The sequence below is a fragment of the Paenibacillus antri genome, assembly GCF_005765165.1.
Classification (GTDB): Bacteria; Bacillota; Bacilli; order Paenibacillales; family YIM-B00363; genus Paenibacillus_AE; species Paenibacillus_AE antri.
In genome coordinates this window covers 173015-230685 of sequence record NZ_VCIW01000006.1, presented here as the reverse complement: position 1 = coordinate 230685, position 57671 = coordinate 173015, and the positions used below count along the sequence as shown (strand labels likewise).

Below are 57671 nucleotides of genomic sequence, written 5' to 3'. Positions count from 1 at the left end.
CGCGGAGCAGTTATGCGTGGCTTGCTTATGCCGCGACTTGATTTCCTCGATGAAGGCGACCGCCTCTTCCTCGGTGTCGACCGGCTTGGCGTGGCCGATGAACTGCGACCGCTTGATGACGATTTCGGCTTCCCCGTATGCACGAACCGTCCGATAATAAGGCAAATTCATTCCGATCTCCCCTTTTTACGGAAAACGGCCCACCCGGCGTCCCCGCCGAGTGAGCCTGTACGCCCGCTCTTCTCTTACAACCCGCGCAGTCTCGCTTCGAGCTCCGCCTTCTTCGCTTCGAAGCCCGGCTTGCCGAGCAGCGCGAACATGTTGACCTTGTACGCTTCGACGCCCGGCTGGTCGAACGGATTGACGCCGAGCAGGTAGCCGCTGACGCCGCAAGCCTTTTCGAAGAAATACACCAAATGTCCGAACGTATACGGCTTCGTGTCCGCGAGCGTCACGACCGTGTTCGGCACGTTGCCGTCCGTGTGCGCGAGCAGCGTGCCTTGGAACGCCTTCTTGTTGACGAAGTCGATCGATTGGCCGGACAAGAAGTTCAGTCCGTCGACGTTTTCCGGATCGTGGGGAACGTTCAGCTCGATCGCCGCCTTTTCCACCTGGATGACGGTTTCGAACAAGTTGCGCGTACCCTCTTGAATGAACTGCCCCATGGAGTGCAGATCGGTGCTGAAGTCGACCGACGCCGGGTAGATGCCCTTGTTGTCTTTGCCTTCGCTCTCGCCGTACAGCTGCTTCCACCACTCGGAGACGAAGTGCAGGCTCGGCTCGTAATTGACGAGAATTTCGATCGCCTTGCCCTTCTTGTAGAGCGCGTTGCGGACCGCTGCGTATTGGTACGCCTCGTTGGCCTCAAGGCTCGGGTTCGCGTACAGCGCCTGCGCGTCGGCCGCGCCCGCCATGATCGCGTCGATATCGACGCCCGCCACCGCGATCGGCAGCAAGCCCACCGCCGTCAGCACCGAGTAACGGCCGCCGACGTCGTCCGGAATGACGAACGATTCGTAACCCTCGGCGTCGGCGAGCTTCTTCAGCGCGCCCTTCGCCATGTCGGTCGTCGCGTAGATGCGCTTCCGCGCGGCTTCCTTGCCGTACTTCGTCTCGAGCGCTTCCTTGAAGATGCGGAACGCGACGGCCGGCTCGGTCGTCGTGCCGGACTTCGAGATGACGTTCACGGAGAAATCCTTGCCTTCGAGCGCTTCGAGCAGCTGCGCCATGTAGGTGGAGGAGATGTTGTTGCCCGCATAGAAAATGTGCGGCGCGTTGCGCTTCTCCTTGGACAGATGCGCGCCGAACGGGTTCGTCAGCATCTCGATCGCGGCGCGCGCGCCGAGGTACGAACCGCCGATGCCGATGACGACGAGCGCCTCGGAGTCGCTGCGGATGCGCTCCGCCGCCTGCTTAATCCGCGCGAATTCGTCGCGGTCATAGTTCGTCGGCAGGTCGATCCAGCCGAGGTAGTCGCTGCCCGCGCCGGATTTGGCGTGGAGCTGCTCGTGCGCGAGGCGTACCGCCGCCGCGCTGTAGTCGATTTCGTGCTGCTGCACGAACGGCAGCGCCGGCTTGTAGTCGTATTTCACGGGAGATGTCAAGGGAAATCCTCCTTATAGACTGATCAGTTATATATCTCCACATAGGATACTTGAACGATTCGGACGAATGCAAGCGAATCGATCATTGCGCGGACGAGCCGCATCTGTTCAACGCTCGGAAAGAAGTGGTAAGATGGAGCGAGAGAATCATTTTTTCGCGAATAACGTCGGAGGTGCTCGCATGCGGGTCATCGGATTTATCGGTCTGGGCACGATGGGTTCGCCCATGGCTTTGAACTTATTGAACAAGGGCTACGAGGTCGTCTTGTACAATCGCACGCGCAGCGTCGCCGAGACGCTCGCCGCGGGCCGCCCTTCCGCGTCGGTCGCCGCTTCGCCGAAGGAGGTCGCCCGGGAAGCCGACGTCGTCGTCACGATGCTCGGAGACGATGCGGCCGTCGAGTCGATCTATTACGGCGCCAACGGCCTGTTCGGTGGACTTCGCGCCGGCATGACGCTCGTCGACTGCAGCACGGTGTCCCCGGAGCTGAGCCGCCGCCTCGCCGCCGACATGGAAGAGCATCTCACGGACTTCCTCGACGCGCCCGTCACCGGCAGCAAGCCGGCCGCGGAGAGCGGTACGCTGCTCTTCATGGTCGGCGGCCGCGAGGAAGCGCTCGACGGCGTGCGCGACGTGCTGTCCGCCATGGGACGCGCCGTCGTTCACATGGGGCCGTCCGGCGCCGGCTCCCAGACGAAGCTCGCGCATAACGCGATCGTCGGCATCAACGGCGCCGCGGTGGCGGAAGGGCTCGCGCTGGCGGCCAAGGCCGGCGTCGATCCGGCCAAGTTCCTCGACGTCGTCGGCAGCGGCGGCGCCGCGAGCCGATTCCTCGAGCTGAAGAAGGACAAGCTGCTCGCGGGGGACTTCAGCAATCAATTTTCGCTGAAATTTATGCTGAAGGACTTGAAGCTCGCCTCCGCGTTCGCGGACGAGCTGCAGGTGCCTACGCCCGTCTTGTCCGCGGCGAAGGAGCTGTTCCAGATCGGCGAGAGCCGCGGGCTCGGCGAGCTCGACTTCTCTTCGATCGCGCGCGTCTTCGAGGAATGGATTCGCGTCTCCGTCCGCGGCGCGTCGGTCCCGGCGGACGCCGCGCCGGTCGAGCGGACCGCGAGGCAAGAGCCGGCGGCCGCCGCCGGGAAGAGCGACGACCGCCGCCGCGCGCCGCGCGTCGCCTTGAACATCCCGCTCCACATCTCCGTCTACCAGTGGGAGCAGGAAGGCTCCTTCTCGGGGCAGCAGATCGAAGCGACGCTGTACGACCTGTCCGAGAGCGGGCTGCAGGTACGGTCCTCGTTCCCGCTGGCGGTCGACATGTTCGTCGTCATCCACTTCCCGCAGGAAGCCGATCTGCCGCCGATCACGGGCAAGATCATCCGCGTCGTGCCGGACCGCGGCGCGTTCCGTTACGGCTGCATGCTGTCCGGCCTGCCGCCGTTCGTGCGGCTGCAGCTCGAGGAGTATTTGCAAGGCAAAGCGACATCGTAAGACGGTGCGCAAGAAGGGGCCGCCTCCGGTCGACATCGACCGGGCGCAGCCCCTTCTTGCGTTATCGGTGGACGGGACGCGAGACGGTCACCATCTGCAGCAGCCTCCCGTCGTCGTCCATGACGGGCATGCCGCGCACCTCCACCAAAACCCAGATTCCGTCCTTATGCCTAAATCGCGACCGGCATTGAAACTCCGATTTCATCTTGATCCCTTCCTCGAAGGACGTAGCCATGCCCGAGACGTCCTCCGGATGGACGAGCTCCTGCACATCCATGCCGAGCAGCGATTCGGGCGTATAGCCCAGAAGGCGAAGATGGGACGGCGAGGCGTATGTCAAATCCCCGTCCGCGTCGAAAACGGAAATGAGATCCGTCACGTTTTCCACAATGAGCTCGTACTGCTTATGCACCCGATTCAGCGCCTCTTCGGCCCGCTTGCGTTCGGATATATCGATGGCGGAGCCGACCACCTCGACGACGACCCCGCCTCGGCGGATCGGCGTTAACGAGGCGAGGCACCACACGCCCAGAACCTTCGCCTCGAAAGTGACCTCTTCCTCCCCGTCCCAGGCTCTCTGATACTGCGCATAGAGCGGGGCGACCTCATCGGGCGCGGCGATTTCTTCGACCGTCTTGCCGACGACTGCTTCGGCATCGACGCCGAACCGACGCAGCAATTGCCCGCCGCATAACGTGATGACGAACCGATCCTCGACCTTCTTAAACTTGAACGTCAATCCCTGCTGCATCCGGAGCGTCTCCTCCAAATCCCTTCGAGCGTTCCGCAGCTGCTCCCGCATGAGCATCTTCTCGGTGAACGCCGCTCCGACGCCCAGCTTCGTTACGATCGCCGGCAGCTCTTCCAGCTGTTCCACCAATTCTTCCGGAGGCACCGGTCGTTGAAAAAGAAAGCCTTGCGCCTCGTCGCAAAGGTGTCGCTGAAGGAACACGAGCTGTTCCTTCGTCTCGACCCCTTCCGCCACCACCCGAAGGTTCAGGTTATGGGCCATCGCGATGATCGTCCGCACGATCGTGGCGTCGTTCTCGTCCTTCGTGCATTCCCGGATGAACGTCTTGTCGATCTTCAGCGTGTGCAGCGGGAATCGCTTCAGGTACGAGAGCGAGCTGTACCCCGTGCCGAAGTCGTCCACGCTGATCCGCACGCCGAGCCGCTTCAACCGGTTCAGCGTCGCGATCGCGGACTCGACGTCCATCGTGATGCTCTCCGTAATTTCCAGTTCGAGCTGCTGCGGAGGCAGCTCGGTCTCCCGCAGGATCGACCATACCGTATCCACCACGTCGCCTTGCGCGAATTGCCGGGGCGACAGGTTCACCGATACGACGAGCCGGTCGAAGCCGGCCGTTCTCCAAGCCGCGGCTTGGGCGCACGCCTGGCGCAGCGTCCACTCCCCGATCGGCAGGATCAAGCCGGTCTCTTCGGCGATCGGGATGAACGCCGCCGGCGAGATCGAACCGAGCGTCGGGTGGCTCCACCGCAGGAGCGCTTCCGCGCCGACGACGTCGCCCGTTCGGATGTCGACCCTCGGTTGGTAGTAAACCTTAAGTTGGCCGTCGCCCACGGCGGTTCGAAGCGCGTCCAATAAGCGGATCGAGGAGAGGTTCCCGTTGTCCATGGCGCGTCTCCCTCCGTCCCGATAACCTTTTAACACTATGTAATCATTTCCTTTATTTGATGTCCGTAGTCGGCACCGCGCGTTTCCTTGCCAGGTCGATTCGGTAAAATTCCATCACGACGTCGTCCAACTGTCGGCTGATCGCCACGACGTCCGGGTGGGTCAGCGCTCCGAGGGCGCCGTGCGCCCGGATCATCGCGGCCCGAAGGCGCTCCATCTTGTCCGCGACTGTCATCATTCTCTCTCCCGTCATATGGTTCTGGTATGCTTTGCTTGTCCCTAATTGTGCACGAGTTCGCGCGAGGCGGCTATCGACCGCCGCTCTTATTTCGCGACTCCCACGCGAGTAAGAGCTCGCTCCTATCCGCCGCACCGGTCGGCTCGACAGCGGCGGGCTGGCGGGCGATCGTGTCAAATTTTGAGCAGTTTGCGGAAATGAGCTCAATTTTTGAGCAGTTTATCTTGGCGGTCGGCTCGACAGCGGCGGATTTTCGGGCGATCGTGTCAAATTTTGAGCAGTTTGCGGAAATGAGCTCAATTTTTGAGCAGTTTGTCTTGGCGGTCGGCCCAACAGCGGCGGGCTGGCGGGCGATCGTGTCAAATTTTGAGCAGTTTGCGGAAATGAACTCAATTTTTGAGCAGTTTGTCTTGGCGGTCGGCTCGGCGTCAGCGGGTTGGCGGGCGATCGTGTCAAATTTTGAACAGTTTGCGGAAATGGGCTCAAATTTTGAGCAGTTTGTCTTGGCGGTCGGCTCGGCGTCAGCGGGTTGGCGTGTGATCGTGTCAAATTTTGAGCAGTTTGCGGAAATGAGCTCAATTTTTGAGCAGTTTGTCTTGGCGGTCGGCTCGACAGCAGCGGGTTGGCGGCCATCGTGTCAAATTTTGAGCAGTTTGCGGAAATGAGCTCAATTTTTGAGCAGTTTGTCTTGGCGCTCGGCTCGGCGTCGGTGGGTAGGCGAGGTTTCGGCGATGGCTGGCGGACGCCGAACGAAACAGGCCGGCCCCCTGGGGGAGCCGGCCTGCTCGAATCCTTTTCCTTACTTCACTTTCCTGTACAGCTTCTCTCCGCGGTGCACGTCCTCGAAGCGATCCGCGTACCTCGTGTACGCGATCGTCTCCTTGTCCCCGAGGCCGAGGATGCCGAATAAGCCCAAGCTTTCATAAAACAGCGTATGCACCTTCTCCTGCAGCGCCTTATTGAAGTAAATCAGCACGTTCCTGCAGAAGATGACGTTGAATTCGTTGAACGAGCCGTCGGTCACTAAGTTATGCTGCGCGAACACCACGTTCTTCGTCAGGCGCGAATCGAATTTGACCCCGTTGTCCGAGACATGGTAGTAATCGGAAAAGGCTCCCTTCCCCCCGGACTTCATATAATTGCCGGTGAACTTCTTCATATCGGACAGCGGGAAGACGCCGGCTTTCGCAATCTTGAGCGCATTCGCGTTCACGTCCGTCGCGTAGATCGTCGATTTTTCGTACAGCCCTTCTTCATGGAGAATAATCGCCATCGAGTATACTTCTTCGCCCGTCGCGCAGCCCGCGTGCCAAATCCGGATCGACGGATACGTCCGCAGCGCCGGCACGACCTTCTCCCGGAACGCGGCGAAAAACGACGGATCGCGGAACATCTCGGTCACGTTGATGGAGAAGTCCGCGATGAGCCGCCGCAAGCATTCGGGGTCGTGCAGCAGCTTGTCCAGCAGCGCGGTCACGGTCGGCGTCTTCTCCGCTTGCATGCGGTACCGGACCCGCCGGCGGATGGAGGGATACGCGTAATCCCGATAATCGTAGCCGCACCAGGCGTACAATCCCTGGAGCAGCAGCTCGATCTCGATCCGTTCCAGATCCTTCTCCGCGTTCTCCATCACGCATCCCCTTCCGGGTATACCCACACCTTCATCAAGGAAAGCAGCTGCGCCGGATCGACGGGCTTCGCGATATAATCCGACGCCCCGACCTCGAGGCATCGCTCCCGATCCTCCCGCATCGCCTTCGCGGTGAGCGCGATGACCGGCAGCCGCTCGAACGCCGGCTTCGCCCGCAGCCGCCGAATCGTCTCGTAGCCGTCCATCTCCGGCATCATGATGTCCGTCAGTACGATGTCGAACGGCGGGCTCCGTTCCAACAGCTCAAGCCCTTCCGCCCCGTTTTCCGCGAACGCGACGTCCATGCCCTGGGCCTCGAGCGCGCTCGACAGCGCGAACACGTTCCTTACGTCGTCGTCGATGAGCAGCACCCGCTTCCCTTCCAGCCCCGATCGACGTTCGATCGCTTCCGCGTCTAGCCCGGACGACGCTTCCGCACGGCTCGCGCCGGAGGAGAGGAACAGCTCCAGTTCGTCCATCAGCCGCTCGGGGGAATGGGAGTCCTTAATAATGATCGTATGCGCGTATTTCTTCAGTTGAATTTCCTCTTTCGACGACAAGTCGCGGCCCGTATAAATAAATACGGTCACCTGCTCCTGCGATTCGTCCGTCTTGATCGTCTCGAGCAGCTCGAAGCCCGTCGTGTCCGTCAGCCCCAGATCGAGCACCATACAGTCGAACGTATCGACCTTCAGCTGCTCGAGCGCTTCCTTGCCCGTCGACACGGCCTTAATGATGACGTCTTTGCCGCCGAGCAGCTCCATTAAGCTGCTGCGCTGCCTAACGTCGTCGTCGACGATCAGCAGCTTCTTGATGTGAGGGACCCGCGGAAGCGGAACGGGATTCGGCGTCGGTTCGACGGCGGACGGCGTCTGAGGAAGCTTGGCGCCCTCGACCGCCGCGGCCGCCTCGACCGCGGCTTGCGCGAGATTCCGCGCGTCGTCCGTCCCTTCGTAATCGCCTACGTAGAACGTAAAGACGCTCCCCTCGCCTTCTCGGCTCTCTACGACGATCTCTCCGCCTAAGAGCTCGGCGATTTCCCGGCAGATGGACAGCCCCAGCCCCGTCCCGCCGTACTTGCGGCTCGTCGTCCCGTCGGCTTGCTGGAACGCTTGGAAGATCAGCTCCTGCTTGTCCTCGGCGATGCCGATGCCGGTATCGGCGACGGAGAAGGCGATCGCCCGCTTCCCCCTGTCGGCGACGCCGATCTCGAGCGCGACGTCGCCTTCGTGCGTGAACTTGAACGCGTTCGACAATAAGTTCCGAAGCACCTGCTGCAGCCGACGCTCGTCGCTGTAGACCGTCTCCGGCAGACCGTCCCGCAGGACGACCCGGAACCCGAGCCCCTTCTCGCTCGCGACCGCGCGGAAGCTCGCCTCGGCGAATTCCGCCAGTTCCGCGAGACGGACGTCGCTCGGCGCCGCGTCCATCTTCCCGGATTCGATCTTGGCCAAATCCAGAATGTCGTTAATGAGCGCCAACAGGTCGCTGCCGGAGGAATATATGATTTTCGCGTATTCGATCTGCTTCTCCGTCAGGTTCCCCCCGTTGTTGTCGGACAGCAGCTTGGACAAGATCAACAAGCTGTTCAACGGGGTGCGCAGCTCGTGCGACATATTCGCCAGAAATTCGGATTTGTACTTGGAGCTGAGGGCGAGCTGTCTCGCCTGCTCGACCAGACCGACTCGGGCGATCTCGATCTCCTTGTTCGTCTCTTCGAACCGCTTGTTCTGCAGTTCCAGCCGTTCCGCCTTTTCCTTCAGTTCGGCGTTCGTCTGCTCCAGCTCCTCTTGCTGCGCCTGAAGCTTCTCCTCGGATCGTCTGAGCGCCAGCGTCTGCTCCTCGAGCTCTTCGTTCGTCGCGCGCAGCTCTTCCTGCTGGGACTGGAGCTCCTCGGACTGAACTTGCAGCTCCTCCGTCAGCACTTGCGACTGCTCCAGCATGGCCGCCAATCGAATGCGGCTCGCGACGCTGTCGAGAATGATCCCCAGATGAGACCTCATCTCCTCCAAGAACTCTTGCTGGATCGGCGTGAACGACTTGAAGGAAGCGATCTCGACGACCGCGAGCACTTCTTCCTTGAAGCTGATCGGCAATACGTATACGTTCATCGGAGGCGCTTCGCCCAACCCGGAGCGTACGGTGACGTAATCCGGCGGCACGGAGGTGAGGAGGATGGGGGCATTTTCCAAGGCGGCTTGTCCGATCAACCCTTCGCCCATCGAGAACGTGTTGGCGAGATGCTTCCGTTCCTTGAACGCGTACGACGCCATCAATTTCAATGCGGGTTCGTCCCGAAGCGCCTCCGTTTCCTTCGCGTAAAACACCGCATGACAGCCCTCCACCGCCGGCACCGCCTTGGAGAGGAACGACTTGGCGACGGCTTCCATATCGCGCGCGCCCGTGAGGAGCCCTGTGATTTCCGCGACGTTGGACTTGAGCCAATGCTCGTCCCGCTCCCGCTCCCGCTGCTCCGCGAGCGACGAGGCCATACGATTGAACGAACGGGCGACGTCGTCGATCTCGTCTTCCGACGTCGCTTCGATTATCGTCCGAAGATCCGACGTTCCGTCGGCGACGCTCGCGATGATGCCGGATACGCGGTTCAGCCGCACGGCGACCGTCCATACCCGCTTGTACAAGGAAGCCGCGGTCAACACGACGCCTAGGAGCGCCGCCATGCCGAGGATGAACAAGTTGCGTTGGAAGTCGCGCGGAACTTCGGTGAGGGCGCTCTCCATCTGCGACTCCAGATCGTCCGTCAGCTTCGAGATCGCTTCGAAAAACCGATCGTGGATCTCATGTCCCCGATCGTTGATCAACGCGACGCCTTCGGCGCGCCGGCCTTCGGCGAAATGCCGCACCACTTCGTCCTTGTATTCAATGAACTCGTGGTTTACGTCATGCACCCGCTCCACGAGCGCCCGCTGCTCGGGCGTCTCCACCATCGATTGGAGCATCGCGAGCCCGGTCACGACGGACTCGCTCTCCGCTTGCAGCAGCTCGATTTCCTTGTCGATGGACGCATCGTCTTGGAATAACGCCATATTCCGCAAGTAGATCGCTTCGTTTTTCACTTGTCGATGTATTTGCTCGGCGAGAAACGCGGTGTCGTAATCCGCCTTCAAGGAGGCGCTCATGGTCTTCAAAGTCGCGTTTTGAATCCAGCCGACGACGACCAGCAGCACGAAGAGAACGGGCAGCGCGCTGAGCCCCAGCATTAACTTCGTTTTAATTTTCATCAGGAACCCCTTCTTTCTCGGCTGACGCTACCCGGACTTTCGGTTCGCTCGAACCGCTTTCCCTTCGTCGATGCACGTCTGATAAATTTTCGCCATCGCCTGGACGCGATCGTTGACGTTGAGCTTCTGGAAAATGTGCGTAATATGGTTCTTCACCGTATGCTCGCTGATAAACAACTTATCCGAAATTTCCTTATTGTTGAACCCGTTTACCATCAAATGGAACACATCGAATTCCCGGGGGGAAATCGAGTACGTCTCTTTCGTATGAAGGAGCGCCCGGTTCAGAATTTCCTGGTTTTGGCTTTCCGACGGCTCGTCCCGAACGACGTGCAGCCGCTCCTGCGCGACGGCGGGATCGTTCGTTCCGTCCGTCTTGTCCGTCTTCGGCGCTTGAGAACGGACCAAGAACGCTTCGAAGTCGGCCGCCTCGACGGGAGGGCAGAACAAGTATCCTTGGAACTCGTCGCAATGCAGCGCTCGCAGCTTGCTTAGCTGCCCCTCCGTCTCTACGCCTTCCGCGACGACGGTCATGCGCAGGCTCTGCGCCAACGAGACGATCGCCTGCACGAACGGCGTGCTGTCGGACGCGCTCTTGCACAAATCTTGCACGAACGACTTGTCGATCTTGATCGAATCGACGGGGAAGCGCCGCAAGTAGTTCAAGGACGAGTAGCCCGTTCCGAAGTCGTCGATGCTGACGGCGATGCCGGCCGACTTCAACTGCCGCAGCGTTCTCGTTACGCTCTCCTCGTTCCCCATGAGCGCCGTCTCCGTAATCTCGATCTCCAGCAGCTCGGGACGCAGCTCGTTCTGTTCGAGAATGCGCCGGATCCGCTCGCCCGCGTCCCGATGCAGGAACTGATGGGCCGAGAAGTTCACCGCGACGCGGATCGGCGCGATGCCGGCCCGCTGCCAATCCACGCTCTGCTTGCTGGCCGTCCGCAGCACCCACTCGCCGAGCTCGGCCATCTGTCCGCTCTCCTCGGCGAGCGGGATGAATTCCGAAGGCAGCACGGTGCCCCAATTCGGATGCTTCCATCGAAGCAGCGCCTCCGCGCTCGTCACCGCCCCGGTCTTGACGTCGATCCGCGGCTGGTAGACGAGCCTGAGCTCCTCGCGCTCGATCGCCTTGCGCAATTCGTTCTGCAGCATGAAGTTTCGATAAGAGCTTAAGTTCATGCCGGTATGAAACACCTTGTACCGGTTCTTCCCTTGCTCCTTCGCGCGATAGAGCGCCGCGTCCGCGTTCTTCATCAGCTGCTGCGCGTCGTCGCCGTCGTACGGGAAGACGCTGATGCCGATGCTGGTCGTCACGAACAATTCGTACTGGTCGAGGTGGATCGGCTTCTGGAACGCTTCGAGAATTCGTTCGGCGCATTCGAGCGCGGTCTCCCGGTTCGTGTCCGGCAGCAGTACGCTGAATTCGTCGCCGCCGATTCGGGCCGCGAAGTCGCCCGCGCGCATGCAGCCCGCCAGCCGGTCGGCGACCTCCTTCAGCAGCTTGTCGCCGATCGCGTGTCCTAAGGAATCGTTTACATATTTAAACCGATCCATGTCCAAATACATCATCGACAAGTTCCCGGCGCTCCGCTTGGCCGCGTGCAGCGCTTCGGCTAACCGCTCGTTGAACCTTCTGCGATTCGGCAGCTGCGTCAGCCCGTCGTGATACGCCATATGCGCGATCGTCTCTTGGTCGCGCTTCTTCTTCGTAACGTCTCGAATCGTACATGCGACGATGCAGCGGTCCGACACGTACCGGCTGCCGAATTGAACCTCCGCAGGGAAGGCGCTTCCTTCCTTCCGCGTCGCGACCATCTCCGCGTGCGGTTCGATCGAAGGCGCGAGATCCATCCGGGCGACGGCTTCGAGCGCGGACGCGACGATCTTCCGCGAGGACTCGTCCGGAAACAACGAGAAGACGGTGTCGCCGACCATCTCCGTTTCGCTATAACCGAACATCGTTTCGACCGCAGGATTCGCCCGCAGGATCATCCCGCGTCCGTCCATGACGAGCATCGAATCGATCGACGTGCCGCTGATGACGTTCGCCAGCGCTTCGGAGACGCGCAGCTCCGCGTTCGCTCGCTCGACCTCCTTCGACTTCTCGGCGAGCGCCTCGCTCTGGCGAAGCAACTTCTGATTCAGCTTATATAAATCTACGAATCCCTCGACCTTCGCCTTCAGCACGATCGGATCGAACGGCTTCAAAATATAGTCGATCGCGCCGACGGAATAGCCGGTGAAAATATGGTTCGAATCCATGTAATTGGCCGTAATGAAAATGATCGGGATGTTCTTCGTCTTCTCCCGCGCCTTAATGATCTTCGCGGTGGCGAAGCCGTCGATGCCCGGCATCTGCACGTCGAGCAAGATGACGGCGAAGTCGTATTTCAAGAGGCACTTCAGCGCTTCCTCGCCGGAGGACGCCTTGATGAGCCGATAGTCGTCCCGTTCGATGATCGCTTCCAGCGCGAGCAAATTTTCGGGGCGGTCGTCCACCATCAAAATATTTATCACGGATTCATCGGTGTTCATTACGAGGCTTCCCCTTTCGAATGCATTCAGGACAACGAATGAGACAAAAAAATCCGGCCGAATAAAAGGGCCGGATGACTCTTTCCACGTTCGGCAGCTGGCTGGCATAGTGTAACACGTTAGCCCCTATAGCTTTGCGCCCCCAATTTTCAATGGGTTTGCCTAATTTTCCTGAGGATGTATATTCTACTAGGTCTTTCAAATCATTCTCTCAAAATCATTATAACGCTATTTCATGGATGATGATATACTTTTTCGACGAAAAAGCGCCGCCCGCCCTCTTGCGAGGGGGAGCGGCGCGAATCGCGCTTATGCGCTTATAAAGCGGTAAGTCGAATCTACTTCAGCAGCGCCTTCACCTTGGCGACGACGTTCGGCACCGTGAAGCCGTACTCTTCGATCACCTTCGGTCCCGGCGCCGATGCGCCGTACGTCGAGATGCCGAGGATGTCTCCTTCGTCGCCGGCGTACTTATGCCAGCCGAACGGCGAAGCCATCTCGATGACGAGGCGCGCCTTCACGTCCGGCAGAATGACGGATTGGCGGTACGCCTTGTCTTGCGCTTCGAAGCGGTCCATGCTCGGCATCGAGACGACGCGAACGTGGATGCCCTCTAGCGCGAGCGCCTTCTGCGCGTCCACGGCGAGCTGCACTTCGGAGCCCGTCGCGATAATTTGCGCCGCCGGCTTCGCGCCCGCCGGCGCGTCCGCGATGACGTATGCGCCGCGAGCGATGCCGTCGCGCGCGTTCTCCGCCGTGCCCGCGAGCACCGGCAGGTTTTGGCGGGTCAAGATGAGCGCGACCGGACGGTCTTTGCTCGACAACGCGTAGCGCCACGCTTCCGCGGTTTCGTTCGCGTCGGCCGGGCGGATGACCGTGACGTCGATCATCGAGCGGATCGCCGCGAGCTGCTCGATCGGCTCGTGCGTCGGGCCGTCTTCGCCGACCGCGATCGAGTCGTGCGTGAACACGTACACGACCGGCAGCTTCTGGATCGCCGCGAGACGAATCGCCGGACGGAGGTAGTCGGAGAACACGAAGAACGTCCCGCCGAACGCCTTCACGCCGCCGTGCAGCGCCATGCCGTTCATCGCCGCGCCCATCGCGAACTCGCGCACGCCGAAGTAGACGTTCCGCTCGGCGTAGCTGCCCGGTTGGAACTTGCCCGTGTCGTTCAGGTGCGTGTTCGTCGACGATTCGAGGTCCGCGGAGCCGCCGAAGAACGTCGGCAGGTTCGGCGAGATCGCGTTGATGACCTTGCCGGACGCCGCGCGAGTCGCCATCGGCTTCTCGCTAGTGTCGAACGTCGGAATCGCCGCGTCCCAGCCCGCCGGGTTTTCGCCCGCGAACGCCGTCTCGAATTGCGCGGCCAGCGCCGGATGCGCGTCGCGGTACTTCGCGAACAGCTCCTTCCATGCCGCGGCCGCCGCATCGCCCTTCGCCTTCAGCTCGGCGAAGTTCGCCGCGACCGCTTCCGGCACGTGGAACTCCTCGTGCGGCCACTCGTAGAACGCCTTCGTCAGCTTCGCCTCGTCGCCGCCGAGCGGCGAGCCGTGCGGGCCAGCGTGGCCGCCCTTGCCTTGCTTGTTCGGAGAGCCGTAGCCGATGACCGTCTTCACTTCGATCAGCGTCGGGGCGTCGCTGTTCTTCGCCGCCGCGATCGCCTTGTTGATCTCGGCGAGATCGTTGCCGTCGTTCACGCGGATGACGTTCCAGCCGTAGCCCTTGAACCGCGTCTCCACGTTCTCGGAGAACGCGAGGTTCAGATCGCCGTCGAGCGAGATGTCGTTGGAATCGTACAGGACGACCAGCTTGTTCAGCTTCAGATGAGCCGCGAGCGACGCCGCTTCGCCGGAGATGCCCTCCATCAGGTCGCCGTCGCCGCAGATGACGTACGTGTAATGATCGATGACGTTGTAGCCGTCGCGGTTGTATACCGCCGCCGTGTGCGCTTCCGCCATCGCCATGCCGACCGCCATCGCGAACCCTTGGCCGAGCGGCCCCGTCGTCGCGTCGACGCCCGCCGTGTGGCCGAATTCCGGGTGACCCGGCGTCTTCGAGCCCCATTGGCGGAACTGCTTCAATTGCTCCATCGGCGTGTCTTCGTATCCGAATAAGTGAAGAAGGCTGTATAACAGCATCGAACCGTGGCCCGCGGACAGGACGAACCGATCGCGGTTCACCCACGTCGGATTCGCGGAGCTGTGGTTCATGAATCTCGCCCAGAGCTCGTAGGCCATCGGGGCGGCGCCCATCGGCATGCCCGGGTGGCCGGATTTCGCCTTCTCGATCGCGTCGATCGACAGCGTGCGGATCGTGTCGATCGACAGTTGGTCGATCGTTCTGCTTGCAGTTGTCATGCTTTCTCTACTCCTCCTTGGCGTTTCAGACAATTGGTTTCATTGTACCACTGTGCCGAGGCCTTTGCCACAGCGCCGTGCGAAAGCGCAGGCGTCGGGCGACGTCTCGCTTTCGCGCGCTTCCCCCGGCTACCGCCGCTCTAAGCGCGTATTCGCGCTTATGTCGCACGCTTCCCCCGTCTTCCGCCGCTCTAAGCGCGTATTCGCGCTTCTTTCGCACGCTTCCCCCGTCTTCCGCCGCTCTAAGCGCGTATTCGCGCTTATTTCGCGCGCTTCCCCCGGCTACCGCCGCTCTAAGCGCGTATTCGCGCTTCTTTCGCACATTTCCCCCGGCTACCGCCACTCCAAGCGCGTATTCGCGCTTATTTCGCAAGCTTCCCCCGGCTACCGCCGCTCCAAGCGCGTATTCGCGCTTATGTCGCACATTTCCCCCGGCTACCGCCGCTCCAAGCGCGTATTCGCGCTTATGTCGCACGCTTCCCCCGTCTTCCGCCGCTCTAGGCGCGTATTCGCGCTTATTTCGCACATTTCCCCCGGCTACCTCCGCTCCAAGCGCGTATTCGCGCTTATTTCGCACATTCCCCCGGCTACCGCCGCTCTAAGCGCGTATTCGCGCTTCTTTCGCACGCTTCCCCCGTCTTCCGCCGCTCCAAGCGCGTATTCGCGCTTATTTCGCACGCTTCCCCCGGCTACCGCCGCTCTAAGCGCGTATTCGCGCTTATTTCGCACGCTTCCCCCGGCTACCGCCGCTCCAAGCGCGTATTCGCGCTTATTTCGCACGCTTCCCCCGACTTCCGCCGCTCCAAGCGCGTATTCGCGCTTATGTCGCACGCTTCCCCCGGCTACCGCCGCTCCAAGCGCGTATTCGCGCTTATTTCGCACGCTGCCCCCGACTTCCGCCGCTCCAAGCGCGTATTCGCGCTTATTTCGCACGCTTCCCCCGGCTACCGCCGCTCCAAGCGCGTATTCGCGCTTATGTCGCACGCTTCCCCCGTCTTCCGCCGCTCTAGGCGCGTATTCGCGCTTATTTCGCACATTTCCCCCGGCTACCTCCGCTCCAAGCGCGTATTCGCGCTTATGTCGCACATTTCCCCCGGCTACCGTCGCCCTAAGCGCGTATTCGCGCTTATGTCGCACATTTCCCCCGGCTACCGCCGCTTCCTGCGAAACGCCGGCCGGGTCCGTTCACTCACGACGCCGCTGCTTGTCCTTCTTCCCCTCCTTCTGCAGGCGTGCTAACCATGAGAACAAAGTATGTATCGGCACCGGTACTCTCAGCTGAGTAAAAGGAAACCGAGGAGAAGGAGCGGCCAAACAGTCACCCAAGGGAGCCGGGGAAAAGAAAACCGCCTCCCCTACATAGCAGTAAAGGAAGGCGGTATCCTAGTTTCCTAATCCAATAGCCGAAAGCTGCCGGTGCCGATCGTGCCGAGCTTGCCGCTCGCGTCCTCCACCGACGCTTCGACCGTCAGCGTCGTGCGCGTCTCGTGCAGCACCTTGGCGGTCGTCCGGAGCGGGCCGGGGCCGAGCGACGCGACGAAGTGCACGTTCAGGTTCGTCGTCACCGTGCGCTTGTCCGGGTAGGCGCTCATGACGGCGAGGCCCATGGCGTTGTCGAGCAGCGACGCCAAGACGCCGCCGTGCACGATGCCCATCGCGTTCAGGTGCCGCTTCTCGGCGACAAGGGCGATGACGGTCCGCTCCGGGGACACGGCCTCCGCCTTGCAGCCGAGCAGCTCCCAAAACGTCCCCTGCGCGCGCTCCTCCAGCTTCTTCATCCATAAGCTCATATCCATGCGTAATCCCTCCGTTCGCCACCATTGTACCGCCGCGGCGACCGATTTCCAAAAACGGCGAAGGACGCCCCGAGCGTATGCCACAACGCGCGGGACGTCCTCGCCTCAAGCTTTCGGCGGCGGCGGCGGCGGACACCCCTCGGCGGAGCCCTCGTCCGCGCCGGACGCGGCGCCCGAAGCCGCCTCCCGACCGGCGGCCGCCTTCGCCTGTTCCTCCTCGATCAGCGCGCGGCGCAGCACCTTGCCGATCATCGTCTTCGGCAGCTCCTCGCGAAACTCGAAGTACCGCGGCACCTTATAAGCGGCCAGATGCTCGCGGCAGTACGCCTCGAGCGCCGGACCGTTCACCGACGCGCCCTCCTTCAGCACGATGTACGCCTTCACCGTCTCGCCCCGATACTTGTCGGGCATGCCGACGGCGACGGCCTCCTTGACGGCCGGGTGTTCATATAACACTTCTTCGATCTCGCGCGGATACACATTGTAGCCGCTGGCGATGATCATATCTTTCTTCCGATCGACGATCGCGAAGAAGCCTTCCTCGTCCATCGTCCCCATATCGCCCGTGAACAGCCAGCCGTCCCGAAGCACCTTCGCCGTCTCTTCCGGACGGTTCCAGTACCCTTTCATGACCTGAGGGCCGCGTACCGCGACCTCGCCGATCTCCCCGGCGGGCAGCTCCTCGCCCGTCTCCGAATCGACGATGCGCGCCTCCGTATCGGGGAACGGAATGCCGACGCGCCCGATCTTCCGCTTCCCCCAGATCGGGTTCGCGTGCGTCACCGGCGAAGCCTCCGTCATGCCGTAGCCTTCGATCAGCCGCGCGCCGGAGAGCTCCTCGAACCGCTCCTGCACCTCGACCGGCAGCGACGCCGAGCCGCTGACGCACGCCGAGATCGACGTCAAGTCGTATTCCTTGATGCGCGGATGGTTAATCAAGGCGATATACATCGTCGGCGCGCCGGGGAACACGGTCGGACGCCGCTTGTGGATCGTCTTCAGCACCGTCTCCGCCTCGAAGCGCGGCAGCAAAATCAACTCGCCCGCCGTCAGCGCCGCTTGGTTCATCAGCACCGTCAGGCCGAACACGTGGAAAAGCGGAAGCGCCGCCAAGAACTTCTCTTGCCCTTCCCGGCATTTGTGAAACCATAGCTTATTCTGGTACGTGTTCGCCGTCATATTGAAATGCGTCAGCATGACGCCCTTCGCCACGCCCGTCGTGCCGCCCGTATACTGCAGCACCGCGACGTCTTCCACGGCGTCGACCGGCTCCAGAATCGGAGACGCCGGCGCCGAAGCGAGGAACGTCTTCCACGGCGTCACCGTCTCCGTCCAATTCACCTTCACGAACTGCTTGCTTCGCTTCAGCTTCAAGGGATAAAGCCAGCTCTTCGGCCAAGGCAGCTGCTCGGCGACGGACGTGACGATCATTCGTTCCAGCAACGTATATTCGCGAATCGCCTCCACCCGCGGAACGAGCTGATCCAGCGTCACGATCGCCTTCGCGCCGGAATCGCCGAGCTGATGCTTGAGCTCTTGCGGCTTATACAGCGGGTTCGTCTGCACGACGACGGCCCCCGTCAGAAGCGTGCCGTAGTATGCGATGACGGCCGCCGGGCAATTCGGCAGCATGATCGCGACGCGGTCGCCCTTCGCGACGCCGTGCGCGCGAAGGGCGTTCGCGAACCGGTAAGCGGCGTCGCGGAGCTCGGCATACGTATATCGGGTGCCGAGAAACTCGACGGCGGGATGCGACGGGTAGCGGTCGGCGCTATCCACGAGCAGCCGAGCTAGATTCATAGACGGATAATCGTACGTCGGAGGAACCTCTGCCGGATAGCTGTCGAGCCAACGTTTCGGTTGTGGCATATCGCTTTTTCATCCCTTTCGCTTCGATTGAGCGTAAGCGATTCTCTCCCTCGCGCGGAAGTTCGGCCGCCGCCAAGAGGCCGTTCCCGTCAGTCTACGTACTTCTCGCTATCGACGACCCGCGCCGCGATCTCGCGCTTCAGCGCCGTCGCGTTGATCGGCTGGTGACGCGCCAATTTCTTCAGCGCCGACAGCATCGTCCGCAGCGCGTCGCCTTCCTCCATCGCCGCGAGCTGGCGCTTCGCGAGCCCCTCGATCGCGTCGAACGCTTCCTGGGCGTACACCCGCGTCATGAGAATCGCGAGCTGCGCTTTCGCTTCGCCGGCGGCGGCGATCCGCTTTTTCGTCCGCAGCAGCGCGCTCTCCGCCGCATACGCGAGAATCATGACGTCGGCGAGGGCGCTCAGCGCCTCCTGCTCCTTTTCCAAATTCATGCCGTACTTCTGCACCGCCGCGCCGCCGACGAGCAGGAATATCTTCTTCATCGTGCGGACGAGATGCGCCTCTTGCTCGAGCGCGCCCTCGAACGACGCCGGCGGGGAGAACGACAGCAGCTCGCTCTGGAACTCCTGCGCCTTCTGCAGCAGCGGCAGCTCGCCCTTCAGCGCTTTCTTCAGCAGCGTGCCGGGGATGAGCATCCGGTTGATTTCGTTCGTTCCTTCGAAAATGCGATTAATCCGGCTGTCCCGATAAATCCGCTCGATCTTGTACTCCTGCACGTAGCCGTAGCCGCCGTGAATTTGGACGCCCTCGTCCGCGACGAAGTCGAGCGCCTCGGAGGCGAACACCTTGTTGATCGAGCACTCGATCGCATATTCGGCGATGCCGCGCGCGGACTCCCGGCCGGCGTCGGGCGCGTTGTAATCGAGGCCCGCCAGGCTGTCGTTAATGAGCCCGGCCGTGCGGTACACCATGCTCTCGAGCGCGTACGTGCGGACGTTCATGTCCGCGAGCTTCGCCCCGATGAGCGGGAAGCTCGAGATCGGCCGTCCGAACTGCTGGCGCGTATTCGCGTACGCGGCCGACAGCGCGATCGACTCCTTGCAGGCGCCGACCGTGCCCGCCGCCAGCTTGAACCGGCCGATGTTCAGAATGTTGAAGGCGATCACATGGCCGCGGCCGGGTTCGCCGAGCAAATTTTCCACGGGGACATGCACGTCTTCGAAATACAGCGGCACGGTCGACGAGCCCTTGATGCCCATCTTCTTCTCCTCGGGTCCGGTCGTGAAGCCTTCCATGCCGCGTTCGAGGATGAACGCCGAGAAGTCGGTGCCGTCGATCTTCGCGTAGACGATGTACACGTCCGCGAAGCCGCCGTTCGTAATGTAGATCTTGCTCCCGTTCAAGATGTAGTGCTTCCCGTCGCTAGATAACCGCGCCGTCGTCTTCGCGCCGAGCGCGTCGGAGCCGGAGGCCGGCTCGGTGAGACAGTACGCGGCGATTTTCTCGCCGGTCGCGAGCGCGGGCAAGTACTTCTCCTTCTGCTCCTTGCTTCCGAAAAAGACGATCGGCAGCGTGCCGATGCCGACGTGAGCGCCGATCGACAGCGCGAAGGAGCTCGCCTTGGCGAGGTTTTCGTTGATGATCGTGGAGCTGATCTTGTCGAGGCCCAGCCCGCCGTACGCCTCGGGCACATCGGCGCCGAGGAGGCCGAGTTCTCCCGCCTTGCGCATCAGCTTGACGGTCAGCTCGTAGTTCAGCTTTTCGAGTCTCTCGTCGTGCGGCAGCACTTCGCTCTCGATGAAGTCGCGCGTCGTCTCGGCGAACATGCGCTGCTCCTCGGTGAAATCCTCCGGCGTCGCGACCGCCTCGGGCGGCGCGTCGTCGATGATGAAGCCGCCGCCCGCGAGATAAGGCTTGAGATTGCGTTCGGATACGGACATGGCAGGTGCCTCCCCTTCTTTAATGAACTTCGAACACGCCGGCCGCGCCCATGCCGCCGCCGATGCACATCGACACGACGCCGATGCCGCCGCCGCGTCGGAGGAGCTCGTGAATGAGCGTCGCGGACAGCTTCGTGCCGGTGCAGCCGAGCGGATGGCCGAGCGCGATGGCGCCGCCGTTCGCGTTGACGCGGGCCGGGTCGAGCTCGAGCGCGCGTACGACCTGCACGGCCTGAGCGGCGAACGCTTCGTTGATTTCGAACAGATCGACGTCCGAGGCGGACAGTCCCGCCATCCGAAGCGCCTTCGGAATCGCCTCGACCGGGCCGACGCCCATGATCTCGGGGTCGACGCCGGCGAGCGCGAAGGCGCGGAACGTCGCCAGCGGCGGGAGCCCGAGCGCCTCGGCGCGTTCGCGGCTCATGACGAGCGCGGCGGCGGCGCCGTCGCTCGTCTGCGACGCGTTGCCCGCGGTGACGGTGCCGCCGGCGGCGAACGCGGGACGCAGCACGGCGAGCGCTTCGAGCGACGTGTCCGGGCGGACGCCCTCGTCGACGTCGAAGACGAACTCGCGGCTGTACGGCCGGCCGTCGTCGCCGACGCCGCCGAGGCGCGCCGTCACCGGGACGATTTCGTCCCGGAACGCGCCGCGGGCGATCGCCGACGCCGCCTTCGCGTGCGATTCCACCGCGAACCGGTCTTGATCTTCGCGCGAGACGCCGAAGCGGCGGGCGACCTCCTCGGCGGTATGGCCCATGCTCATGTAGGCGGCGGGCATCGACTCGACGATCGCGGGATGCGGGGCGGGCTTGAAGCCGGCCATCGGCACGTGGCTCATGCTCTCGACGCCGCCGGCGATGACGACGTCCGCCGCGCCGAGCATAATGCGCTCCGCCGCGAAGGCGATCGACTGGAGGCCCGACGAGCAAAACCGGTTGATCGTAATCGCCGGCACCGTCGTCGGGAAGCCTGCGTACAGCGACATGATGCGGGCGAAGTTGAGCCCCTGCTCGCCCTCGGGCATGGCGCAGCCGATGACGATATCCTCGACGTCGGCCTTGGCGACGCCCGGCGCGCGGTCGATGACGGCATTCAGCGCGGCGACGCCGAGATCCTCGGCCCTGGTTTGGGCGAGGCTGCCCTTCTTCGCGCGGCCGACCGCGGTGCGGGCGATGGAGACGATGACGGCGTCGCGGCTTCGTGGAGTAGCGTAGGTCATGTTCGGATCCAGCCTCCCTCTCGGATTAATTGCGCAGCGGCTTGCCGGTCGCGAGAATATGCTGCATGCGCGCCTGCGTCTTCGGCTCCCCGGTCAGGCTGAGGAACGCTTCGCGCTCGAGGTCGAGCAAATATTGCTCGGCGACGAGCGCGCCCGCCGGCACGTCGCCGCCCGCCAGCACGTGGGCGAGCTTCTTCGCGATCAAGAGATCGTGATCGCTGATGTACCCGCCTTGGCGCATCTGCAGCGCGCCCATCTTGAGCACCGCGGCGCCGTCCCGGCCGACGACGCGGATGCGCTGCCGCGGCTTGGGCGCATAGCCGGCTTCGTCTAAGGCGAGCGCGAGACGCTTCGCCTCGTAGATGCGATGGTCGACGTTCATGACGACCCGATCCGACGCGCGCATGTAGCCGAGATCGCGCGCGTTCGGGCCGCTCGTCGACGTCTTCGCGAGCGCGATCGTCTCGAACGCCGCGTTGATCGCCGGCTGCAGGTCCTCCTCGGGCGAAGCCGCCTCGGCGGAGATGCGCAACGCCATCTCCTTGCAGCCGCCGCCCGCCGGGATAAGGCCGACGCCGGTCTCGACGAGGCCGAAGTACGTCTCGGACGAGAACAAGACGATGTCCGCCGGCATGCACGCTTCGACGCCGCCGCCGAGCGTCATCCGGTGCGGCGCCGCGACGACCGGCTTCTCGAGCGCCTTCAGCGACATCATCGCGTTCTGGAACATGCGGATGATGCGGTCGACCTCATCCCATTCCTCGTCCTGCGCCTCCATGAGCAGCAGCATCAGGTTAGCGCCGACGCAGAAGTTGCGCCCTTCGTTCGCGACGACGAGCCCGCGCCAGTTCCGCCGCACCTCCTCGACGCCGCGCTCGATCATCGTCAGAATGTCCCCGCCGATCGCGTTGTTCGGCGAGTGGAACTCGAGGCAGACGATGTCGTCGCCGATGTCGACGAGGCTCGCGCCGGGGTTGGAGAGGACGACGCTGCCGGGCCGCTCCTTCAGCGCGCGCAGCGATATTTCTTCCTTAGGCATCTCGACTTCCGCGTAGGACCCGGCGCTCGCATAAAACCGCTTGCCCGCGTCGGACGCGTAGAACGTTTCGTTCCCGGCCGCAAGCCACGCCTCCACCCATGCGGGGATCGCGCGCCCCTCCCCGCGCATCCGCTCGACGGAGCGGCGGACGCCGATCGCGTCCCACGTCTCGAACGGGCCGAGGTCCCAATTGAAGCCCCACTTCATCGCGTTGTCGATGTCCAAGGCGGTGTCCGCGATGTCGCCCAGCTTGTCGGCCGCGTATAGCAGCACCGGCGCGAGAATGTTCCAGGCGAGCTGCGAGTACCGGTCGTTCGCGCCCAGCAGCGCTTTGATTTTCCCGCGCGCGCCCTTCGCCTGCTTCGCCGCCTCGATCGCCGCTCCCGCGGGCTTCCGCCCGACGCCGTACTCGAGCGTCAACAGATCGAGCGACTGGATGACGCTCTTCCCGTCCGCTCCCTTGATCTTCTTATAGAAGCCCTGCCCGGACTTCTCCCCGAGCCAGCCGCGCTCGACGAGCGTCCGAAGCGGCGCCGGCACGTCGAAGACGTCCCGCTCCGCCGGATCGCTCGTTCCGCCGTGCACGTTCCCCGCCACGTGGACGAACGTATCGAGCCCGACGAGGTCGAGCGTGCGGAACGTCGCGCTCTTCGGCCGGCCCATCGCCGGGCCGGTAATCGCGTCGACCTCGTCGACGGTATAGCCGCCCTTTTCCATCTCCCGAAGGGTGACCAATAAGCCGTACGTGCCGATCCGGTTCGCGACGAAGTTCGGCGTGTCTTTGGCGACGACGACGCCCTTGCCGAGACGGCGCTCGCAGAACGCGCGCATCGCGGCGACGACTTCCGGATCAGTATCCGGCGTCGGAACGATCTCCAGCAGCTTCATGTAGCGCGGCGGATTGAAGAAGTGCGTCCCGAGAAAATGCTTCCGAAACCCCTCGCTCCGCCCCTCGCTCATCGCGTTCACCGAGATGCCGGACGTATTCGTGGAGACGATCGTTCGCGGCCCGCGGACCGCGTCGATCCGCTCGAGCAGCCGACGCTTGACGTCAAGCTTTTCGGTGACGACCTCGATGATCCAATCGACCTCCGCGAGCTTGCCTAGATCGTCGTCGATGGAACCGGGGACGATCAGCTGCGCGTCGGCGCTTCGAAACAGCGGGGCGGGATTCGTCTTCGGAAGCTTGGCGACGGCCGAAACCGCGTATTCCCGCTTCACGTCGAGCAGCAGCGTCGGAATGCCGGCGTTCGCGAGATGCGCCGCGATGCCGGAGCCCATGACGCCCGAGCCGATGACCGCCGCCTTCGAGAGGGTGAATGCCATAGTGGATAAATACCTCCTAGATAAGGGTTAGGGCTATTTCCCAGCTGAGCGAAGGGAAACCGAGGACAAGAACGACGCGCAAGAGAGCGGGCATCCCGACAATCGGCGGCAGCGCGTCAGGTCCCGAAAACGGCCGCCTCCAGCAGCTCCGCTACGTCGCGCGCCTTCACGCGGTCCTCGACGTTCTTCAGCTTCGTGCCGTCCTCCACCATCGTCAGGCAATACGGGCACGCCGACGCGACGACGGTCGGATCGACCGCGAGCGCCTGCTCCGTACGGGCGAGGTTGACGCGCTTCCCCTGCGTCTCCTCCATCCACATGCGCCCGCCGCCGGCGCCGCAGCACATCCCGTTCGACCGGCTGCGCTCCATCTCGATCAGCTCGACGCCCGGGATCGCCCGAAGCACGTCGCGCGGCGGCTCGTAAACTTCGTTATAGCGCCCTAAGTAGCAAGAATCGTGATACGTGACGCGCTCCTTCACCTCGTGCTTCGCCTGCAAGCGGCCCTCCGCCACGAGCTGCGCCAGCAGCTCCGTATGATGCAGCACCTCGACGTCCGCCGCCAGACCGAACTCCGGATACTCGTTCTTCAGCGCGTTGTACGTATGCGGGCAGGCGGTGACGATGCGGCGGACGCCGTACTTTTCGAAGGTCGCTACGTTCTCCCCCGCCAGCTGCTGAAACAGCATCTCGTTGCCGAGCCGCCGCGGCGTATCGCCGGAGCCCTTCTCCTCGTTGCCGAGCACCGCGAAGTCGACGCCCGCTTCGTTCAGAAGCCGCGCCACCGCGCGCGACACCTTCTTCGTCCGGTTGTCGTACGAGCCCATCGAGCCGACGAAGAACAGGATGTCGAAGTTCGGGTTCTCCTTGACGGTCGGCACGCGCGTCAGCGGGTCCGCCGGCGCCGGCTGCGGCAGCTTCAGCTCGTCGATCCACTTCGCCCGATCGCTGCGGGAGAGGCCCCACGGGTTGCCCTGGCGCTCGATGTTTTGCATAGCGCGCTGCCCGTCGTGCGGCAAGCTGCCCTCCATCAGCACGAGATGCCGGCGCAGATCGACGATCTTGTCGACGTGCTCGTTGCCGACCGGGCATTGATCCTCGCAGTTGCGGCACGTCGTGCACGCCCAAATTTCCTCCTCCGTCATGACGCCGCCGACGAGCGCGACCTCCTCCGGCTTCGCATCGGGTCGCAGCGTCCAGCCTGCCTGCTGCGCCGCCATCGTGGGAGCGATATCCGTAATCGGCGGCGGCAAACCGGCGATCGCGGCCGGCGCAGCCTCCGACATGACGTGCGCGCCGCCCTCCGCCGCGCCGAAGGCGGGCACCCATGGGGATTTGGAGGTGACGGCGGCGCCCTTTTCGATCAGGTGGTCCCTTAGCTTTACGATCATATGCATCGGCGACAGCAGCTTGCCGGTACTCGACGCGGGGCATACGTTCGTGCAGCGGCCGCACTCGACGCATGCGTAGAAATCAAGCATCTGCTTCTGCGTGAAATGCTCCACCGTCCCGACCCCGAACGTCTCCGCGGTCTCGTCCTCCAGGTCCAGCTTCGTCAGCCTTCCGACCGGCTCCGTCCGCTTCAGCAGCAGATTGAGCGGCGCGGTCAAGATATGGAAGTGTTTCGATTGCGGCACGTACACGAGGAACGACAGCAGAATGAGCAGATGCGCCCACCAAGACACGTAGAAGCCGATCGACGCGCCGAGCTCGCCGACGCCGCCGAACGCCGACGCCAGCGCCGAGCTGATCGGCGCGGTCCAGGCCGCCTCCTCGCCGTGCCGCAGCCGGTCGAACGCGAGCGTGAGCAGCACCGAAGCCATGAGCGAATAGATGAACCACGTCACGACGCTCGGCTTCCAGCCTCGCTTTAACCGCTTCAGCTTCTCCCCGTACCTGCGGTACGTCGCGTACCCCATCGCCAGCAGGACGAGCGCGACCGTCGTCTCCTGCAGCAGCTCGAAGACGGCGTAGCCGGGCAGCGGCGGCGGTCCGCCGAACAGCCCGCGAACGACGATGTCGAGCGCGCCGAATTGGAGAAGGATGAAGCCGTAGAAAATGACGATGTGCATGACCCCGCTCCGCGCGTCCTTCAGCAGCTTCTTCTGCCCGAACACCTCGGCGGCGAACCGCTTCGTCCCCCGGGCGGCCGCCTCGCGCAGCGCCTCGCCCAGCTCGCGCCCGCCGATCTTCCGGCCGAGCCGCAAATAGTCGTACCTGCGGCGGACGACGCGAATAAACAACGCGAGCGCCCCCGCCGTTACCGCCAAAAACGCCAACCCATTGACCGTTGTCCAAATCAAGGCGTACGCCTCCCCCTCTCCGCCGCGACTGTTCGGGACAAGCATTGAAGCGCTTACACTAAACCGCTTGCATCTCCGCGTAACCAATATACGCGCCCTCGTTGTCCCATTAGACCGGGAAATCTCGAGCCCCGCCTCCCCCGCTTGAAATGCCGGTATTGCGAAAAGGAAATCCTCCCTCTCATCGGCTTGATCGAGGCCGCATCCGCTTCCTGGACGGGAAAAGCTCCTCCTTATTGGCGAAGAAAAGGCGAAAACCGTTGGTTTTGCCGGAATAAGAGGGAGAATTTCCCGTTCAACGGTCGATTTCGGACGTCCGAAGCGGAAGTAAGCGGGAGATTTTCCCGTTCGCCCTACTGAATGAGGATTCATTCACTCGACGGTAACAGCATATGATCAGCCAAGGAGGTCTCATTCATGACAAAACTCAAAAACGAAAAATATTACGCCATCCTCCAAGGCGCCCTGCGCACCTTCGCCGAGCACGGGTTTCACAAGTCGCAGGTGTCGAAGATCGCCAAGGCGGCGGGCGTCGCCGACGGGACCATCTACCTCTATTTCAAGCGCAAGGAAGATATTTTGATCGCGCTGTTCCGCGAGAAGCTGGGCGAGCTCGTGGCCAAATTCCGCGCGAGCCTCGACGAGCGAGCCGATCCGGTCGACAGCCTGCGGAAGTTGTGCGAGATCCATTACGACGAGTTGGAAAAGGACGTCGACTTCGCGGTCGTCACGCAGCTCGAGCTTCGTCAGAGCTCTCTCGAGCTAAGGAGAGAAATAGGCGCCTCCTTCAAGCCATATATTGTATTGATCGAGGATATTGTCCGGCGCGGCGTCGAGTCGGGCGCCTTCCGCCGGGATCTCGACGTGAAGCTGACGCGGCTGCTCGTCTTCGGCGCCATGGACGAGGTCGTGACGAGCTGGCTCATCTCCGGGCGGAAGTATTCGCTCCGCGCGCAGGCGGAGGGGACGGCGGACTTTTTCCTAAGAGGCTTGCTGGCGTAACGAATCGACGGTTTTAGAAAACGATGACGGGAGGCGCAACGCATGAACATCGTAGTGTTGGTGAAGCAAACGTTCGACACGGAGGAGCGAATCGTCCTGACGGACGGCGTCGTGTCCGAGGATGGGGCGAAATTCGTCATTAACCCCTACGACGAATACGCCGTCGAGCAAGGCATCTTGATGCGCGACGCGGCCGGGGGCGGCAAGGTGACGGTGCTGTCGGTCGGCCCCGCTCGCGTCGCCGAGGCGCTGCGCACCGCGCTCGCCATGGGCGCCGACGAGGCGGTGTTGATCGACGACCCGCGCATCGGGAACGACGAGCACGCGGTGTCGATCGCGCTCGCGGCGGCGCTCGGGGGCGCCGGAGGCGCCGGAGCTCCGACGCTCGGCGGCGCGCCGGTCGACGTGCTGCTCGGCGGCAATTTCAGCGTCGACAACGGCGCAGGCCAGGTCGCTGTGCGGCTGGCGGCGCTGCTCGGCGTGCCGCACGTCGCGTCCGTCACGGCGCTCGAGGCGTCCGGCGGCGCGGCCCGCGCGGAGCGCGACGCGGAGGGCGACGTCGAGGTCGTCGAGGTGCCGCTGCCGGCGCTGTTCACCGCGCAGCAGGGGCTCAACGAGCCGCGCTATCCGTCCTTGCCGGGCATTATGAAGGCGAAGAAGAAGCCGTTCGCGACGCTGACGCTCGACGATCTCGGGCTGTCGCCGGACGACGTCGCCCCGAAGACGACGCGCGTCGGCCTCGCGCTGCCCCCCGCCCGCGCGGCGGGTCGCCTGCTCGCCGGCGACCCGGCGGCGCAGGCGGCGGAGCTGGCGCGGCTGCTGCGCGACGAGGCGAAGGTGTTGTAAGCGCTGTTGGCGTTTAGGGGCTGTGAGGTTTAAGCTCATTTTTGCGCTTATCTCCGGGGGGTTCCGGTACTCGAACGAATGAACGAGGGGGAGTTATCCATGGCAGCACCGAAAACATGGCTTGCGTTCGCGGAGGCGCGCGACGGCGCGCTGCGCCAAGTGTCGTTCGAGGCGCTGGGCGCGGCCCGCGCCGCGGCGGCGGACGGCGACGCGATCGTCGCCGCGCTGATCGGCAGCGGCGTCGCGGCGCACGCCGACGCCTTGGCCGCGCGCGGGGCGGCGCGCGTCTACGTCGTCGACCGCCCGGCGCTGGCGGTCTATCATCCGGAGGCGTACCTCGCCGCCGCCCGAAGCATCGTGCAGGCCGTGCAGCCTGCGGGGGTGTTCCTCGGCCACACGGCGGCGGGCCGGGATCTCGCGCCGCAGCTGGCGGCGGCGCTTCGCTGCGGCGCGGTCACCGACGTGACCGCGGTGGAGCCCGGCGGCGGCGAAGGCGCGCCGCCGGTGTTCGCGCGCCCGCTGTACGCAGGCAAAGCGGTGGAGCGGCGAACGGCGGCGGAGCCGTTCGTCGTCACGGTGCGCCCGAACAACGTGCGGGCGCCGGACCCCGTCGACGGCGCCGGGCCGGCCGACGTCGTCGCCATCGAGCCCGAAGGCGCGGCGCTTCGGGCGATCGTGAAGGACGTCGTGAAGAAGACGTCCGGCAAGATCGACCTGAGCGAGGCGAAGGTCGTCGTCTCCGGCGGGCGCGGCGTGAAGAGCGCCGACGGGTTCGCGCCGCTCCAGGCGCTGGCCGACGCGCTCGGCGGCGCGGTCGGCGCGTCCCGCGGCGCCTGCGACGCGGGCTACTGCGACTACGCGCTGCAGATCGGGCAGACGGGCAAGGTCGTGACGCCCGAGCTGTATATCGCCTGCGGCATCTCCGGCGCCATCCAGCATCTCGCCGGCATGAGCGGCTCGCGCGTCATCGTCGCGATCAACAAGGACCCCGAGGCGCCGATCTTCAAGGTCGCGGATTACGGCATCGTCGGCGACCTGTTCGACGTCGTGCCGCTGCTGACCGAGGCGTTCCGAGCCCGCTGACGGCAAGGCAAGCGAACGAAGAACGGCCCCCCGGGCCATCCGCCGCATGGCGAGGCCGGGGGGCCGTTCTTCGCGTTCACGCCGCGCTCCGCGCGCGCGACGGCCAATTCAACATCGTCATGCCGACCGCCACGACGACCGCGCCGCCCGCGATGTACGCCGTTACCGGCTCGCGGTAAAACACGACCGCCCAAAGCACGGTGAACAAGACGGGCAAGTTGAAGACGATCGCCGCGACGGAAAACTTCACCGAGCGCATCCCCTTGGAGGAGAGAAGGAAGCTGAGTCCCGTGATCAGCCCGAGCGCCGCGGCGGCCGCCCACGCGCCGGGGACGAACGTCCCGCTCCAGTCGGCGGCGACGGGCAGCGGCAGCGTGCACAAGAGCGAGGCCCATAAAAAGATCGAATAGTTCATCGACACGTCCTTCATCGCGTCGAGCAGCATCTTCTGGCTGAACAAATGGAGCGCCGCCCCGACGCCGGAGGCGATGAAGACGAGGGCAAGCCAACCCTGCTCGCCCAAGGGCGCCGACAACGGGCGCCCGTTCCACGTAATCAGCAGAACGCCCGCGACGACGATGGCCGCCGCCGTCCAGCTCTTCCCGGACAACTTCTCCTTAAACAAGAAGATGCCGAGCAGCAGCAGCACGACCGTTTGCGTCGGAAACACCAGCACGTTGCCGTACGCGAAGCCTTGCGAGACGCCGACATTTTCGAACAAATAATTGACGCTCTTCCCGATCGCCCCGACCCATATCCAACGGTTCAGGACGGCAGGCTTCAGCGAATGCCGCGTTGCCAGCGCGAAGCCCGCCAGCGCCAGCACGCCGATCGAGAAGCGCGCGAACGTGATCGTATATGGATCGAACTGGAAGGCCGCCGTCTTGACCAGTACGCCGACTAAGCTCCAACTAAGCGATGCGATAACGAGATAGATCATTCCCAAAACCGTACACGTCCCTTTCGTTCCCACGCTTGCAATACGGAGCCTAGCTTACCGCCCGATCGCGGCGCCGTCCGCCCGCGGATCGGTTCCCCCGTGACGGAAGCCTTCGTCGTCGATCACAATCGCATGCGCGTGGCCGACCTTGCCGTCGAACGCCGGCAGCTCTACGACGCGATGCCCCGCCCGGGCCAACGCCTCGCGAACGGCTTCGTCGATTCGGCGTTCCGTCTTCAGCTCCTGCGTCGCTTCGCCCCAGGTGCGGCCCCACACGAAGCGTGGCGCGGATACCGCGCTTTGCGGATCGAAGCCGTAGTCGAGCATGCGCGTGAGCAGCGCCGTCTGCGTCTGCGGCTGCCCTTCCCCGCCCTGCGTGCCGTACAGCACATACGGCTTCCCGTCCTTGCAGACCATCGCCGGCATGAGCGTGTGGAAGGTGCGTTTCCTCGGCTCCAACGTATTGACGTGGTTCGAATCCAGCGAAAAGTAAGAGCCGCGATTCTGCAGCAAAATGCCGGTCGAACCCGCCGTCACGGCAGATCCGAACTCGAAATACAAGCTCTGAATGAAGGACACCGCGTTCCCTTCCCGGTCGACGACCGCGGCGTACGCCGTATCGTTGCCGATCGGCTCGGCGTTCGCTTCCCGGGCGCGGTCCATGCGAATCTCCCACGCCAGCTCGGCCGCGTACGTCTTCGAGAGCAGTCGATCCAGCGGAATAGCGGCGAAGGCCGGGTCCGTCAAGTATGCGTCGCGGTCCCGGAAGCTTAGCTTAAGCGCCTCTACGAGCAAATGGTAATACTCGAACGAGCCCTCTTCGACGGCGCCGGCGAGGTCGAAGCGCTCCAGCAGATTCAGCGTCATAATGCCCGTGAAGCCTTGCGAGTTCGGAGGCGCTTGATAGACGTCGTATCCTCTGTAGGTGCCGGACAGCGGCTCGACCCAATCGCCTCGGTGATCGGCGAAGTCGTCCAAGGTCAACAACCCCCCGTTCCGCTGCAGGTACGCGACGATCTCCTGGGCGATGGAGCCTCCGTAGAAGGCATCCCTTCCTCCCTGCGCAAGCACCCGCAGACTGTCTCCGAGCTCGCGCTGCACGAACCGGCTCCCCTTCGGCGGCACGCGCCCCCCGGGCGCGTAGATGTCCTTCGTTACGGGCGCGGCCGACAGCAGCGCGAATCGCGCGGCCGTATTTTCGTATTGGTCTCCTGACAACGGGAATCCTCCCGTCGCATAGCGGATGGCGGGCTCTAACGCTTCGCCGAAGGACAAGCGTCCGTACCGATCCAGCATGGCCGCCCAGGCGTCGACCATCCCGGGCACCGTTACGACGCTCCGCGGGCCTCGCGCCGGGATCGCGGTCTCCCCTTCGAAGGCGGCCCGCGTCGCGTTCCGTCCGGATCGCCCGCTTCCGTTGTAGGCCCGAACCCTTCCCTCCGACGGGGTATACGACAGCCAGAACGAGTCGCCTCCGAGCCCCGTCATATGCGGATACACGACGGCGAGGCACGCGCTGACCGCCACGGCGGCGTCGAACGCGTTGCCGCCGCGCTGCAGCATCGCCGCGCCCGCGGCGGAAGCCAACGCATGCGGGCTGACGACCATCGTTTCGGTACCGATCATCGATTTATGCATTACGTTACGACTCCCTTCCCGTTTCCGAATGCAAACGCGAAGCCAAGGCCGGGGCCTTGGCTGCTTCTATCTTACCGACTCTACCACGAAGTTCGGCTTTCGACTAGGGTTCGCGAACGATCGGATTCGCGAGCGGCGTCAATCCGTCGATGCTGCATTCCACCGTATCCCCGGCCCGAATGACGACCGCTCCGGGAGTGCCCGTCATAATTACGTCTCCCGGCAGCAGCGTCATGACCTTGGAGTGGAAGGCCACCGTCTGCCACGGCCGGAACCGCATATTGCGGAGGACGTTGCGATGCATCGTCTCGCCGTTCAACGCCGCGCGGACCTCGATGTCCAGCACGTCCGGATATTCGTCCGGCGTAACCAGCTCCGAGCCGAAGCTGAAGAACGTGTCGAAGCTCTTCGCTCGGGTCAAAAACCGGGGGTTCCGTTGATGGATATCGTCCGCGGACATGTCGAACACGGCGGCGAACCCGGCGACGTACCGCTCCGCCTCTTCCTCCGGCACGTTCTTGCACGGCTTCCCGATCACGATCGCCAGCTCCGCCTCCGCGACCGTTCGCTCGGATTGAGCGGGGAGCCGAATCGGATCGCCCGGACCGATGAGCGCCGTGTCGGGCTTCAGGAACCCGACCGGCTCCGCGTCCGGATCCGCCTGCCTCAGCTCCTCTTCGTTCGCCGCGTAGTTGAACCCGATGCCCCATATTTTCCGCGGGCGCCGGTACAAGGGGGCGTACGCCGCGCGGCCGTACGGGATCCCGTCGAGCGCCGCGATCCGCTCTCCCCCCTCCGCGCGGTGCCAGGCGGCCATCTCGCTCGTCTGTCCGGCTTCCAGCATCTCGAAGACGGTCGTCTTCCAGCCCGTACCCAACTCGCGATTGACGCGCTCCACCAAAACTAAGCCGCGGGGCGCCGCGATCGCGGCCGTCTCCTCGCCGTCGACGAGCAGCGTGAACAGCTTCATGAAGGAGCCGCCTCCCGTCCCGCGAGCACCGCCGTCGAATCCGCGACGAAGCCGTAACACTGCTTGACGTTGTACATCGTGGCCTCCGCGCAGAAGGCGGGAGACGTCGTCGCGCTGCAATCCCGGAGCAGCACGCTGTCATAGCCGAGGCAGACCGCGTCCTGCAGCGTCGCCATGACGCATTGATCGACGTTCACCCCGGCGAAAAACAGCGTATCGACGCGCAGGTTCCTCAAGATGCTGTCGAGCGGCGTATCCCAGAAGCCGCTCATCCGGTATTTATCGACATGGATATCGGTCGGCGCCGCCTCGAGCTCGTCGACGATCGAAGCCCCCCAGCTTCCTTTCTCCAGCACCCTCGACCCGTTGCCAGGCAGCGGACCGCCGATGCCTACGTCGTCGCCGGCCGCGTTGTACACGTGAAGCACGGAAGGACTTAAGTTCATCCGATCCGGGCGATTGCCCCAATTCAACCAGACGATCGGCACGCCGTCCTCCCGGAACGTCTTCGCGAGCCGATTGATCGGCTCGATAGGCGCCCGCGCGGGCGCGTAGTCCGCTCCGATATAGTCGAGCCACCCCGACGCGCTGCAGAAATCGTTCTGCATATCCACGATCACGAGCGCGCTCTTCGATAAGTCCAAGGTGAGGCGCTGCGGCTCCGCCGCGAATTCGACGACTCTCGAGCGCCGCGCCGATCTTCGGAGATCCACATGCTCCTTGGAGACGGTCCAATGGTTCGCTGCATGCCCAAGCTTGTTCATGCTCTCTCCTCTCCGCCGACCCCCGGTCGGCATCGTAGTATAGCGCCGCGTGACGCTCCGGCTTTCAAGTCCCTCAAGCCCCGTCCCGGCGCGGGGTCACGTCGTCGCGACCGAGACGAGAGCGAGCGAGCGCGAGATCGATTCGGCCCAGGCGAGCAGGCGCGCATCCTGTCCCGGTCCCGCGAGGAACGAGACGCCTGCCGGCAGCCCGTTCCATTCGACGAGCGGCATCGTCAGCTGCGGCAAGCCCGCGAGACCCGCCGCGCAGCACATCTGAAGCGTGGCCTTCCGCCGCTTCTCGAGCTCGGGACCGACCGTGTTGCGGGGGGGCGGTCCGGCCGGAGCCGTCGGCATGACGAGGATGCCGTCCTCGCCGAGCAGCGCCGCCATCCGCTGCCGGATGCGTTCCCGGAGCTCGAGCTCGGACTCCGTCTCCTCGGGACGAATCGTGCGCGCCCAGGCGAACCGCTCGGCGACGCCGGGACCGAAGCGAGGCTTGACGCGCTCCACCCAAGCGCCGTGCGTCCGCCATATTTCCGAGCCCTGGAGCAGCCGGAAGCAGTTCATCCACCGCTCCAGCCCTTCCTCGGATACGGTGACGGCAGCGGCCGGTCCGGAGACCGCCTCGACTTGCTTCAGGACCGCTCTCGCGGCGGCCGCGCACGCCGGGTCGGCGGCGGCGAACGCATCCTCCGCCGCCAGCAGCCGGCGGAAGCCCGACGGCGCTTCCGCCGGCGCGGGAAGCAAAGCGTCGCCGACGCGGCGCAGCGTCGCGGCGTCTCGCGCCAGCCAGCCGACCGTGTCGAACGACGGCGCGAGCGGCACCATGCCCGTATCGGGAACGGCGCCGTGCGTCGGCCGAAAGCCGTAGATCCCGCAGTAGCTCGCCGGGATGCGGATCGATCCGCCGGTGTCGCTCCCGAGCGCGAAGTCGACCTCCCCCGCGGCCACGGCGACCGCCGACCCGCTGGAGGAGCCGCCCGGAATGTGGCGCGGCGCCTTCGGGTTTAAGGGAGTCCCGTAATGGTAATTTTCGCCGTTCAAGCTATACATCAACTCGTCGGTGTGCGTCGTCCCGGTCAGCTCGGCGCCCGATCGCAGCAGCCGTTCGACGGCTTCGGCGTCGTTCGCCGCCGGCTCGTGCGTGCTTCTCCATTCGGGGCTGCCCGCGCCGGCGACGTACCCGCGAAGCTCGAAAATATCTTTCGCCGCGAAGCGCATCCCGGACAACGGTCCTACCGAAGTCGGCGCCAGCGTCATGCCGCGGTCGAAGAAGGCGTTCCACGCATCCCTCATGGCCGCACCTTACGATCCTGCGATCGCGCCGGACAACACCCGCTTGTCTTCTTCGTCCAGCTCGGCCTTCGGACCCGCCTTGATCAGATCGGAGAAGTCCTCGTCCGGCACCATCGTCGTTAACGTGTACAGCCGGCTCGCGCCCGTGTTCAAGACTTGGTGCGTGGATTGCGGCGGCACGACCATGAAGGAGCCCTGCTTCAGCGGGACGCGAGCTTCGTCGACGATCGCTACGCCTTCGCCGTACAGCACGTAAAAGTACTCTTGCGCCTCTTTATGAATATTAGGGGGCGTCTGACCGCCCGGCTCGAAAATTTCGACCACGGATACGAAGCCGGCTTGCGAGCCGTCGCACAGCAGCACGAATTTGTTCGTGTCCGACGCCGAAATTTTATGCACCGCGCACGTCTCGAACGTTCCTGCCGTCATCTCTTTCATCGTCATCGCTCCTCTATTCGTTCTGAGTTTCGTTATGGGTCGCAGGCGCGAGCGGAAGCTCCAGATAGGAGGACGTTCCGTTCGCGTAGACGGCGACCGTCGCCATGTGGAGATGCTCCGGGCCGAGGCCGAACTGCTCCGCGAGGCGCACGCCGTTCATATGTCTGGCGAAGAGGGGGAAGGCGCTGCCCGTCAGCTCCAGCCGCAGCCTCGCGCCCGCGGGCAGCCGCGCCGCCGTCATGCGCATCGGCACCGTCGCCTCGCAAGGCCCGTCGTCGGCCGGACACGCGCCCGAATCGATCTCCGCGCGGCCGACGGACAACAGGCGCGCCCGGCCGTCCGGTTCGACCGCCGTCAGGACGGCGACGAGGTCCGTCGGTCCGCCCAGCGCTTGGCATCTCACGGTCACGGTCGGCGCCCCGAGCAGCGAGATCGCCTCGGCCAGCGGCTCCCCGGTGTACACGAGAATTTCGTAACGCTCCTGCGCCCGGCTTCGGTCGACGGGGAGATACGAATCCACCCGCATCGGAAGCCTGGCGTCATAGACGAACACGTCGGGAATATCGACGGACGGCGCGCCCTTCTCCGCGTTCAGCCTGCCGCCGCCGAGCGCCCCGTTCGCCGGGCGCCCGTCGTTCCCTAAGTACAACGTGCGCTTCCCGGCGGCTTCCGCCCTCGTCCCGGGCAGCGCGTCCGCGCGGCGCCAAGCGCCGCCTCCGGGCTCGTAATACAGCACCCGGGGTTCGTTCGCGGGCAGCGCGCCTTCTTCGCCCTTAAGCCAGTAGTCGAACCACCTCAGCTGCTCGCGATGCACGTTCCCGTCGGCTGCCGGCCCGTGATCGACGCCGCCCGCGAGGCGCCCCCACGGGATGTGATCCCACGGCCCGATCAACAGCCGGTCGCAGGGCGCCTCGCCCTTCTCTATTCGGAGCCCCTGCAGCGTCTCGTAGCTCAGGAGCGTTCCGTCCAATATATAATCGTACCAACCGCCGATCAGCAGCGCCGGCACCGTCGCGTTCGAACCTGGTTTCAACCAATGGAACTGCTCCCAATACGCATCGTATTCGGGATGTTCGACCCAATCGTAATAAGCCGGAAAATAGCGGGCGAGCGCGTCGTCCGCGTCGGAAATCGGCAGCTGCGAGGCTCCGCCCGCGCCGGCCATCATGCGCGTGCAGTACGCTTCCGCCTCGGCGTCGCCCGCGCGTCGAGCCGAATCCCGGGCCAGCTGGAACGCCCACGTCCGCAGCTCGCCGAGCGCGAAGCTTCCCCGCGGGTAGAACGCGCCGCGGTACATATCCGACGCGCACATCGCCGGCGCGATCGCCGCCAAATGCGGAGGTCGAAGCGACGCCGCCGCCCACTGGGTCGCCCCTTGGTACGAGAATCCGTACATGCCCACCTTGCCGTTCGAACGCGGCAGCTTCGCCGCCCACTCGACCGCGTCGTACCCGTCCGAAGCTTCGTGGAGGTAAGGGTAAAACTCGCCCTCGGACTCCCCCCGGCCGCGTACGTCCTGCACGACGACCATGTAGCCCTGATTCGCGTACCAGACCGGATGCGCGCACACCACCGTCGAAGCCAGCGACTTGCCGTACGGCTGACGCATGAGCAGTACCGGCAGCGGATCCGTCCCGTTCGGACAATATACGTCCGCGTAAAGCTTCACGCCGTCCCTTAGGACGCACGTCACATTGCGCTGCAGCCGAACGCCTCCGAATTGCATAGGCGAATCCTCCTCTCCTGCGAAAATAGATGGAGCCGATCTAGCTGTGAATCGGAGTCGGCGCCTCCAGTCGGACGCCCGGCAGCAGCTTCGTCGTCCGCGCGTCGAAGACGAGCGTCTTGTCCGGATCGAACCGAAGCCTTACGCGTTGTCCGGCCTGCGGCGCGACCTCGTTCGGCGCGAGACAGCAGAGCGGCGTCTCGGAGAACGCGACGGCGACGTACGTCAGAACGTATGCGCCTAACCGCTCCACGATCTTCACGACGCCGGGGACGCCTTCCGTATCGGACAGCCGAATGTCCTCGGGACGAATGCCGACGACCGCTTCCTTCGGCAGGGTAGACGTCGGCAGCCCCTCGGAAGTCAACCTCCGGAACTCCTCGCCGAGCCGCATGCCCGGCCGGCCGTCCTCCATCACCACCGATGCGTTCAGGAAATTGATCGGCGGGTCGCCAAGGAACCCCGCGACGAACGCGTTCGCCGGCGCGTTGTACAGCTCCATCGGCGCGCCGTATTGTTGAATGACGCCGTTCTGCAGCACGGCGATCCGGTCGCCGAGCGTCACCGCTTCCTCTTGATCGTGCGTCACCATGATCGTGGTAATGCCGAGCTCCTGCTGCAGCGTCTTCATCTCGATCCGAATTTGCCGACGAAGCTTCGCGTCGAGGTTCGACAGCGGCTCGTCGAATAACAGCAGCGACGGCTGAAGCGCCACGACTCTCGCGATCGCCACCCGCTGCCGCTGGCCGCCGGACAGCTGCGCCGGGTACCGCTTCTCGAGGCCCGTCAAGCCGACGAGCTTCAACGCCGACGCGATACGGTCCTTGACGACGTCGGACGGCAGCTTCCGCGTCTTCAGACCGAACGCGATGTTGCCCTCCACCGTCATGTGAGGGAATAACGCGTAGTCCTGAAAGACGAACCCGAAGTTGCGCTTGTTCGGCGGCAGCTCTTGAATGTCTTGGCCGTCCAGCCGCACCGAGCCCGAATCCGCGTGCTCGAAGCCGCCGACGATCCGCAGTATCGTACTCTTCCCCGAGCCGCTCGGACCGAGCAGACAGATGAATTCCCCGTCCTTCACGTCCATTCGGATGTCGCTTAACACTTCGACCCCGCGGAACTGCTTCGTAACGGATTCTAACGTCAATTCGCTCATCCTTGCTCACTCTCCCTATGCTCCATCGATTAGAAAAACCGCGACCAACGGCCGATCTTCTCGCCTACGAACGACATAACGAAGATGAGGACCGTGAACACGACCGACCAAGCCAGAACGATCGGATTGAGGCCTTGGATCTGCTCCGAATACACCCGCACCGGGAACGTCGCTTCGCCCGAGCCGGCGATGAACATCGTCAGCGTCACGTCGGTGAACGACACTAGGAAGCCGAATATGGCCCCGACGAGAATGCCCGGCGCGACGATCGGCAGCGTCACCTTCAGGAACGTCCGCCATTTGCCCGCGCCTAAGCTGTACGCCGCCTCCTCCAGCCACCCGCTCATCTCCCGCATGCTCTGCAGGATGATCCGGAACACGAACGGCATGATCATGACCGTGTGCGCCAGAATGATGGAGAACGACGACCGGGAAAAGCCGATCATGCCGTAAAACTGGATCAACCCGAGCGCCCATATGACCAATGGGAAAAAGAGCGGCGCGAGCACGATCGCTTCGATCGTCTTGTTCCCCGACTTCTTGAGCGAAAGCGCCGTCGGCAGCGCCACCCCGACCGAGAGCAGCGTGGACAACGTCGCGATCTCGATGCTGCGCACGACCGATTGGCGATATCCGGCGTGCGCCGCCATCTCCTGGAACCAATGCAGACTGAAGCCCTTCGGCGGGAAGGAGAAGTACTTCGCCTCGCTGAACGCCGCGAGCACGAGCAGCAGCGAAGGAGCGACGATAAACAAGAAGCAGAGGAAGCCCGCAACGACGTAGACGGCTTTGAGCAGCCACCCGAGTCCTTTCTCCGTGCCGGCGCTAAGCATGCTTTCTCCCTCCCATCGCCTTCATGAACAGCGCGAAGAACGCGACGAACGACGCCAAGATCAAGATCAACGCGACCGAGATGACGGAGGCGAACGACCAGTCGAAGATGCGCAGCGCTTGTTGGTAGATAACTAGGCCGACCAGCTGCACCTTCGATTGACCGATGATGACCAAGGTGGAGAAGGAGCCGATGACGCCGCCGAACACGAGCACGGACCCGGCCATGATGCCCCCGCGCGTCAGCGGCAGCGTCACCTTGAGGAACGTCGTCCATGAATCGGCTCCGAGGCTTCTCGACGCCTCCAGCACGTTCGCCGGAATCGACCGCAGGGAGTTCAGAATGGCGAGCACCATGAACGGCAGGAAGCCGTGCACGAGCGAGACGACGACCGCCCCGAAGGTGCCGAGGAAATTGATCGGCGCCTCCACCCAGCCCAGATTCAGCAGGGTCGCGTTGACCGGACCGTATCTCGCGAAGATGATATACAGGCCCAGCGACTGCAGAAGGACGCCGCTGAAGGAAGGCGTCAATACCAACGTAATCAATCCGGTCTTCATCCCGGCCTTCGACCGATAGATGATGTAAGCGACGAGGTACCCGACCGCGATCGTGATCGGGACGACGACGATTCCCGTCCATATCGTGCGGAGGATCGACTTGACGAAGTACGGCTCCGCGAAAAACCGCGCGTAATTGTCGAACGTGAACGACTTCTCCCAGATCGACTTCTCGATTTCGTTGACCTGGAAGCTCGTCGTCAGCAAAATCAGGATCGGAATGAAGAAGATGGCGACGAACAACACGAGAGCGGGAGAAAGCAGCAGCAGGTTGGACTTGAATTGCCGCCTCGCAAGCCGCTTCGTCATGCCGTGTCGCGCGATAGGAACTTCCACTGGTTTCTCCCTCCTCCAATAAAACGCTTTACTCTCTAGATCGCGGCGCGGCCCGAACTTTCGTTCTTGCCGCGCCGCCCGTTCGTTATTCGGTCAAGATGCGTTCGTTCCACATCTGCGTCCACTGCGCGCGCTGCTCGATGATGTACAGCCAATCGAGCTTCACCAGTTGGTCTACGGCCTCTTCCCCGTACACGACCTTGGACGCCAGCTCGTCGTCCAATACGACTTCTTTGTTCGTAGGTCCGTAGTAGCCGATCGCCGCAAGGTCCGCGAGCACGGCTTCGTCGAGGAATCGGTTCACGAATTCCTTCGCGAGCGCTTCGTGTTTCGTGCCTTCCGCGATGACCATCGTATTTTTCGCCATGACCGGCCCCGGGTTTTCCGGATACACGAACTCGATCGGCGCGCCTTGCTGGATAAGCAGGTTGGCGATGTAGTTGAACGTCGGCGCGGCCGCGACCGTCCCGTTCGTCATCTCGAGCGCCAGCTCGTCGACGTTGAAGTACGACATCGGGATCGGCTTCAGCTCTTCCAGCTTGGCGAAGTTGTCCTCGTAATCCTTCTCCGTCTTGCCGAAGGCGAGGCCCGCCACCGAGAGGAACGATTCCGCCTCGAAGCCCGGGAACTGCGGGAAGGCGATCTTGCCCTTCAATTCTTCGGTCCACAGATCGCTCCATTGCGTAATCGGCTTCGATACCATCTCCGGGTTGTACGCGATGCCGAGCGCCATGAAGCTGGAGCCGTATCCGTATTCCTGCGCCTTCGGATACAGCTTCGCGAAATTCGGGATCGTCGGATCCACGTCCTGCGCGACGCCGTCTTCGATCACTTGTCTTGCTTCATATAAATTCAGGAAGGCGATATCCATGGTCGGGTTCCCCTTCTCCGCATACAATCTTGCGAAGCGATCGCCGGTTCCGCCCAAGACCAACTCGATTTCGGCTCCCATCTCTTTCAGAGGTCCTTCGATGTGCTTCTTAATCACTTCTTCGTGCGGGCCGCCCCATACGCCGACAACGAGCTTCTGGCCCTCGTAAGGGCGCTCGTTCTCCGCGGGCGTCTCCGCCGCGTCCGTCGTTCCGGTCGCCGCCGCGCCCTGCGTCTCCGTCGGCTCGGTCGTCCCGGTCGTCGCCGCGCCGCCGCATGCCGACACCGCCAGCGCTAACGCCGTAATCATTGCGAATCCAAAGTAACGTTTCCCTTTCATGGTTTCTTTCCCTCCCGATAATTGTTTTTTTCTCTGTGTCATTCCGTCAATACATGATCATGCCGCCGGTCACGTTCACGGCTTGCCCCGTCATATACCGGGCTTCGTGCGTCGACAAGAAATACGCGACGTCCGCGACGTCGTCCGGTCGGCCCAGCCGGCCGAGCGGCGTCTTCTCGAGCCAGAAGTCGTCGGCATGGGGCGCGTCGTGACTCATGTTCGTCTTGATGATGCCCGGGCACAGGCTGTTCGCCCGAACGTTATACGGACCGAACTCCATCGCCATGATCTTCGTCAGCTCGATGACGGCCGCCTTGCTCGCGCAATAGGCGGATTCGAGCGGTTGGCCCCACTTCCCTCCCATAGACGCCGTGTTCAGAATCACCCCCTTCTTCGCGGCCATCATCGATCCGGCGATCGGACGGGTCACGTTGTAAATCCCTTTCACGTTCACGTTGAAAATCGCGTCGATGTCTTCTTCCGTCGTGTCGAGGAACGATCTCCAGCGGGAGATGCCCGCGTTGTTCAGCAGCACGTCGACGAAGCCGAAGGTTTCGAGCGCCTCGCGGACGGCGCGCTCGGCGTCCGCCTGCTTCGCCACGTCGCACGCGAAATACGCGCCGCCGCTCTCCTCCGTCACCCGGCTCGCTTCCTCGCTCGGCTCGGCCGATAGATCGAGGATGACGACGCGGTCGCCTTCCTTCGCGAATTTGTTCGCCATCGCGAGGCCGATGCCTCGGTTGCCGCCCGTCACGAGCGCCGTTCTCTTCTTCATCGCCTTACGCTCCTTCCGTCCGGAGCTTCCCCGGATTCAGTAACCCTAACGGGTCGTTCTCCCGCTTCTTCCGCTGCATGACGTTCGCCTCTCCTCGGCCGCCGTCTTCCAAGATCCAAGTGTGCGGATCGTATATGACGACGCCGATCGATTCGCAGAACGCGACGATCTCGTATAACCGGCTCGCATCCGTGTACCTTACGAGCGGCAGCGCGGTCGGGACGAGCTCGCCGGAGACGCGAATCCATTCGAGGTGAAGCAGCACCTCGTCCCCGAACTCCGCCTTCAGCCGGCGCGCTTGCTCGGCAACCTTCCCTAACGAAAAGTCCGCCTGCAAATACGTGATGGAAGGCTCCGTCTTCAGCGCCCACAACGTCGTATGGTTCCATGTGAAATCCGACAGCCCGATCCCCTGCCGGTACCGCTCCGGCGGAATGACATGCTCGATCGCGCCGCCGCGGGCCGCCGCCAGGGCGCTCACCGCTTCCAGCGAACCGTCCTCCGTCTCCAGCAGCAAGGCGGCGGCTCCTTGCCGGAACGCCTTCGCGAGCGGCTTGAAGAAGGCGGGGATCGGCCATTCCACCGCGGACACGAGCCGCTTGCGGATCGAATCGTCCCCGGCGAGCGCTTCGGATACGGCTAACGCGTCGTCGAAGCTTTCGAACGAGACGACCGATTGCGCCCACTCTACGCGCGGCGCGAGCGGGATGACCAGCTCCGTCACGACGCCCGTCGTCCCATAGTTGTGTATATAGGGCAGTAAGTCGGCTCCGTGCACCGTCAGCCTTCGCGGCCGTTCCTCCAGCGTGTAAACGATCGCTTCGAGCACGTTGCCGTCCCACAGATTGCCCCAGGAGATCGAACCGATGCCGCCCGACCCGCCGCAGACGAAGCCGCCGATCGTCGCCTTCGCGTACGTGCTCGGGTAGATGCGCAGCTCCTGCCCCTGCTCCCTCGCCCGCTTCTCCAACGCGCCCATGCGGACGCCGCATTGGACTCGCGCATACCCGGGACCGATCTCGAGCACGCGGTTCAGTCCGCTGACGTCGAGCACGATGCCGCCCTCGAGCGGAACCGCTTGACCGTAATTGCCCGTCCCCGCGCCGCGTACGGTGATCGGCAGCCGATGCCGGTACGCGAAGGCGAGCGCCGCCGCAAGCTCCCGTTCGTCCGTCGGCGCCGCGACGCCGTCCGCCAGCTTCTCCCGCAGCAGCGGCTCGAGCACCGGCGAATACCAGTAATAATCCTTCGACAGCTTCTCGCGCGACGCCGGATCGAGCAGGAACCGCTCTTCGCCCAGGACGTCGACGGCTTCCTTCCGCCATTCCGTCGCCATGCCGCTCGCTCCTTTCGTGTACGCTAGTCGCGGGAGCGGATGCTCTTCATGTCGAAGGCCGCCATCTCGAGCAGCGCCTCGGCGATCATCTGCCCGCCTTGCGTCAACAGCAGCTCGCCCTTCCCCTCGGTCGCGATGCTCGCGTCTCCCGTAATGCCGCTCGCGGACAGATCGGACATGACCCAGCCGTACGCTTTATTCTTCAGATCGAGATATCCGCCCGGGAAGTTCGGCACTTCATGCGGCGCAAGCTCCATATGGACCCAAGAACTCTTAATGCCTAAGACCAGCGAAGTTTCCAAGTCGCCCCCGTGGAGCCCGATGCGCCGTTCCTCCTCCTCGATGACGCCTTCGCCCATCTTGAGGCCGCCCGCATCCATGCGGAACACCGTAAGACCGCAATCGATCCGAATTTCCCGCGCCATCATGTTCAGCAGGTCCGCGTTGCCCCCGTGCGTATTGAATAAGAGAAGCCTCGGAAATCCGGCCCGGCTCAAGCTGCGGCCGACGTCGAGCAGCACCTTCATGAGCGTCTCCGCGGAGAAAGTGATCGTCCCCGGATGCTCGGCGTGCTCGGTGCTCTTCCCGAACGGAATCGGGGGCAGCAGCCACACGCCGGCGTCCTCCGGCAGCCGCTCGAACGCCTCCGTGAGCAGCGCCTCGCCGATCAACGTGTCGGTGAAGGACGGCAGATGCGGTCCGTGCTGCTCCGTCGCGCCGACCGGCAGCACGACGAGCGTTTCTTCCTTCGGCAGCCGCTGCACCTCGAGTCGGCTGAGGCGCGGCAAGAAGCAGGCGTCCCACGCCTTGCCTGCGTAACGCGTCATTTTCGTAGACATCGATTTCTTCCTCCTTAAATAAGCTAACGCATGTTTAATCTATGAACCCTCGCGCCTTCAACGCGTCAGCGACGCTCGCCACTCGCCCGCCTAACCGGGAAACGATCGTCAGTTCTCTGGCGTCCGGCGTCAGCGAGCTGTCCGGCCCCGCCAAGGTGGAGGCGCCGTAGGGAGAACCGCCGATCGCGTCCGCCGTAAGAAACTCGGGGTTTTCGGAATACGGCAGCCCTACGAAAATCATGCCGAAATGCAGCAGCGGCACGATCGAGGTCAGAATCGTCGCTTCGTGACCGGTATGAATCGAGCCTGCGCTCGTGAAGACGCCGGCGGGCTTCCCTTCGAGGGCGCCCTCGGCGGATACTTCCCCCGCGAACTCCAGGAACAGCTTCACTTGGGCCGGCATCATGCCGTAATACGTCGGGAACCCCCATACGACGCCGTCGGCCCAGCGCAGATCGTCGTTGGTCGCGATCGGGATCTGTCGTTGGAGCGTAAGCGCCTCTTCGTATTTCCGAAAGCGTTCGTCGGTTTTGAATCGCCGCTGCAGCGCGCTCAACGCTTCGCCCGGGTTCGGTTTATCCAAATAAGGCGTCCGGTCGTTCGGCGATTCCATCTCGGGGATGCGAACCGTCCGCACCGTCGCTCCGGCGGCTTCCGCGCCGGCGGCGCAAGCCTCCGCCATTCGAAACACGTGGCCGTAAGCACTGTAGTACACTACCAGCAGGTTCGTCATCGGCGTTGCCCGCCTCCTTTCCTTGCTTCCCAGTGTAGTCCCCCTCAGGAAAATGAGTCAACATACCTTACACAACTTTGGAATACACCATAAGGAAAGGGATGGTTTTTTAGATATTAACCAAAAATGTACTCCAGTTATATCCATTTACCCTTATATTGGCATAAACAAGACTAGATTTATGTTATATTACCTTACATGTATTTGACCAAACCTTAGAAGTAGATTTATATTTCTTTAATATAGTGAATTTCTATGGGAGGGAGACGGGAGCATGCGCTTAACGGTCGAGGAAGCCCTAACCATCTATCCCTTGTCGAAGGCCAAGCTCGTGGCCGGTTCGAAGGGGATCGGACGAATCATCACGTCGCTCAACACGATGGACGCCCCCGACGTCTTCGATTGGATCAAATCCGGGGAGATGCTGTTTACGACCGCCTTCGCCATCAAGGATACGCCGGACAGCTTTCTTCAGATGCTGCGGAAGCTGGACGAACGAGGAGCGGCGGGGATCGGCGTCAAGCTCGGCCGATATTGGTCGGCGATTCCGGATATCGTCCTGGAAGAGGCCGACCGCATGCATTTTCCGATTCTGGAGCTGCCTTACGAATTTACCTTCTCCGACCAGATGAACGCCCTCTTCCACGCGGAGTTTCAACGCAGCACCGAGAAGCTCCACGACGCGCTCGAGAAGCAGAAGCAGCTCGTCCGTTTCGCGCTGCAGACGCAAAGCTTCGCCGATCCGTTCCAGAAGGTCGCCGACATTCTGGCGCGCCCGCTCGCCGTCGTGAACGCGCGGGGGCAAATCTTATTGAATGCGAGCGGATGGCCCGAGGCGGAATTGCTCGCGTCTTGGCCTTGGCCTCCGAAGCTGAGTCGGATCGAGAGCGAGCGGGGCTGGACGAGCCGCATTCCGCTGACGAAGGAAGCCGACTGCTACGGTTTCTTGCTGGTCATGTCCGACGATCCGGACGCCCTTCAGGAAGAAGAGGGGCTGCTGCATCAGGCTGCCGAAATTTTATCCCATCACATGAGCCGCCTCGACGACGATCAACAGACGATCGCCAGCTACCAATGGGGGACGCTGATCGAACGGTACGTGCAGCGGCAAATGCCGAGGGATACGTTCCAGGAACAAGCGAAGACGATCGGATCGCCCGGACCCGTCGGCCCGTTCGTGTGCGTGGTCACCATCCCGTCCGCGGATCCGTCTGCGGAGTCCGTCCGCGATCGATTCCAAGATTTTCGCAGGGAAATCAAATACCACTTGCATCTGGGAACGTTGGAATCGCGGCAGCACGTCCTGTTCCGCGACCGCTTGCTGTCCGTGTTTCAGATGAACGACGGCGCGAGCTCCGGGGAGGCGTTCATGAATCTCGTCGTGAAGAGCTTCGACGACATCCACAGGACGCTGGCCGGCGACCCCTTGCGAAGCTACGTGAGCAAGGTCAAGCTCGAGCTGCCCGAGCTGTTGGAAGCGTACGAGGAATGCACGGAAGCGAAGAAAATCGCGGACGCGCTCTCCTTCCACTCTCCGGTCGTCCCATTCGCCAACCTGGAGCTGTCCTATGTGTTTCGGTACATTCCCAACGACATCATGAAGCGATACTGCGACAACGTGCTGCGCCCGCTCCAATCGAAGGACGAAGAGTACCGGACGTACATGCTGAGCACGTTGGAATGTTATTTCGCCAATGAAGGGCAAATCAACGAGGTCGCCAAGCAAATGTTCATTCATCGGAACACGGTGTTGTACCGATTGGAGAAGATGAGCGAGCTGCTGGGGCTGGACTTGAGGAAAATGGGGGATTTGTTGAAGCTGAAGCTGCTGTTCATGTTCAAGCGCTTAATGACGACGAACGATTATAACGCTTGACGGTTCCTCGAACGATTCGAGCGTTCGACGCGTGCGAAACGATGATGCGATCCGAGACGGTTTGCTATATACTAACCGTTGGACAATTTTACCTTCGCACCCGACTTGGAGGATGACCCGCCGCTATGAACGCAACACCTCGAATGTACTATTTGGATCGGCTTCGCGCGTTTCTGACCATGCTCGTCATCGCCCATCATGCGGCGATCGCGTACGGAGCCGGCGGCTCCTGGTATTTCGAAGACGTCGACAAGACGGAAATCACCGTCTCGATGGTGCTGCTGACGATGTTCACCGCCGTCAATCAATCGTTTTTCATGGGACTTTTCTTTTTCCTATCCGGCTATTTCACCCCGTCGTCTTACGACCGCAAGGGCCCGGCGCGCTTCCTGGCCGATCGGTTCGTTCGGCTCGGCGTTCCGCTCGCGGCGTTCCACTTCGCCCTCGGTCCGCTCGTCGAGTTCATCGCCGGCCGCACCGGGTACGATCGCTTCGGCGCCTATTATCGAGCGGAAGTGCTCTCCTTCCGCTCCGACCACTTCGGGCCGCTCTGGTTCGTCGAGACGCTGCTCTATTTCGCGATTCTTTACGCGGGTTGGCGCCTCTTCGCCGCCCGCCGCAGCCGCAGCGCCGGCGCCAGGGTCGCAGCCGCCGAAAGCGTCGCCGCGACGGCGTCCCTCCCCGCTCCGAGCGACCGCGCGCTGCTCGCCGCCGCCGTCGGCCTCGGCTTGATCGCCTTCGCCGTCCGGCTCGTCTACCCGACGGGAACCGACGTCTTGGGCATGCAGCTCGGCTACTTCCCGATGTACGTCGCGCTCTTCGCCGCCGGCATCGCCGCGAAGCGGTCCGGATGGCTCGACCGGCTCGACCCGGCGTTGACGCGCCGATGGTCGATCGTCTCGCTGGCGGCGATCCCCGTCCTGCCGATCGCGCTCGTCGCGACCGGCGCGCTGGAAGGCAACATGACGTTCGCCGGCGGCATGAACGCGCAAGCGTTCGTCTACGCCATGTGGGAGCCGTTCGTCGGCTTCGGCATCATCCTGTACCTGCTGCGCCGATTCGCGCTTCGCGACAAGCCGCCGACCGCCCTGCAGCGCGCCCGGAACGACGCGGCCTTCGGCGCGTACGTCATTCACCCGCTTATCGTCGTGGCGGCCAGCCTGACGCTCGTCGGCGTCCCGCTCCATCCGGCGCTGAAGTTCGCGCTCGTCGCCGCCGCCTCGATTCCGCTCTGCTTCGCCGCGGCATGGCTGCTGCGCCGCGTTCCGGGGGCCGATCGAATCTTATGAATGCCGACGTCCGTTCGTCATCCGCGGTCTTGCTCGATCCGTTCCGCTATGGCGTATTCGCTTGGGTATATCGCCATATATTCGGTTAACCCGACCATGCGGAACAGCTTCTGATAATGCCCGCTTACCCCGAATGCGAACGTGCGGTACCCCGCCTTCAAGCCCGAGCGGACGATCCGAATCAGCAGGGCGATGCCTGCGCTGTTAATATAGGGGACATCGGCGAAGTCGATGACGAGGTTCGTTTTCCCGCCGTCGAGCCCCTCCTGCCAAGACCGCAAGCCGAGCAGCGTCTCCTCGGCTTGCTTCGTCAGGTCCCCGTGCAGCGTCAGCGCCGTATAATGCTGCGTTTCCCGCAGCGTAGCGCGGCAATCGCGGTTCATCGTCCGTCCTCCTTCCGAAATTTGAAAGTCAATGCCGTGCAAAACCCGCGTTCCTCTCGAAAATGCTCCACCCTGTCCGCCAGCTCCGACATGAGCAGAATGCCCCACCCGCGTTCGCTGCCTTCGTTCGCGGGCGCGGTCCGCTTCGCGAGCTTCGCTTCGTCGGCCCCGGGGCCTTCGTCGTATACGCGGCACCGCGCCTCGCCGCCCGCGTACTCGAACTCTACGAGCACCCACCGCTCCGGATTCATGCCGTTGCCGTGCTCCGCCGCGTTGAGGCACGCCTCCGCCACGGCGCTGGCCATATCCTCTGCGCGATCGGCCGGAATGCCGCAGCCGGGGGACAACGTCTTCAGGTCGGCCAGCACCCGCTTCTCTTCCCCGTAGCGGCTAGGGTACCGCCACGTTCGGCGGACTTCGCCGCCGGTCAGCTCCGTCATCCGATCACCGTCTTCCTCTAGATCCGGTCGTGTTTCTTTAAGTGTATCCAAGCTCGCTTACATTTTCCTTACAGAAATGGATGCCCCGAGCAGCCGTCTCGTCTCCGGCGACGGCTTCGCGCCGAGCTCGTCCCGCAGCCGGCGTTCGAACGCTTCGTATAGACTCGCCGCCTCCGACCTCCGCCCGGCGTCCGTCAGCAGCTTCAACAACGCCTGCAGCGCTTCCTCCCGATGCGGATCCAGCTCCGACCACGCCCTCGCGTACCGCTCGGCCCGCGCTAGGTCCGAGCGGCGAAGCGCCGCGCGATACAGCCGCTCCAGCACGCGGCTTTGCAGCCGTTCGAGCTCGTCGCGCCGCCGGTCCAGCCATTCGAGGTAAGGCTTATTGGGCAAGAGCGGACCGTATAACTCGGCCGCCGTCTCGTACAGCTCTTCGGACAGTTCCGGCTGATCCTGCTGCAGCCGATCGGCCACGCGCACCAGCGTAACGTACTTCTCCGCGTCGACCTCTTCGATCGACGCCTCCGGCAGCGACACGACGCCGTCCCGAAGCGCGGCGCCCTCGCTCCAGCCGAGCGACTCCTTCAGCGCGCGCCGGATTTCGTGAATCGCCACGTACAGCTGATTCGCCGCTTTGTCGGGTTCCGCGTCGCTGCCGAACAGCGCGTCGATCGCATGCTCCTTCGGCATCGCGTGACCGGGACGAAGCAGCAGCAAGAGGAACAGCTCCTGCGCCTTCTTCCGCCTCCAGCGCGGCGCCGCGATCGGCTCCCCCGCACGTTCCAGCTCGAGCTCCCCGAAGCAGCGCACGCGCACCGGGGCGCCTTCCCGAGGCGCCGCCTTCGCCCCCTCGACGAGCGCGGCCGCGCGAGCGATCGCGCGGCGGTACTCCGGCGGCAGCCCGAGCGGCAGCAGCGCCTCGACTTCCGCAAGCGCCGCCCTCGCTTCCGCGTCGCGTCCCGCGCGGGCGTGCCTCGACGCAGCCCGCAGCAGCCCCTCGGCCTGCAGCTCGAGGTCGCCGGGGAACCGGTCGCGCCGAGCTACTTCCGCCCGCTCCGCCTCGCGATCCAGCTCCGCGTCCCCGAGCGTCGGCAGCGTCAGTCGCAGCCGCAGCGCCTCGGCCAGCGCCCGATAGTAGGCGCATGCGCCGAACGCCTCCTCCTGGGCGGCAGCGCCGGGACCGGCCTCGAGCAGCTTCGCGTGCGGCAGGTACGCCGGATGCCACGCCGCCTTCTGGCGCATCGTTCGAACGATCGAAGCCCCCGCTTCGACCGGCATCTCCGCCGCGTCCGACAGGCGCTTCCATTCGAATGCGGCCGCCAGCGCCCGCTCCCTCCGGTCCGCCCCGGCGAAGCCGATCGCCGCTTCCTCGAAGCGCCGCAGCCGCTCCTCGACGGAGAGGCCGAGCAGGAAGCCGCCTCTGCCCAGCGCGAACGAGACGTCCGGGCGGCTGTCGCCGCCGTCGTCCGGAAGCTCCGTCTCCTCCTGCAAAAATCGCAGCCCCGTCTCCGCTTCCGCGACGTCCCCCAGATGCAAGCCGACGTCGACGAGCCAGGCGATGCCCGCCCGGAGCGCTCCCGCCGCGCCCGACCGGGCGAAGCCCCGCACCGCGAAAGCGAGAAGCGGCTTCGCCTCCCCGAATCGGCCGTCCCGCGCGAGACGCCTCGCGTAGGCGGCGGCGACGGCCGGCGATTGCGCCAGCCATTCCGCAGGCGGCGGGACCGCCGCTTCCTCCGGCCAATCGCCGGCGTTGTCCGCGATGGTGCATTCCATCGCGAACAATTCGTCATAAGCCCGCAACGCGATCCTCCTCCTCTCCGGCCGCGGGAACTCGAAGCAGCAGCAGCGTCCGATCGTCGTCGTACGCCCCTTGGCCGGACGGCGGCAGCAGCTCGAGCAGACGCCGAAGCGCCCGCTCGGCGGTGTCCCCCTCCGGGATTCGCTCCAACGCCCGTTCCAGCCGGGCGAAGCCGAACAGCTCGCCGTCCTCGGCGGTCGCCTCCACGATGCCGTCCGTGTAGAGCAGCAGCGCGTCGCCCGCTTCCAGCCGCTCGACCGTCTCCGCATAGTCCTCCTCGTCATCGATCCCGAGCGGCAGCGACGGCAGCGCCTTCGCTTCCTCGGCCCGACGCCCCCGTACGAGCATCGGCGTGACGTGCCCGGCCGATGCGTACCGCCAGGTCGATGCCGCCGCATCCCAGAACCCGACGCCCATCGTGACGTACATGCGCCCCTGCAGCGTCTCCGCGATCGCCGCGTTCAGCCGCCGCAGGAGCTCCGCCGGGGAGTCCGCGGCGCGCGCTTCCTTCCGAAACAGAGCGAGCGTCGCCGTCATCAGCATCGATGCGGACACCCCCTTGCCGGACACGTCCCCGATCATGACGACGAGTCCGCCGTCCGGCCGGTCGACGAGATCGAACAGATCGCCGCCGACCTCCCGGCTCGGCTCGGACAACGCCGCCAGCTCGAGTCCGCCGCGGCTTCGCGCCGCCGCCGGCAGCAAGCTCTTCTGCACCTGATAGGCGAGACGAAGCTCCTGCCTCGTCTCCTCGTACGACCTGCCCATATGGCGCTGCAGCCGGTTGAACGCTTCGGCCAATTCCCCGAATTCGTCGCCGGACACGACCGGAATCGGACGATGCGCGAAGGCGCCTCCGCCCCGCTGCAGCGCCTTCACCTCGGCCGACGCCGTCCGGATGTCCTGGCGAATTTCCGCGACCAAGAGGTAAAACACCATCATGCCGAACGCAAGTCGAATCGCCGCCGCGACCGCGATATTGCCGATCTCGATCGGCCGGGACGACGTCCCGTACAAATACTCGAACCCTGCCGTGGACACGACGAAGAAGCAGCTGAGCGTCGCGACGCTCATCGGAAGCAGAAGGCCGGCGAGCGGAGCCGGACGCGACTCCTTCGTCCCCAGGGACAGAAGCGCCGGCCGCACCGCCCTTCGGGAGAGAGCGTACTGCAGCGTGCCGATCACGAGAGCGACCGTCATCTCGCTGACGAACGAGCCTGCCAGGTCGGCCCAATCGGATGCGGTCAGTTCCATCAACGATCCGCCTCTCCGTCGGATGCTCACGACATCGTACAATACCGACAGGGCGATCGACAGAAGCAAGAGTCCCGACAGCATCTTCCCGGGCAGCCGCATGAGCCGCAGACGAAGGTCTTCCGGATCGTCCCCTGACCCGATCCAGCGGTACGAGAAGACCGACAAGACGATCAGGATGAGGAGGTCCCCGGCAAGGATGGCCGGGATATTGAATTCGAGCAGCCGCCGGAGCGGAATATGGTTCAAGAACACGTTGTCGACCGTCAGCATCGCCGTGCCGACCGCGACGGCCAAGGCGAAGACGGCCGCGAGCTTGGCCAGCAGCCGCAGCTTCAGCTTACGCATAACGCCGTTCCTCCTTCGCCGGGACGACCACCGCCTCCGCGATCAGCAGCGCCCGGTCCGCGTCGCGATTCCCGGCCTCCGCTCCTCCGAACGCCCAGATCCGGTCCAACGATTCCTCCGGGTCGCCGCCGGCGGGGAGCGTCCGCGCGAAGTCGCGGAACGCCGCGAAGCCGTTCTCCTGTCCGTCCGCGCGAAATCGTTCCGCCACGCCGCCGTTGTAAAGGATAAGCCGTTGTCCCGGCCGCATCGTCCACTCTCCTTCGACGTATGCCGTATCCGGCAGCGCGCCGATCGGCAGTCCGCCCGACGGGACGGGCTCGATCGAGCCGCGATCCCATCGAAGGGGGGCGGTTTGCCCCGCTCCCGCGTACTTGGCCGTTCCGTCGCTCGGATCCAGAACGACGAGGCCGAGGGAGACGAGCGGATCGCCGCCGGCCGTGTCGTGCATCGAAGCGTTCAGCCTCGTCAACACTTCGCCCGGCGAACCGCCGGCGCGAAGCTCCGTCCGCAGCAGCATGACGGCCGCGGTCATCATCAGCGCGCCCGAGGCGCCCGCGCTCGACACCTCGCCGAGCGCCAACGCGATGCGCCCGTCGGGCAGCGTCATATAATCGTAGAAGGTGCCGCCGACCGCCTTCGCGGACTGCAGGCGGCACCGGATGCGAAGCCCGTCCGCCTCGCAGCGCTCCGCGGGGAGCAGCATCCGCTGCAGCGAAGCCGCCAACGCCAAGTCTTCGCGTTGCTCCTCGCGGGCTTTGGCGGCTTTCGCGTGCAGCTCGCCGATCGCTTGCGCCAGCTCCCCGATCTCGTCCCGGACCGTCGACGGCAGCGCGCGGGGACGGCGCTCGACCGCGCCCGGCAGCGCGCGCATCGATGCGGAGAGGGTGCGGAGTTCCCTGCGCAAGTAGAAGAACAGCAGAAACATGACCGCGCTGGCGATCGCCATCGCGAAGAGCGCGATTCCGATCGTCGCCAAGGCGGTCGGCTGTTCTCCCCGGAGCGTCATGTTCCGGATGAACCACAGCTGCGGAATCGCGATGAAAAACAACCCGGCCGCGAACGCCCCCGTCCAAAGGCGGACGAACGAGCGCGGGGGAGCCGTCGACGCTCGCGCTCCGCGGTAGAAGCGGAAATACGGCCGCAGCAGCCAGCGAGCGACCGACATATATACGAACGCCAGCGTCCACGCGAACGCCTGCTCGACCGCAAGATGACGAAGGACCAGTTCGTCGAACGGGCGAATGCGGAACCCGTACACCTCGAGTCCGTGGTACGCCGCGGAACCGAGCGCGCCGGCCAGCGCGACGAAGCGGAACACCTCGCCGGGGAACCTCGTCAGCCGATCGAACGCCAGCCGCGCGGCGTCCTCGCCGCGCCGCTCCCGGAACAATGTCTGCTTGACGGGCTCGAGCCGGACCGTCGTATACCGATGGAGCGCGATCGTAAACAGCAGCATCGTTCCCGAGACGAAATAGAAATCGAATCGGAAAATATGCTCCAACGACGATCGATCGATTCCGACGTTATAGCCGTTCATGCACACGACGGCAAGAATGGCGGCCGCATAGTAAAATCGAATCAGGGATCGGTTCATGAAGCGGACTCCCCTTCGCACGAACGTAATTCTTAAGAACTATATTCGCGCTATTCCGGCATATTCCTTCCATAACGAACGAAAGCGCACCTGCATCGGGCATCGCCGCTGCAGGTGCGCTTTCCATTCATTCCGCTTCTACCGTCAAAGTACCGTGACGGGATCGGAGAACACGCTCGTATTGAACATCGACTTGTAGGCGACCCGGATGACGTCGCCCGAGCTCAAGCCGCCCGGAACCGGGATCTCCGGATTGCCGATCTCGATACGGGTCGCCTCCGGCGCGGCGCCGTTTTTCGAAATATAAACGTACATAACGTTCCCGAAGGCGTTCTGAATCCGAACGCTTCCGCTGTCGACCAGCAGCTCGAATTGTCCTTCATCCGTCCCCGCCGTCGGCCCGAACGGAACGGTTGCGGATGCGTACGCGCTCTGATTCCCGTGGAGGTTCACGAGGCCCACTTTCACGACATCCCCAGGGGATAAACCGCCTTCGATCTCGATGTCCGTATTCGCATCCCGTTGCAGCGCAACCTCCCGTTCCGGCCCGTCGTTGACCGCAATGACGGCTTTGTACCCGTTCACGCTGTTCCATTCCCCTTGGCCGTTGATGATTCTCACTTTGCCTTCATGACCGAGGACGGTAAATTCTCCGTTCATCATTTCGTCGTTCGGAGGGGCGTAGGACAAGGTGCCGTCTTGCATCCAGACGGTTCCCGCCCCTTCGGAGTCCGACAGCCGATACCAGACGCCGCTTCCGAACCAATCGCCGATCCCTTCGATGACGGCCGCTCCCTTCGCGACGTTCCCGGTTACCTCGGCCGAGTATGTCTCCAGGCCGAACGCCTCGTTCGGGTCGCTATTCCCGATATACAATTCGAGCTTCGAGTAATGGTAGAAATCCGACCTCGCAATATCGGACCCTGCGACTACCGCCTTCCGCTCTTGATGAAAGCCGAGCTTGCCGAGAAGATCGGCAATAATTCGTTCGTCCGAAGGGGCGGTATTGACCGTATTGGAATGCACCGCATACGATCCTTGAATCGTGACCAGCCGGAGGAAGTACGTCTTCTCTGCGTTCAAGCCGTTCGCGACCGCCGATGCGGACGCCGCGTTCAACGGGGCCGATAGGGACGACTTGCTCCAGCTTTTCCCGCCGTCCTCCGACTGTTCCAGCTCGACGACCGCATCCTCGGGCAGGGCCGGCAACGCGAATGCAAGCTCGACCGAAGAACCGTGATTCGCCGTAACCTTCAAGTCGGTTGCGGGAGCAAGTTCCGCTCTTGCGGCCATATCCCATACGACGGTATCGTCCGGCAGCGACTGCCCGGTCAAATTCACGGCTGCCGGCTGCACGAGCACGGGGAATTCCGTTTTCGCGCCTTCTATAAATACATCTCGATGCGACCAGGGGTGCATCGGAACGACGATGTTCGGTTGCAGCGTCCGAATGGCCTGGACGACCTTATCCGCCGGAATCGGCCCGCCCATGGAATCTCCGACCGGGATCATCAAGACGTCGATCCCGCGCTCCCCTTGAAGCGCATCCACCATCGTTCGATCCGTAAACCCGTCGAACACAGGTCCCATCCCGTCGCCGAGGTGAACGATTCGCAATCCGGCGACTTCATAGATGAAAGCTGCGTTCGCGCCGATCTTGCCGAGATTCATGTCGCTTCGGAAATGAGGCACGTTCACGTTGCTGATCGCGAAGTCCCCATGATCGGCGGCTATAGGATTGAGGGCGTATTCCCACTCCCAAGGCAGTTCATCCGGATTCGATACGACGACTCCCCGGAACACTTGGTCCGCGCCGGCCGCGGTGGGCGCCGCGCCGAGGTAGTTGTGGTCCTCGTGATCGTGGCTCATCGTGATTAGCGTAATGTCCGCTTCGTTAGACAGCTCATAGACAGGCAAGTCGAACAACCGCGGCGTCCACGGATCGATCAATATCTTCTTCCCCGAAGCTTCCAACGCGAAGCTCGAATGCCCCAAATATTCCAGCGTCACGCCCTGCGCCGCGGACGGCAGCGCCTTCACGGTGACATTGAATATTTTCGTCAGCGCGGCATCCCCTTTGCTTAGACGGGCGGTCAACGAAACCAAGGCATCGCCGTTGGTCGCGACGGGCCGATAGACGCTTCCGGTTACGCCGATGACGTCGGGTCGGTCGGGCGTCCACGCGATCGCGATGCCGTTCGAACCGACGACGGGCAAGACCAACGATTTCGTCACGGACGCTTCGGAATCCCCGTCCTGGAAGCCGATGGCCAACCCGGCGCTTGCGGCCTTCAATTCCTCCAGATGCCGAAGCTTCGCTATGCCCCGTTCGATGGCGCCGGTCCAATCCCCGTCTTCGTTCATCTCCTCCGCGGCCGCGCCGAGCTGAAGCGCCGCGTTCAGCAAGCCCTTGGCCTCCGCCAGCAACGGCTCATGCTCGGGACCGATCTCCGCGATGGCAGGAAGCTTCCGCGCTGCCGCAACGACATTGTTCGCGGCCGTCCGCCGGAACCCATCCAGCGCCGCAGGCTCCAGCTTCCCGGTATCGATCCGCGCGCCGTCGCCGGCGACGATCGCCAGTTCGCCGGGATCGCCTTCGAGGACGATGTCGGCGTTCGCGACGATCGTGCCGACGGACGCTCCGCTTCGGAAAGAGAGCGTCGCCTTGGAGTGGAACTGAATCTTGTTCGCAATCGCGTCCTTGTCCAGTTGGATGACGGCCCCTTCCGCGAAGACGGCGATGTCGGCGTCGACCGTCCCCCGAACGACGACCGTTTGCTCCGATGCGCTCTCCTTCACCTCGATGCTTCCTAACGAACCGTTTTTATTTTCCAAGATGGCCTTGGAGCGGACCTCCGTCTTCGCAATCTCCGTACCTGTATTCGTCTCGATGCGAACCGGACTACTCTGTCGGGAGACGTCGACGCGAAGCGTCCCGGTTACCTTCACTCCGTTCAGTACGATCGAGTCGGAGGAGCCGGACAAGACGACCAGATTGGCCGCCGTAACGTTCCGAAGCGTCACTTCCCCCTGCGATCCGGGGTCGACGGTCAACGTCCCGGTAACCGCGACGGAGCCCGTCGCGGGTCCATACGTCCTGCCTCCATCGGTAATCGTGAAGTTGTCGAGCGTTCGGCCCGTGACGTTGATCGCCGGTTCGTGCGGAACGCCTCCTCCCCCTCCCCCTCCGGCGCTAGGAACGGGAGCGGGGGACGGTGCGGCTGCGGGTGCGGGCGCAGGCGTCGGCGTCGGCTGCGGCGTCGACGCTTCCTCCGCCGACTCGAGTTCCTTGGCTTTCTGTCGATACGCTTCGCCGTTATATTTGAACTCGAATGCCAGCCTTGCCAACGCCTGTCGCTCGGCTTTCCCTGCGGGATCGAAGCGAACGGTGCCGTCGCCGTTCTCGATGCCGTTCATAAACCCGATTCGGTAAGCAAGGGCGACATGCGGTTTCGCCCAGTCCGACACGAGGTCGAAATCGGAGAGCTCCGCGACGGCCGGCTGCGCTTCGGCTATGGATACAAGCCCCATCGCGCGGATGAAGAAGACGACCAACTGCTCTCTTGTGACCGGCTCTTCCGGGGAAAACCGAGCCGGCCCCGTCCCCTGCACGACGCCGGCGGCGGACAACGCCCCTACAAATCCGGCATACCAGCTGTCCGCCGGCACATCTTCGAAGCGCGCCGACGCCTCCCGGTCCTCTGGAAGCGCCATGCCGAGCGATAGCATCTTCGACAATTCCGCGCGGGTGATCGATCGCGTCGGACGGAACGTGCCGTCTTCATAGCCGGATAGGATCCCCTCGTCGAACAGTCGCAATATTTCGGAGCGGGCATAGGAATCGCCGAGATCCCGGAGCCCCCCCTCTCCCTCTCCCGGATCGGCGCTCCCGAACGCTTGACCGGGCAAGGTCATCCCTCCAAGCAGCAGCGCACAAACCATCACTACATGAATAAAGCCGCGCATCGTGTTCCGTATCAAAGCTCCACCCTCCAATGTCGTTGTTCGTCGGATTCCGACACCGACATTATAGAAGG

At 63.6% G+C, this 57671-nt stretch carries 43 protein-coding genes and 1 riboswitch (1 of these 44 cut by a window edge); of the genes, 7 read left to right on the top strand and 36 right to left on the bottom strand.

Features of this window, described 5'->3' with window-relative positions; translation table 11 throughout:
* Both FE782_RS12185 and FE782_RS12180 read right to left on the bottom strand, forming a co-directional pair.
* Positions 1 to 171, bottom strand: the 5' end (the start) of a protein-coding gene (locus FE782_RS12185) for a YigZ family protein (protein ID WP_138194356.1). The gene continues 483 nt to the left of window position 1, outside the view; 171 of the gene's 654 nt are visible here — the first part of the coding sequence; its start codon is at positions 169 to 171; its stop codon lies beyond the left edge, outside the window.
* Positions 172 to 245: 74 nt separating this feature from the next.
* Positions 246 to 1604 carry a glucose-6-phosphate isomerase gene (locus tag FE782_RS12180; protein WP_138194355.1) on the bottom strand — a complete coding sequence of 453 codons (1359 nt, stop codon included), beginning with the start codon at positions 1602 to 1604 and terminating at the stop codon, positions 246 to 248.
* Between the two features lie 67 nt (positions 1605 to 1671).
* Here FE782_RS12180 and FE782_RS33175 point away from each other — a divergent pair, with 67 nt between their 5' ends.
* A complete protein-coding gene (locus tag FE782_RS33175) occupies positions 1672 to 3093 on the top strand; it encodes an NAD(P)-binding domain-containing protein (RefSeq protein ID WP_338016889.1) in 1422 nt (473 codons plus the stop codon).
* 61 nt (positions 3094 to 3154) lie between these two features.
* On the opposite strand, the gene FE782_RS12170 is transcribed toward FE782_RS33175, so the two are convergent.
* Both FE782_RS12170 and FE782_RS12165 read right to left on the bottom strand, forming a co-directional pair.
* Positions 3155 to 4729, bottom strand: coding sequence for an EAL domain-containing protein (locus FE782_RS12170; RefSeq protein WP_138194353.1), 1575 nt, complete (start codon positions 4727 to 4729; stop codon positions 3155 to 3157).
* A gap of 52 nt (positions 4730 to 4781) precedes the next feature.
* Positions 4782 to 4964 carry an aspartyl-phosphate phosphatase Spo0E family protein gene (locus FE782_RS12165; RefSeq protein ID WP_158299362.1) on the bottom strand — a complete coding sequence of 61 codons (183 nt, stop codon included), beginning with the start codon at positions 4962 to 4964 and terminating at the stop codon, positions 4782 to 4784.
* Positions 4965 to 5137: 173 nt separating this feature from the next.
* Here FE782_RS12165 and FE782_RS12160 point away from each other — a divergent pair, with 173 nt between their 5' ends.
* Complete coding sequence (locus FE782_RS12160; protein ID WP_138194351.1) at positions 5138 to 5632, top strand: hypothetical protein; 495 nt, start codon at positions 5138 to 5140, stop codon at positions 5630 to 5632.
* Between the two features lie 134 nt (positions 5633 to 5766).
* Here FE782_RS12160 and FE782_RS12155 read toward each other — a convergent pair whose 3' ends face one another.
* The 11 genes from FE782_RS12155 to FE782_RS12105 all read right to left on the bottom strand — a co-directional run bounded on the left by FE782_RS12155 (position 5767) and on the right by FE782_RS12105 (position 26172).
* On the bottom strand, positions 5767 to 6597 hold the full coding sequence (locus FE782_RS12155; RefSeq protein WP_138194431.1) for a CheR family methyltransferase: 831 nt from the start codon (positions 6595 to 6597) through the stop codon (positions 5767 to 5769).
* On the bottom strand, positions 6597 to 9839 hold the full coding sequence (locus tag FE782_RS12150; protein WP_138194350.1) for a response regulator: 3243 nt from the start codon (positions 9837 to 9839) through the stop codon (positions 6597 to 6599). Before FE782_RS12150 ends, FE782_RS12155 begins: the two co-directional genes overlap by 1 nt.
* A gap of 27 nt (positions 9840 to 9866) precedes the next feature.
* Entirely contained in the window at positions 9867 to 12377 is a 2511-nt protein-coding gene (locus FE782_RS12145; protein WP_138194349.1) for an EAL domain-containing protein, read from the bottom strand.
* 89 nt (positions 12378 to 12466) lie between these two features.
* A riboswitch (cyclic di-GMP riboswitch) is annotated at positions 12467 to 12550 on the bottom strand.
* A gap of 165 nt (positions 12551 to 12715) precedes the next feature.
* Positions 12716 to 14737, bottom strand: coding sequence for a transketolase (tkt, locus tag FE782_RS12140; protein WP_138194348.1), 2022 nt, complete (start codon positions 14735 to 14737; stop codon positions 12716 to 12718).
* A 537-nt stretch (positions 14738 to 15274) separates the two neighbouring features.
* Complete coding sequence (locus tag FE782_RS12135) at positions 15275 to 15772, bottom strand: hypothetical protein (RefSeq protein ID WP_138194347.1); 498 nt, start codon at positions 15770 to 15772, stop codon at positions 15275 to 15277.
* Positions 15773 to 16128: 356 nt separating this feature from the next.
* The gene (locus FE782_RS12130; protein WP_138194346.1) at positions 16129 to 16533 is read right to left on the bottom strand and encodes a PaaI family thioesterase; all 405 of its coding nucleotides are present in this window, start codon (positions 16531 to 16533) and stop codon (positions 16129 to 16131) included.
* Positions 16534 to 16638: 105 nt separating this feature from the next.
* A complete protein-coding gene (locus FE782_RS12125; RefSeq protein WP_138194345.1) occupies positions 16639 to 18402 on the bottom strand; it encodes a long-chain-fatty-acid--CoA ligase in 1764 nt (587 codons plus the stop codon).
* Between the two features lie 89 nt (positions 18403 to 18491).
* Positions 18492 to 20285 carry an acyl-CoA dehydrogenase FadE gene (locus tag FE782_RS12120; RefSeq protein ID WP_138194344.1) on the bottom strand — a complete coding sequence of 598 codons (1794 nt, stop codon included), beginning with the start codon at positions 20283 to 20285 and terminating at the stop codon, positions 18492 to 18494.
* 19 nt (positions 20286 to 20304) lie between these two features.
* Complete coding sequence (locus tag FE782_RS12115) at positions 20305 to 21504, bottom strand: acetyl-CoA C-acyltransferase (protein WP_138194343.1); 1200 nt, start codon at positions 21502 to 21504, stop codon at positions 20305 to 20307.
* Between the two features lie 25 nt (positions 21505 to 21529).
* Positions 21530 to 23869: a 3-hydroxyacyl-CoA dehydrogenase/enoyl-CoA hydratase family protein gene (locus FE782_RS12110; protein ID WP_138194342.1), complete on the bottom strand. Its 2340-nt coding sequence runs from the start codon at positions 23867 to 23869 to the stop codon at positions 21530 to 21532.
* A gap of 116 nt (positions 23870 to 23985) precedes the next feature.
* A complete protein-coding gene (locus FE782_RS12105) occupies positions 23986 to 26172 on the bottom strand; it encodes a (Fe-S)-binding protein (RefSeq protein WP_238392450.1) in 2187 nt (728 codons plus the stop codon).
* A gap of 417 nt (positions 26173 to 26589) precedes the next feature.
* On the opposite strand from FE782_RS12105, the gene fadR reads away from it, so the two are divergent.
* The 3 genes from fadR (at position 26590) to FE782_RS12090 (ending at position 29103) form a co-directional block, all read left to right on the top strand.
* On the top strand, positions 26590 to 27174 hold the full coding sequence (gene fadR / locus FE782_RS12100) for a fatty acid metabolism transcriptional regulator FadR (protein ID WP_138194341.1): 585 nt from the start codon (positions 26590 to 26592) through the stop codon (positions 27172 to 27174).
* A 42-nt stretch (positions 27175 to 27216) separates the two neighbouring features.
* A complete protein-coding gene (locus FE782_RS12095; protein ID WP_138194340.1) occupies positions 27217 to 28020 on the top strand; it encodes an electron transfer flavoprotein subunit beta/FixA family protein in 804 nt (267 codons plus the stop codon).
* Between the two features lie 99 nt (positions 28021 to 28119).
* Complete coding sequence (locus FE782_RS12090; RefSeq protein WP_138194339.1) at positions 28120 to 29103, top strand: electron transfer flavoprotein subunit alpha/FixB family protein; 984 nt, start codon at positions 28120 to 28122, stop codon at positions 29101 to 29103.
* A gap of 76 nt (positions 29104 to 29179) precedes the next feature.
* On the opposite strand, the gene FE782_RS12085 is transcribed toward FE782_RS12090, so the two are convergent.
* The 15 genes from FE782_RS12085 to FE782_RS12015 form a co-directional block, all read right to left on the bottom strand.
* On the bottom strand, positions 29180 to 30043 hold the full coding sequence (locus tag FE782_RS12085) for a DMT family transporter (RefSeq protein WP_238392458.1): 864 nt from the start codon (positions 30041 to 30043) through the stop codon (positions 29180 to 29182).
* A 54-nt stretch (positions 30044 to 30097) separates the two neighbouring features.
* Positions 30098 to 31681, bottom strand: a complete 1584-nt coding sequence (gene ggt / locus FE782_RS12080; protein WP_138194337.1) for a gamma-glutamyltransferase — start codon at positions 31679 to 31681, stop codon at positions 30098 to 30100.
* A gap of 103 nt (positions 31682 to 31784) precedes the next feature.
* Positions 31785 to 32651, bottom strand: a complete 867-nt coding sequence (locus FE782_RS12075; RefSeq protein WP_138194336.1) for a fumarylacetoacetate hydrolase family protein — start codon at positions 32649 to 32651, stop codon at positions 31785 to 31787.
* On the bottom strand, positions 32648 to 33415 hold the full coding sequence (locus tag FE782_RS12070; protein ID WP_138194335.1) for a cysteine hydrolase family protein: 768 nt from the start codon (positions 33413 to 33415) through the stop codon (positions 32648 to 32650). The genes FE782_RS12075 and FE782_RS12070 overlap by 4 nt, the downstream gene beginning before the upstream one ends.
* Positions 33416 to 33511: 96 nt before the next feature.
* Positions 33512 to 34711: an amidase gene (locus FE782_RS12065; protein WP_138194334.1), complete on the bottom strand. Its 1200-nt coding sequence runs from the start codon at positions 34709 to 34711 to the stop codon at positions 33512 to 33514.
* 9 nt (positions 34712 to 34720) lie between these two features.
* Positions 34721 to 35149, bottom strand: coding sequence for a cupin domain-containing protein (locus FE782_RS12060; protein WP_238392449.1), 429 nt, complete (start codon positions 35147 to 35149; stop codon positions 34721 to 34723).
* A 13-nt stretch (positions 35150 to 35162) separates the two neighbouring features.
* A complete protein-coding gene (locus FE782_RS12055) occupies positions 35163 to 36875 on the bottom strand; it encodes a CocE/NonD family hydrolase (RefSeq protein WP_138194332.1) in 1713 nt (570 codons plus the stop codon).
* A 40-nt stretch (positions 36876 to 36915) separates the two neighbouring features.
* On the bottom strand, positions 36916 to 38031 hold the full coding sequence (locus FE782_RS12050; RefSeq protein WP_138194331.1) for an ABC transporter ATP-binding protein: 1116 nt from the start codon (positions 38029 to 38031) through the stop codon (positions 36916 to 36918).
* Between the two features lie 29 nt (positions 38032 to 38060).
* On the bottom strand, positions 38061 to 38864 hold the full coding sequence (locus FE782_RS12045) for an ABC transporter permease (protein WP_138194330.1): 804 nt from the start codon (positions 38862 to 38864) through the stop codon (positions 38061 to 38063).
* Complete coding sequence (locus FE782_RS12040) at positions 38857 to 39759, bottom strand: ABC transporter permease (protein ID WP_138194329.1); 903 nt, start codon at positions 39757 to 39759, stop codon at positions 38857 to 38859. The genes FE782_RS12045 and FE782_RS12040 overlap by 8 nt, the downstream gene beginning before the upstream one ends.
* Before the next feature lie 85 nt (positions 39760 to 39844).
* Positions 39845 to 40969, bottom strand: coding sequence for an extracellular solute-binding protein (locus FE782_RS12035; protein WP_158299361.1), 1125 nt, complete (start codon positions 40967 to 40969; stop codon positions 39845 to 39847).
* 46 nt (positions 40970 to 41015) lie between these two features.
* Positions 41016 to 41744 (bottom strand): SDR family NAD(P)-dependent oxidoreductase, encoded by a 729-nt coding sequence (locus tag FE782_RS12030; RefSeq protein WP_138194327.1) that lies wholly within the window; start codon positions 41742 to 41744, stop codon positions 41016 to 41018.
* 4 nt (positions 41745 to 41748) lie between these two features.
* Positions 41749 to 43080, bottom strand: a complete 1332-nt coding sequence (locus FE782_RS12025; RefSeq protein ID WP_138194326.1) for an FAD-binding oxidoreductase — start codon at positions 43078 to 43080, stop codon at positions 41749 to 41751.
* A gap of 23 nt (positions 43081 to 43103) precedes the next feature.
* The gene (locus tag FE782_RS12020; protein ID WP_238392448.1) at positions 43104 to 43919 is read right to left on the bottom strand and encodes a creatininase family protein; all 816 of its coding nucleotides are present in this window, start codon (positions 43917 to 43919) and stop codon (positions 43104 to 43106) included.
* A gap of 34 nt (positions 43920 to 43953) precedes the next feature.
* On the bottom strand, positions 43954 to 44652 hold the full coding sequence (locus tag FE782_RS12015; protein WP_138194325.1) for an NAD(P)H-dependent oxidoreductase: 699 nt from the start codon (positions 44650 to 44652) through the stop codon (positions 43954 to 43956).
* A gap of 274 nt (positions 44653 to 44926) precedes the next feature.
* Between FE782_RS12015 and FE782_RS12010 the strand changes: the two genes are divergently transcribed.
* Positions 44927 to 46528: a PucR family transcriptional regulator gene (locus tag FE782_RS12010; protein ID WP_138194324.1), complete on the top strand. Its 1602-nt coding sequence runs from the start codon at positions 44927 to 44929 to the stop codon at positions 46526 to 46528.
* A 125-nt stretch (positions 46529 to 46653) separates the two neighbouring features.
* On the top strand, positions 46654 to 47817 hold the full coding sequence (locus FE782_RS12005) for an acyltransferase family protein (protein ID WP_138194323.1): 1164 nt from the start codon (positions 46654 to 46656) through the stop codon (positions 47815 to 47817).
* Between the two features lie 17 nt (positions 47818 to 47834).
* Here FE782_RS12005 and FE782_RS12000 read toward each other — a convergent pair whose 3' ends face one another.
* The 6 genes from FE782_RS12000 to FE782_RS11975 form a co-directional block, all read right to left on the bottom strand.
* Positions 47835 to 48200, bottom strand: a complete 366-nt coding sequence (locus tag FE782_RS12000; protein ID WP_138194322.1) for an STAS domain-containing protein — start codon at positions 48198 to 48200, stop codon at positions 47835 to 47837.
* The gene (locus FE782_RS11995; protein WP_138194321.1) at positions 48197 to 48640 is read right to left on the bottom strand and encodes an ATP-binding protein; all 444 of its coding nucleotides are present in this window, start codon (positions 48638 to 48640) and stop codon (positions 48197 to 48199) included. Before FE782_RS11995 ends, FE782_RS12000 begins: the two co-directional genes overlap by 4 nt.
* A 57-nt stretch (positions 48641 to 48697) precedes the next feature.
* Positions 48698 to 50440: an AfsR/SARP family transcriptional regulator gene (locus FE782_RS11990; protein ID WP_138194320.1), complete on the bottom strand. Its 1743-nt coding sequence runs from the start codon at positions 50438 to 50440 to the stop codon at positions 48698 to 48700.
* Positions 50427 to 52040, bottom strand: coding sequence for a PP2C family protein-serine/threonine phosphatase (locus tag FE782_RS11985; protein WP_138194319.1), 1614 nt, complete (start codon positions 52038 to 52040; stop codon positions 50427 to 50429). Before FE782_RS11985 ends, FE782_RS11990 begins: the two co-directional genes overlap by 14 nt.
* On the bottom strand, positions 52033 to 53634 hold the full coding sequence (locus FE782_RS11980) for a PP2C family protein-serine/threonine phosphatase (RefSeq protein ID WP_138194318.1): 1602 nt from the start codon (positions 53632 to 53634) through the stop codon (positions 52033 to 52035). Before FE782_RS11980 ends, FE782_RS11985 begins: the two co-directional genes overlap by 8 nt.
* 144 nt (positions 53635 to 53778) lie before the next feature.
* Positions 53779 to 57615 carry an MBL fold metallo-hydrolase gene (locus FE782_RS11975; RefSeq protein ID WP_138194317.1) on the bottom strand — a complete coding sequence of 1279 codons (3837 nt, stop codon included), beginning with the start codon at positions 57613 to 57615 and terminating at the stop codon, positions 53779 to 53781.
* Positions 57616 to 57671 lie beyond the last annotated feature (56 nt).

Coding starts and splice junctions, on each gene's coding strand:
- FE782_RS33175 (WP_338016889.1), top strand. CDS start 1,672: ATGCAAGCGAATCGATCATTGCGCGGACGAGCCGCATCTGTTCAACGC.
- FE782_RS12170 (WP_138194353.1), bottom strand. CDS start 4,729: ATGGACAACGGGAACCTCTCCTCGATCCGCTTATTGGACGCGCTTCGA.
- FE782_RS12165 (WP_158299362.1), bottom strand. CDS start 4,964: ATGACAGTCGCGGACAAGATGGAGCGCCTTCGGGCCGCGATGATCCGG.
- FE782_RS12155 (WP_138194431.1), bottom strand. CDS start 6,597: ATGGAGAACGCGGAGAAGGATCTGGAACGGATCGAGATCGAGCTGCTG.
- FE782_RS12150 (WP_138194350.1), bottom strand. CDS start 9,839: ATGAAAATTAAAACGAAGTTAATGCTGGGGCTCAGCGCGCTGCCCGTT.
- FE782_RS12145 (WP_138194349.1), bottom strand. CDS start 12,377: ATGAACACCGATGAATCCGTGATAAATATTTTGATGGTGGACGACCGC.
- tkt (WP_138194348.1), bottom strand. CDS start 14,737: ATGACAACTGCAAGCAGAACGATCGACCAACTGTCGATCGACACGATC.
- FE782_RS12130 (WP_138194346.1), bottom strand. CDS start 16,533: ATGGATATGAGCTTATGGATGAAGAAGCTGGAGGAGCGCGCGCAGGGG.
- FE782_RS12125 (WP_138194345.1), bottom strand. CDS start 18,402: ATGCCACAACCGAAACGTTGGCTCGACAGCTATCCGGCAGAGGTTCCT.
- FE782_RS12120 (WP_138194344.1), bottom strand. CDS start 20,285: ATGTCCGTATCCGAACGCAATCTCAAGCCTTATCTCGCGGGCGGCGGC.
- FE782_RS12115 (WP_138194343.1), bottom strand. CDS start 21,504: ATGACCTACGCTACTCCACGAAGCCGCGACGCCGTCATCGTCTCCATC.
- FE782_RS12110 (WP_138194342.1), bottom strand. CDS start 23,869: ATGGCATTCACCCTCTCGAAGGCGGCGGTCATCGGCTCGGGCGTCATG.
- fadR (WP_138194341.1), top strand. CDS start 26,590: ATGACAAAACTCAAAAACGAAAAATATTACGCCATCCTCCAAGGCGCC.
- FE782_RS12095 (WP_138194340.1), top strand. CDS start 27,217: ATGAACATCGTAGTGTTGGTGAAGCAAACGTTCGACACGGAGGAGCGA.
- FE782_RS12090 (WP_138194339.1), top strand. CDS start 28,120: ATGGCAGCACCGAAAACATGGCTTGCGTTCGCGGAGGCGCGCGACGGC.
- FE782_RS12085 (WP_238392458.1), bottom strand. CDS start 30,043: ATGATCTATCTCGTTATCGCATCGCTTAGTTGGAGCTTAGTCGGCGTA.
- ggt (WP_138194337.1), bottom strand. CDS start 31,681: ATGCATAAATCGATGATCGGTACCGAAACGATGGTCGTCAGCCCGCAT.
- FE782_RS12075 (WP_138194336.1), bottom strand. CDS start 32,651: ATGAAGCTGTTCACGCTGCTCGTCGACGGCGAGGAGACGGCCGCGATC.
- FE782_RS12070 (WP_138194335.1), bottom strand. CDS start 33,415: ATGAACAAGCTTGGGCATGCAGCGAACCATTGGACCGTCTCCAAGGAG.
- FE782_RS12065 (WP_138194334.1), bottom strand. CDS start 34,711: ATGAGGGATGCGTGGAACGCCTTCTTCGACCGCGGCATGACGCTGGCG.
- FE782_RS12060 (WP_238392449.1), bottom strand. CDS start 35,149: ATGAAAGAGATGACGGCAGGAACGTTCGAGACGTGCGCGGTGCATAAA.
- FE782_RS12055 (WP_138194332.1), bottom strand. CDS start 36,875: ATGCAATTCGGAGGCGTTCGGCTGCAGCGCAATGTGACGTGCGTCCTA.
- FE782_RS12050 (WP_138194331.1), bottom strand. CDS start 38,031: ATGAGCGAATTGACGTTAGAATCCGTTACGAAGCAGTTCCGCGGGGTC.
- FE782_RS12045 (WP_138194330.1), bottom strand. CDS start 38,864: ATGCTTAGCGCCGGCACGGAGAAAGGACTCGGGTGGCTGCTCAAAGCC.
- FE782_RS12035 (WP_158299361.1), bottom strand. CDS start 40,969: ATGAAAGGGAAACGTTACTTTGGATTCGCAATGATTACGGCGTTAGCG.
- FE782_RS12030 (WP_138194327.1), bottom strand. CDS start 41,744: ATGAAGAAGAGAACGGCGCTCGTGACGGGCGGCAACCGAGGCATCGGC.
- FE782_RS12025 (WP_138194326.1), bottom strand. CDS start 43,080: ATGGCGACGGAATGGCGGAAGGAAGCCGTCGACGTCCTGGGCGAAGAG.
- FE782_RS12020 (WP_238392448.1), bottom strand. CDS start 43,919: ATGTCTACGAAAATGACGCGTTACGCAGGCAAGGCGTGGGACGCCTGC.
- FE782_RS12015 (WP_138194325.1), bottom strand. CDS start 44,652: ATGACGAACCTGCTGGTAGTGTACTACAGTGCTTACGGCCACGTGTTT.
- FE782_RS12010 (WP_138194324.1), top strand. CDS start 44,927: ATGCGCTTAACGGTCGAGGAAGCCCTAACCATCTATCCCTTGTCGAAG.
- FE782_RS12005 (WP_138194323.1), top strand. CDS start 46,654: ATGAACGCAACACCTCGAATGTACTATTTGGATCGGCTTCGCGCGTTT.
- FE782_RS12000 (WP_138194322.1), bottom strand. CDS start 48,200: ATGAACCGCGATTGCCGCGCTACGCTGCGGGAAACGCAGCATTATACG.
- FE782_RS11995 (WP_138194321.1), bottom strand. CDS start 48,640: ATGACGGAGCTGACCGGCGGCGAAGTCCGCCGAACGTGGCGGTACCCT.
- FE782_RS11985 (WP_138194319.1), bottom strand. CDS start 52,040: ATGCGTAAGCTGAAGCTGCGGCTGCTGGCCAAGCTCGCGGCCGTCTTC.
- FE782_RS11980 (WP_138194318.1), bottom strand. CDS start 53,634: ATGAACCGATCCCTGATTCGATTTTACTATGCGGCCGCCATTCTTGCC.